Source organism: Arthrobacter sunyaminii, assembly GCF_018866305.1.
Lineage (GTDB): Bacteria > Actinomycetota > Actinomycetes > Actinomycetales > Micrococcaceae > Arthrobacter_B > Arthrobacter_B sunyaminii.
In genome coordinates, this window is the sequence record NZ_CP076456.1 from 859,537 (window position 1) to 916,272 (window position 56,736).

The 56,736-nt window shown below is 64.8% G+C and carries 54 protein-coding genes (2 of these 54 cut by a window edge); 39 read left to right on the forward strand and 15 right to left on the reverse strand.

Features of this window, described 5'->3' with window-relative positions; genetic code table 11:
* Positions 1-36 carry the 3' portion of a hypothetical protein gene (locus KG104_RS03725; RefSeq protein WP_207347318.1) on the forward strand. Its footprint begins 957 nt before the window's first position, so the window shows 36 of its 993 coding nt (coding positions 958-993); the start codon falls outside the window, past its left edge; it ends in the stop codon at positions 34-36.
* Positions 1-568 carry the 3' portion of a hypothetical protein gene (locus tag KG104_RS03730; RefSeq protein WP_207347319.1) on the forward strand. The gene continues 14 nt to the left of window position 1, outside the view, so only the last 568 of its 582 coding nucleotides appear in the window; its start codon lies beyond the left edge, outside the window; it ends in the stop codon at positions 566-568. The genes KG104_RS03725 and KG104_RS03730 overlap by 50 nt, the downstream gene beginning before the upstream one ends.
* A 5-nt stretch (positions 569-573) precedes the next feature.
* Positions 574-1,005, forward strand: coding sequence for a hypothetical protein (locus KG104_RS17965; protein ID WP_237686975.1), 432 nt, complete (start codon positions 574-576; stop codon positions 1,003-1,005).
* 361 nt (positions 1,006-1,366) lie between these two features.
* Entirely contained in the window at positions 1,367-3,478 is a 2,112-nt protein-coding gene (locus tag KG104_RS03740; protein ID WP_207347320.1) for an FAD-dependent oxidoreductase, read from the forward strand.
* A 334-nt stretch (positions 3,479-3,812) separates the two neighbouring features.
* Positions 3,813-4,706 (forward strand): DUF4352 domain-containing protein, encoded by an 894-nt coding sequence (locus KG104_RS03745; protein ID WP_207347321.1) that lies wholly within the window; start codon positions 3,813-3,815, stop codon positions 4,704-4,706.
* A gap of 52 nt (positions 4,707-4,758) precedes the next feature.
* On the opposite strand, the gene KG104_RS03750 is transcribed toward KG104_RS03745, so the two are convergent.
* On the reverse strand, positions 4,759-5,256 hold the full coding sequence (locus KG104_RS03750; RefSeq protein ID WP_104055013.1) for a hypothetical protein: 498 nt from the start codon (positions 5,254-5,256) through the stop codon (positions 4,759-4,761).
* A 229-nt stretch (positions 5,257-5,485) separates the two neighbouring features.
* The gene (locus KG104_RS03755; RefSeq protein ID WP_216202348.1) at positions 5,486-7,297 is read right to left on the reverse strand and encodes an FAD-dependent monooxygenase; all 1,812 of its coding nucleotides are present in this window, start codon (positions 7,295-7,297) and stop codon (positions 5,486-5,488) included.
* Between the two features lie 232 nt (positions 7,298-7,529).
* On the opposite strand from KG104_RS03755, the gene KG104_RS03760 reads away from it, so the two are divergent.
* From KG104_RS03760 to KG104_RS03810, 11 genes are all read left to right on the forward strand, one after another.
* Positions 7,530-8,888, forward strand: a complete 1,359-nt coding sequence (locus tag KG104_RS03760; protein ID WP_207347322.1) for an MFS transporter — start codon at positions 7,530-7,532, stop codon at positions 8,886-8,888.
* 80 nt (positions 8,889-8,968) lie between these two features.
* Positions 8,969-9,700 carry a GntR family transcriptional regulator gene (locus tag KG104_RS03765; protein WP_207347323.1) on the forward strand — a complete coding sequence of 244 codons (732 nt, stop codon included), beginning with the start codon at positions 8,969-8,971 and terminating at the stop codon, positions 9,698-9,700.
* Positions 9,701-10,433: 733 nt separating this feature from the next.
* Positions 10,434-12,356, forward strand: a complete 1,923-nt coding sequence (locus tag KG104_RS03770) for a zinc ribbon domain-containing protein (protein WP_337925791.1) — start codon at positions 10,434-10,436, stop codon at positions 12,354-12,356.
* Entirely contained in the window at positions 12,356-13,402 is a 1,047-nt protein-coding gene (locus tag KG104_RS03775) for an SGNH/GDSL hydrolase family protein (protein ID WP_216202350.1), read from the forward strand. The genes KG104_RS03770 and KG104_RS03775 overlap by 1 nt, the downstream gene beginning before the upstream one ends.
* A 226-nt stretch (positions 13,403-13,628) precedes the next feature.
* Positions 13,629-15,923 (forward strand): zinc ribbon domain-containing protein, encoded by a 2,295-nt coding sequence (locus KG104_RS03780; RefSeq protein WP_207347326.1) that lies wholly within the window; start codon positions 13,629-13,631, stop codon positions 15,921-15,923.
* 121 nt (positions 15,924-16,044) lie between these two features.
* A complete protein-coding gene (locus tag KG104_RS03785; RefSeq protein ID WP_207347327.1) occupies positions 16,045-17,010 on the forward strand; it encodes a D-2-hydroxyacid dehydrogenase in 966 nt (321 codons plus the stop codon).
* A 221-nt stretch (positions 17,011-17,231) separates the two neighbouring features.
* On the forward strand, positions 17,232-18,269 hold the full coding sequence (locus KG104_RS03790) for an NAD(P)-dependent alcohol dehydrogenase (protein ID WP_207347328.1): 1,038 nt from the start codon (positions 17,232-17,234) through the stop codon (positions 18,267-18,269).
* A complete protein-coding gene (locus tag KG104_RS03795; RefSeq protein WP_207347329.1) occupies positions 18,266-18,946 on the forward strand; it encodes a hypothetical protein in 681 nt (226 codons plus the stop codon). The genes KG104_RS03790 and KG104_RS03795 overlap by 4 nt, the downstream gene beginning before the upstream one ends.
* Entirely contained in the window at positions 18,943-20,568 is a 1,626-nt protein-coding gene (locus KG104_RS03800) for a GMC family oxidoreductase (protein ID WP_207347330.1), read from the forward strand. The genes KG104_RS03795 and KG104_RS03800 overlap by 4 nt, the downstream gene beginning before the upstream one ends.
* A gap of 9 nt (positions 20,569-20,577) precedes the next feature.
* Positions 20,578-21,765, forward strand: a complete 1,188-nt coding sequence (locus KG104_RS03805) for an NAD(P)/FAD-dependent oxidoreductase (protein ID WP_104161563.1) — start codon at positions 20,578-20,580, stop codon at positions 21,763-21,765.
* Positions 21,766-22,003: 238 nt separating this feature from the next.
* On the forward strand, positions 22,004-22,900 hold the full coding sequence (locus tag KG104_RS03810) for a lantibiotic dehydratase C-terminal domain-containing protein (RefSeq protein ID WP_207347331.1): 897 nt from the start codon (positions 22,004-22,006) through the stop codon (positions 22,898-22,900).
* Positions 22,901-22,923: 23 nt separating this feature from the next.
* Here the strand turns inward: KG104_RS03810 and KG104_RS03815 are convergent, their stop codons facing one another.
* Entirely contained in the window at positions 22,924-23,274 is a 351-nt protein-coding gene (locus KG104_RS03815; RefSeq protein ID WP_104055023.1) for an ArsR/SmtB family transcription factor, read from the reverse strand.
* Positions 23,275-23,385: 111 nt separating this feature from the next.
* Here KG104_RS03815 and arsB point away from each other — a divergent pair, with 111 nt between their 5' ends.
* From arsB to KG104_RS03840, 5 genes are all read left to right on the forward strand, one after another.
* Complete coding sequence (gene arsB, locus KG104_RS03820; protein ID WP_372434140.1) at positions 23,386-24,489, forward strand: ACR3 family arsenite efflux transporter; 1,104 nt, start codon at positions 23,386-23,388, stop codon at positions 24,487-24,489.
* The gene (locus KG104_RS03825) at positions 24,486-24,911 is read left to right on the forward strand and encodes an arsenate reductase ArsC (protein ID WP_207347333.1); all 426 of its coding nucleotides are present in this window, start codon (positions 24,486-24,488) and stop codon (positions 24,909-24,911) included. Before arsB ends, KG104_RS03825 begins: the two co-directional genes overlap by 4 nt.
* Before the next feature lie 11 nt (positions 24,912-24,922).
* Positions 24,923-26,413 (forward strand): FAD-dependent oxidoreductase, encoded by a 1,491-nt coding sequence (locus KG104_RS03830; RefSeq protein WP_207347334.1) that lies wholly within the window; start codon positions 24,923-24,925, stop codon positions 26,411-26,413.
* Positions 26,414-27,529, forward strand: coding sequence for an ArsO family NAD(P)H-dependent flavin-containing monooxygenase (locus tag KG104_RS03835; RefSeq protein ID WP_207347335.1), 1,116 nt, complete (start codon positions 26,414-26,416; stop codon positions 27,527-27,529).
* A 70-nt stretch (positions 27,530-27,599) separates the two neighbouring features.
* Positions 27,600-28,091, forward strand: a complete 492-nt coding sequence (locus KG104_RS03840) for a hypothetical protein (protein WP_207347336.1) — start codon at positions 27,600-27,602, stop codon at positions 28,089-28,091.
* A gap of 38 nt (positions 28,092-28,129) precedes the next feature.
* On the opposite strand, the gene KG104_RS03845 is transcribed toward KG104_RS03840, so the two are convergent.
* The gene (locus tag KG104_RS03845) at positions 28,130-28,972 is read right to left on the reverse strand and encodes a helix-turn-helix domain-containing protein (protein WP_207347337.1); all 843 of its coding nucleotides are present in this window, start codon (positions 28,970-28,972) and stop codon (positions 28,130-28,132) included.
* Positions 28,973-29,075: 103 nt separating this feature from the next.
* Between KG104_RS03845 and KG104_RS03850 the strand changes: the two genes are divergently transcribed.
* A complete protein-coding gene (locus KG104_RS03850; RefSeq protein ID WP_207347338.1) occupies positions 29,076-29,615 on the forward strand; it encodes a maleylpyruvate isomerase family mycothiol-dependent enzyme in 540 nt (179 codons plus the stop codon).
* Between the two features lie 44 nt (positions 29,616-29,659).
* On the opposite strand, the gene KG104_RS03855 is transcribed toward KG104_RS03850, so the two are convergent.
* Positions 29,660-30,838 (reverse strand): ROK family transcriptional regulator, encoded by a 1,179-nt coding sequence (locus tag KG104_RS03855; RefSeq protein WP_207347339.1) that lies wholly within the window; start codon positions 30,836-30,838, stop codon positions 29,660-29,662.
* Positions 30,839-31,070: 232 nt separating this feature from the next.
* On the opposite strand from KG104_RS03855, the gene xylA reads away from it, so the two are divergent.
* The 6 genes from xylA to KG104_RS03885 all read left to right on the forward strand — a co-directional run bounded on the left by xylA (position 31,071) and on the right by KG104_RS03885 (position 36,277).
* A complete protein-coding gene (xylA, locus tag KG104_RS03860; RefSeq protein WP_104161570.1) occupies positions 31,071-32,258 on the forward strand; it encodes a xylose isomerase in 1,188 nt (395 codons plus the stop codon).
* A 126-nt stretch (positions 32,259-32,384) separates the two neighbouring features.
* Complete coding sequence (locus tag KG104_RS03865; protein ID WP_207347340.1) at positions 32,385-33,791, forward strand: xylulokinase; 1,407 nt, start codon at positions 32,385-32,387, stop codon at positions 33,789-33,791.
* 63 nt (positions 33,792-33,854) lie between these two features.
* Entirely contained in the window at positions 33,855-34,118 is a 264-nt protein-coding gene (locus KG104_RS03870) for a DUF3021 family protein (RefSeq protein WP_207347619.1), read from the forward strand.
* A 59-nt stretch (positions 34,119-34,177) separates the two neighbouring features.
* Positions 34,178-34,711 carry an ArsR/SmtB family transcription factor gene (locus tag KG104_RS03875; RefSeq protein WP_207347341.1) on the forward strand — a complete coding sequence of 178 codons (534 nt, stop codon included), beginning with the start codon at positions 34,178-34,180 and terminating at the stop codon, positions 34,709-34,711.
* Between the two features lies 1 nt (position 34,712).
* Complete coding sequence (locus KG104_RS03880; RefSeq protein WP_207347342.1) at positions 34,713-35,798, forward strand: serine hydrolase domain-containing protein; 1,086 nt, start codon at positions 34,713-34,715, stop codon at positions 35,796-35,798.
* Entirely contained in the window at positions 35,798-36,277 is a 480-nt protein-coding gene (locus tag KG104_RS03885) for a hypothetical protein (protein ID WP_207347343.1), read from the forward strand. Before KG104_RS03880 ends, KG104_RS03885 begins: the two co-directional genes overlap by 1 nt.
* A 4-nt stretch (positions 36,278-36,281) precedes the next feature.
* Here the strand turns inward: KG104_RS03885 and KG104_RS03890 are convergent, their stop codons facing one another.
* From KG104_RS03890 to KG104_RS03905, 4 genes are all read right to left on the reverse strand, one after another.
* On the reverse strand, positions 36,282-37,253 hold the full coding sequence (locus tag KG104_RS03890; protein ID WP_207347344.1) for an acetylxylan esterase: 972 nt from the start codon (positions 37,251-37,253) through the stop codon (positions 36,282-36,284).
* A 53-nt stretch (positions 37,254-37,306) separates the two neighbouring features.
* Positions 37,307-37,528 (reverse strand): hypothetical protein, encoded by a 222-nt coding sequence (locus tag KG104_RS03895; protein ID WP_207347345.1) that lies wholly within the window; start codon positions 37,526-37,528, stop codon positions 37,307-37,309.
* 22 nt (positions 37,529-37,550) lie between these two features.
* Positions 37,551-38,876: a multidrug effflux MFS transporter gene (locus KG104_RS03900; RefSeq protein WP_307858987.1), complete on the reverse strand. Its 1,326-nt coding sequence runs from the start codon at positions 38,874-38,876 to the stop codon at positions 37,551-37,553.
* 154 nt (positions 38,877-39,030) lie between these two features.
* Entirely contained in the window at positions 39,031-40,023 is a 993-nt protein-coding gene (locus KG104_RS03905; RefSeq protein WP_207347346.1) for a nucleoside hydrolase, read from the reverse strand.
* 141 nt (positions 40,024-40,164) lie between these two features.
* Here KG104_RS03905 and KG104_RS03910 point away from each other — a divergent pair, with 141 nt between their 5' ends.
* Both KG104_RS03910 and KG104_RS03915 read left to right on the forward strand, forming a co-directional pair.
* Positions 40,165-41,073 carry a DUF5996 family protein gene (locus KG104_RS03910; RefSeq protein WP_207347347.1) on the forward strand — a complete coding sequence of 303 codons (909 nt, stop codon included), beginning with the start codon at positions 40,165-40,167 and terminating at the stop codon, positions 41,071-41,073.
* Positions 41,074-41,217: 144 nt separating this feature from the next.
* Positions 41,218-41,673: a DUF3817 domain-containing protein gene (locus KG104_RS03915; protein WP_104055041.1), complete on the forward strand. Its 456-nt coding sequence runs from the start codon at positions 41,218-41,220 to the stop codon at positions 41,671-41,673.
* 120 nt (positions 41,674-41,793) lie between these two features.
* Here the strand turns inward: KG104_RS03915 and KG104_RS03920 are convergent, their stop codons facing one another.
* Positions 41,794-42,474: a response regulator gene (locus tag KG104_RS03920; RefSeq protein WP_207347348.1), complete on the reverse strand. Its 681-nt coding sequence runs from the start codon at positions 42,472-42,474 to the stop codon at positions 41,794-41,796.
* On the reverse strand, positions 42,452-44,065 hold the full coding sequence (locus KG104_RS03925) for a sensor histidine kinase (protein WP_207347621.1): 1,614 nt from the start codon (positions 44,063-44,065) through the stop codon (positions 42,452-42,454). The genes KG104_RS03920 and KG104_RS03925 overlap by 23 nt, the downstream gene beginning before the upstream one ends.
* A 259-nt stretch (positions 44,066-44,324) precedes the next feature.
* On the opposite strand from KG104_RS03925, the gene KG104_RS03930 reads away from it, so the two are divergent.
* From KG104_RS03930 to KG104_RS03945, 4 genes are read left to right on the forward strand one after another with little or no spacing between them, the layout of a single operon-like run.
* A complete protein-coding gene (locus tag KG104_RS03930) occupies positions 44,325-45,338 on the forward strand; it encodes a Bug family tripartite tricarboxylate transporter substrate binding protein (RefSeq protein WP_104161583.1) in 1,014 nt (337 codons plus the stop codon).
* Positions 45,335-45,838 carry a tripartite tricarboxylate transporter TctB family protein gene (locus KG104_RS03935; RefSeq protein WP_104055043.1) on the forward strand — a complete coding sequence of 168 codons (504 nt, stop codon included), beginning with the start codon at positions 45,335-45,337 and terminating at the stop codon, positions 45,836-45,838. Before KG104_RS03930 ends, KG104_RS03935 begins: the two co-directional genes overlap by 4 nt.
* The gene (locus KG104_RS03940; RefSeq protein ID WP_207347349.1) at positions 45,838-47,496 is read left to right on the forward strand and encodes a tripartite tricarboxylate transporter permease; all 1,659 of its coding nucleotides are present in this window, start codon (positions 45,838-45,840) and stop codon (positions 47,494-47,496) included. The genes KG104_RS03935 and KG104_RS03940 overlap by 1 nt, the downstream gene beginning before the upstream one ends.
* A complete protein-coding gene (locus tag KG104_RS03945) occupies positions 47,493-47,888 on the forward strand; it encodes a universal stress protein (RefSeq protein ID WP_207347350.1) in 396 nt (131 codons plus the stop codon). Before KG104_RS03940 ends, KG104_RS03945 begins: the two co-directional genes overlap by 4 nt.
* 80 nt (positions 47,889-47,968) lie before the next feature.
* Here the strand turns inward: KG104_RS03945 and KG104_RS03950 are convergent, their stop codons facing one another.
* Genes KG104_RS03950 through KG104_RS03960 form a run of 3 tightly spaced genes read right to left on the reverse strand, consistent with a single transcriptional unit; the run spans position 47,969 to position 50,472 of the window.
* A complete protein-coding gene (locus tag KG104_RS03950) occupies positions 47,969-48,826 on the reverse strand; it encodes an NAD-dependent epimerase/dehydratase family protein (protein ID WP_207347351.1) in 858 nt (285 codons plus the stop codon).
* Between the two features lie 4 nt (positions 48,827-48,830).
* On the reverse strand, positions 48,831-49,532 hold the full coding sequence (locus KG104_RS03955; RefSeq protein ID WP_104055047.1) for a type 1 glutamine amidotransferase domain-containing protein: 702 nt from the start codon (positions 49,530-49,532) through the stop codon (positions 48,831-48,833).
* Positions 49,533-49,584: 52 nt separating this feature from the next.
* On the reverse strand, positions 49,585-50,472 hold the full coding sequence (locus tag KG104_RS03960) for an aldo/keto reductase (protein WP_207347352.1): 888 nt from the start codon (positions 50,470-50,472) through the stop codon (positions 49,585-49,587).
* A 237-nt stretch (positions 50,473-50,709) separates the two neighbouring features.
* On the opposite strand from KG104_RS03960, the gene KG104_RS03965 reads away from it, so the two are divergent.
* Together KG104_RS03965 and KG104_RS03970 are read left to right on the forward strand one after the other, a co-directional pair.
* Positions 50,710-51,957 (forward strand): CaiB/BaiF CoA transferase family protein, encoded by a 1,248-nt coding sequence (locus KG104_RS03965; RefSeq protein WP_372434142.1) that lies wholly within the window; start codon positions 50,710-50,712, stop codon positions 51,955-51,957.
* On the forward strand, positions 51,954-52,892 hold the full coding sequence (locus KG104_RS03970; protein WP_207347353.1) for a beta/alpha barrel domain-containing protein: 939 nt from the start codon (positions 51,954-51,956) through the stop codon (positions 52,890-52,892). The genes KG104_RS03965 and KG104_RS03970 overlap by 4 nt, the downstream gene beginning before the upstream one ends.
* On the opposite strand, the gene KG104_RS03975 is transcribed toward KG104_RS03970, so the two are convergent.
* Positions 52,889-53,695: an IclR family transcriptional regulator gene (locus KG104_RS03975; RefSeq protein ID WP_207347354.1), complete on the reverse strand. Its 807-nt coding sequence runs from the start codon at positions 53,693-53,695 to the stop codon at positions 52,889-52,891. The genes KG104_RS03970 and KG104_RS03975 overlap by 4 nt on opposite strands.
* Positions 53,696-53,870: 175 nt before the next feature.
* Between KG104_RS03975 and KG104_RS03980 the strand changes: the two genes are divergently transcribed.
* Genes KG104_RS03980 through KG104_RS03990 form a run of 3 tightly spaced genes read left to right on the forward strand, consistent with a single transcriptional unit; the run spans position 53,871 to position 56,678 of the window.
* On the forward strand, positions 53,871-54,713 hold the full coding sequence (locus KG104_RS03980; RefSeq protein ID WP_207347355.1) for an ABC transporter ATP-binding protein: 843 nt from the start codon (positions 53,871-53,873) through the stop codon (positions 54,711-54,713).
* Entirely contained in the window at positions 54,710-55,546 is an 837-nt protein-coding gene (locus tag KG104_RS03985) for an ABC transporter permease (protein WP_207347356.1), read from the forward strand. Before KG104_RS03980 ends, KG104_RS03985 begins: the two co-directional genes overlap by 4 nt.
* Before the next feature lie 55 nt (positions 55,547-55,601).
* Positions 55,602-56,678 carry an ABC transporter substrate-binding protein gene (locus tag KG104_RS03990; protein WP_207347357.1) on the forward strand — a complete coding sequence of 359 codons (1,077 nt, stop codon included), beginning with the start codon at positions 55,602-55,604 and terminating at the stop codon, positions 56,676-56,678.
* Positions 56,679-56,736: the final 58 nt, after the last annotated feature.

Here is a 56,736-nt window from a genome sequence, read left to right on the forward strand (position 1 = left end):
CCATCGGCGCAGCGTCCGGCTGTCCCTCGCCGCTAGCTGCTCCAAAATACTGCCGCCGGCTCTGGTGCTGACCATTCTGGTGCTCCTGGCAGGGATCAAGGCAGGGCTGGGGGCAGGCGGGGTGTTCCTGCTGGTGGCCGGCATCGTCGGCATTCCCGGTGCAATTTACAAAGGCACCAAGCCCGTGTTCCGGCGCCGCGGCCTGCCGGACAGCTGGCGGACCAACATCGTGGCGGTCCTGATGCTTCTCGGCACCGTTATCTGCTGGGCTATCCCTCTGAAGGCGCCGATTCCGCTGACCGTGGGGGCCTTGCTTCTCGGCAATGTAGGACTGGTGTTCTTCCGCCGCTGGCTTGACGTGTCAGCCCATGTGTCGGTCATGACCTTCGCCGTTCTGTGGATTCCGACATTGTTCGGGGGAGCCTGGGCATGGCTGTTGATACTATCGCCGTTGATGATGTTTAGCCGGGTTGTACTGCGCGAACACACCCGGAGTGAGGCGTTGTCAGGCGCAGCACTGGGAGTGGCAACTTTCTGCTGTTTTCTCGTAGCAATGACTTGGAGCTGAACTAAGTGGACGATTTTGGTCTTTCCCCGGAACGAGCCGCCGGCATCCGACGAGCCGAGACGCTCGCCAGAAAGATCAACCTCCTCTTGGACGTCATCATGTCCGACTCGGGAAAGCCGTATGACTACCCGGCCATCAGGGACGGCGCCCAGAAAGAGGGCTACTACCTTTCCCGTACCCGGTGGTCCCTGCTGAAGTCCGGAAAGGAGCAGGTTGTCCCGGACGAGGCGCTGCGCGCCATTGCCGCGGTCTTTGACGTGGACCCCGAATACCTGCTGCAGGAAGGCGGAAAGCTGCCCGAGAGGGTGGAGGCCGAGCTGGAATTGCTCCGCAGTATGCGCCGCGCCGAGGTCCGCAACTTCGCCGCCCGCGCCCTGGGCCCCGTTGACCCGGAGGCGCTGAGGGCCATCGCCAAAATCCTGGACGAGGACGAGTAGTCCGCAAAATTTCCCCAAAAAAACTTTGACCGCACGGGGGTCCACTGTTATCGTTCAATCATGTTTCACACATGTGTGAGACTTGTTTGAACCATATAGCTGCAGGCGGGGACGGCGGTCGACTGGGGGGTCACCTTCGTCCACGCCTGGGCTTATGGCGGCATCCGAGCTAAAGGCTTGGTGGACCACTAATAGTGGAACATCTGCTGCCTGTGGGGGGTCAGTGTGATGTTGCATGCGAAGCCAGCGGATTTCATCCGCTGGCTTCGCTGCGTTCTGGGCCTAATTCACGCCTGACCTCGCCCGCGGCGCGCCGCCGCCCGTCGTCGTCGTTCGGTGATGGGGTAGTAGAATTCATAAAGTGAAACTCAATTCCTTTTCCCATCTGATGGCACCGGGCACCATCGGTCCGATGGAAGCCCACAACCGCATCGTTCTGCCCGCAATGGATATGAACGTCTCCGAGCACGGCGAGATTGAACAGGCTGAGATTGACCACTATGTGGCACGGGCTGCCGGTGGCGCCGGCCTGATCATCACCGGCGCGTGTGCAATTGCCTTCCCCCATGGCGCGGCTTCCATGAAGGAACCGGGTCTGTCGGATGACAAGTACATTCCCGGGCTCAAAGCGCTGGCCGACGCCGTCCACGCTGCGGGCAGCAAGCTGTGCATCCAGTCCACCCACCACGGCAAGGTAGCCCGCGTGGACGTGGCCAATGACCGTCCGGTGCTCGCCCCGAACCAGCCGGGCTACAGCTATGACATGTCCGCACTGGCGGACAGCACCCCCACGGAACTCGGCAAGATGGGTGCCGCCACGGCCGGCAAGAAGATCATCTACCGTGACATGACCGCCGAGGACATTTCCTGGCTGGTCTCCACCTGGGTCGATGCCGCCGAGCGCATTGCCAAGGCCGGAGCCGACGCCATCGAGATCCACGCAGCCCACGGCTACATTCTCGGCGTGTTCCTGAACCAGCGCGACAACAAGCGCACGGACGAATACGGCGGATCGCTGGCCAACCGTGCCCGTCTGGCATGCGAAGTCATCAGCGCCGTGAAGGAACGCGTCGGCAATAAGCTGGCCATCCTGGTCCGCGTTGCCGGCGAGGAATACGGCCAGGAGGGTGGCCTGACCCTGCCCGAGGCCATTGAGGCCTCGAAGCTGTTTGAGCAGGCTGGCGCGGATGCCATCCACGTCACCGGCTGGGGACGGAACCCGTTCGACAACTTCACCGACGGCCCGCTGCCCAACAAGGTGGGGGCCTATCTGGAGAACGCCGCGGAGATCAAGAAGCACGTCAAGGTGCCGGTCATCGCCGTCGGCCGGATGCTGCCGAAGGTCGCCGAGAAGGCGCTGGCCGCCGGGCAGATCGACTTCGCCGCCATGGGACGCCAGCTGCTGGCCGACCCCGAGCTGCCGAACAAGATCCGTGACGGCAAGTTCGATCAGGTTCGTCCCTGCATCAACTGCTACCTCTGCGTCGCCGAGAACTTCTTTGACGACACTCCCTTCTGCGCGGTCAATCCCGCCCTGGGCAACGAGGCGCTGCTGCCGCTCAAGCCCGCTTCGCTGACCAAGCACGTCGTCGTCGTCGGCGCCGGGCCCGCGGGCCTGGAAACCGCACGGGTCCTGACCGAACGCGGCCACCGCGTCACCATCGTTGACAAGGCTGACCGGCTGGGCGGCACCATGTGGTTTTCCACCATGACCACGCCGGATAACGAACGCCTGCTGCGCTGGTTCAAGTCCGAAATCAAGCGGCTGAACATTGCGGTCAAACTGAACACTCCGGCCACCGTGGACACCATCCGCGCCCTGCACCCGGACCACGTCATTGTGGCCACCGGCGCCGTCCGCCCCAAGCCTGACTTCCCCGGCGGCGACCTGCCGAACGTGCAGACCGGTGACACGCTGCGCGCCATGATGCTCGGTACAGCCACGGCGGAGGAAGCCGGCGCGGTGCTCAGTACCCTGGGTAAGCTTGGCCGCCTTTCCGGCGTGACCAAGAGCCCCGAGTTTGTCCGCCAGTTCACCAAGTTCTGGCTGCCCATGGGCAAGGACGTCGTTGTTATCGGCGGGTCCCTGGTGGGCCTGGAGCTGGCAGAATTCCTGGCCGAGCGGGGCCGCAGAGTGACGCTGCTGCACGAAACGCAGCAGCTTGGCCTGCCGCTGGCCATGCCGCGCCGCTGGACCGCTGTGAAGGATGCCAAGGACCACGGCGTCAAGATCCACCGCAACGTGAAGATCACCCGCATCACGGAGAAGACCGTGGAGTGGACCGAGGGGGAGCAGAGCTTCAGCGCACCCGCCTCCATGGTGGTCTACGCGGACGGCACGACGTCGGCGGCCCCGCTCGCGGACGAGCTGCGTGCGGCGGACATCAGCTGCGACGTCGTTGGCGACGCCGGCGCAGTCAATTACATCCACGGCGCCATCCACTCCTCGTGGAAGGTCAGCACCGAGCTCTAGGGAGTTCCGGTGGAGGGGCGGGCAGCGAACGTTGCATTCGGACTGACCGCCCCTTGCACGCGCCTCCTCCTCGGCGCGCTCTGGGCGGGAGGCTCGGTTCATTCGAACCGGGCCTCCCGTCGTTGGGCGGGGGATCACCGCCCGGCTTCCCTGCGCGCGGGAGACTACCGTCACCGGTAAAGCGCTCGTTCGGGTGCGTGGGCAGAGGGAACGCCTTGCCCGCGCACCCAGGCGCTCCTACGGTTGAAACACCTGGACAAACCGACCCCGCAGCCCGGCAGGGACCGATGGATGTTCCCGCTTTCTGCAGCGTCCGAACCCGTGCGAGGCGATTATGGGAACACAGCCGAACGATCCGATGCCCGACTACGGCCAGGGATATCCGCCTCCGCCGGAGCCAGCCAATGATGGCAGGGGCCTCGGGCTGGCAGGCTTAATCCTTGGAGTCATTGCACTGGTGCTGTTCTGGCTTCCGCTGCTGAACTACGTGTCGCTGGTCCTGGCTTTGGTAGGTCTGGGGCTCTCGATTGCTTCGCTGGTGATTGTCCGGCGGAGAGGAACCCCGCAGGGCATGTCCGTTGCTGCTGTGATTGTCTCCTCGGTGGCCTTGTTGGCAGCCATCCTTGCCACCGTTTTCTGGAGCGCTTTGTTCAACTCGGTCGACGAAGAACTCGACAATCCATTGACCCCGGTCACTGTGACGCCAACAACCACCGCCACGGTCACCCAAACCGCCGCGCCAACGGCCACGGCTGATCCAACCATTCCGACGACAGGAAATCCGCCCGGCGCCGCCACGGCCGTTCCCAACAGGGAAATCCTTCCGCTGGGCACAGCCGCCGAAGTGGGAGATTACACCGTGACAGTTTCAGATGTAGAGCTCGACGCGACGGACTCAATTCTCGGCGTCAGCGAATTCAATGACCCGCCCGACGGCCAGTACGTGCTCATCACGCTCGACGTCGTCTACAACGGCACCGAGGAAGGTGACCCCTGGATCGATCTGGCCACCAGGTTTGTTGGGTCGGACAGCCGCCAGTACAGTCCATCGACCTGCCTCGCCATACTCGACCTCCCGGCGACGGACGTGCCAACTCTGGAAAACGGCGGTTCAGGCCAGTACGAAGTCTGCATGGATGTTCCCGCGGCAGCTATTCCCGGACAACGGGTATTCGTGGAGGACAACACCAGCTTTGACGGGTCGGAGGCCAGCTGGCAGACCCAGTAAACAACCTACGGCTGACTGACTAAACCTCCACCGGCGTCACCAGCGGGGATCACTAACGGCGGCGAACGGGACGGCGCGACGGGCGCTGGCCGGGTTTCGCCGTCGAACGCTCACCCGGCGGCAGGCCGCGCACCCGGCGCCGTCCGTCGCTGAGCAGGCGCACACCGTCGTCCAGGGTTTCGCGCAGTTCCATGAGTGCGAACTGATAGCGCTCCGGCTCACGGCTGGCTGAGCGGAGGTAGACAGTGCAGGCTGCCGCCATGCGCATGAGCACTCCGGTGTTGGCAGAGCCGCTGCGCAGGTGGGTGAGGGTTTCCAGGATCCTGTCGCGGGCGTCCAGCACCGTGGGACGCAGCCGGGCTTCGCCGTCGGACCCCTCGACCGTCTGCGGTTGAATCGCGGCTAGGGACCGCTTCAAATGCAGGTCCATGATCAGCGCGTTCAGAGCAACCGACTCGTCGCGGCGGTCGATGCCCGAACGGGTGCACCAGCCGGCGCCGATTCCCACGATGAGGCCGAGGACGGGCGCGGTAAATGCCAACCATTCCATGGGAGCCCTCCGGAAGAAGCGTCCTTCGACGGTACCTGCGGGCACCGATGGTGAGCCAGCGTTCGGGCAGGTTCCAAGACATGCGGGGACGAGATTCGCAGTGTCGTTCCCGGTCCGCCGCAGGATTGCTGCTCGCGGGTTAAGCGAAAGGATGTGCCACAGGCCCGAAGTAATCCCGGTCTGCGGCACATCCTTGGTTGCCGAGCCCTCCTGACTGCGTAGGGAGGGGTTAGGGGAGGGCGAGCACTGTCTTCAATGCCGCACGGAGCCGCTCTTGTGCAGTATCGGTTTCCCATTCCGCAGACTTTTGCCGCCACGCCACATAACCGTCGGGACGGACCAGAAGCGCCCCGGCCTCTTCGATTTCCGCAACCCGTCCCCAGTTCGCGTAGGGATCCTCAAAGCCCGGCTCCCCTATGACCACCGTGCGCAGATATGGCAGGTCAAGCCTTTCGGCGGCAGTCTTCCAAGCCTGGCCTGACAGCCCTGTGAAGAGGGTGAACTTTCCCCTACCCGAAACGTCCAGTGTCGAGACTCGGTGTCCGCCGGTGTTTACCAACCACGTGTGGGGGAGTTTGGCACCGGGCCGGGTCGTCGGCTGAACATACAGCTGGGGATCGCGGAGGAAAACCTCTTCACCCGCCTCCGGCTCCGGAATTACGGCAGCACTGGAATAACGCTGATTGAGTTCTACACCATGGGCATTGAATTCATAGTTTTTCAGCTCCAACGCCTTGCCTACTTCTGCCCGTAAAGCTGCGCCCTCGGGTGATGCCGCGCGAAGACGCTCGAGCCCGGCGTCCACAGTGTGCGTGCCGTCCTCCGCCAGCGTGTCGAAGCACTCGCGCAGAGGCGCATAGTCCAGCCGTGACTGGTTGGCCCGTGCGACAATCTGAGCACCCACGGGGACACGCTCCTCGTCATACGTCGCTAGCAGTCCTTCCCCTGCGTATCCCTTGACGGCATACGCCAGTTTCCACGCCAAGTTGAAGGCGTCCTGCATGCACGTGTTGGAACCGAGCCCGCTGCTCGGCGGGTGCCGGTGTGTAGCATCTCCGCCGCAGAAGACTCGCCCCGAGGACATGGTTAGGGCGTGCTGTTGATTGACGTACCACGTCGAAACGCCGTCTACCTCGACCTTCAGGTCGGGGTCACCGACCAGGGTTCTGATTTGCTGCGTGACGGCATCCAGGGACAGATCGGGTTCGCCCGCGTCCTTGTCGAATCCCCAGCCAGCAATCCACTCATTCCAGGGACGAACACAGCGAAGCAATCCCATCCCGATTTCGCCGAAGTTGGCCGCCGGGTTCATGATCCAGTGCAGAATGCTTGGCCGGTGGGCCACATACTGAGACAAATCGGCGCGGAACCTGACGTAAGCGGTGCCGGCGCGTGCAGTGTGCCCCACCAACTCAAGCCCAAGCTCCTGGGCAATCTGGCTCTTGGCTCCGTCGGCGCCGATCAAGTATCGTGCCCGCAGACTGTATTCGTGCCCGGTAGTGCGGTCCTGCAATTGGACGGTGACGCCGGAGTCATCTTGTTCATGCCCCAAATAACGAGTGGAAAATGCCACCTTCGCTCCCCGCTCGGCAGCATTTCGCACCAGCAGAGGCTCCATAAGGGTCTGGGGAATGTCAAGCATTGTGCATGGACTCGACAACAGATAGTCGCCGGAACGTTCGTCGCCGGTTCCCCAAGTCCGAAGGCGGGCAATTTCGGGCCCGGCCAGCGACGTAGTGAAAAGCGTGTCGCCCATCTGGTCCCAAGGTACGGCGTGTTGTTTTGCCTCATTCTCCAGCCCGAGGTCCCGCAGGACCTCCATGGTGCGCTGGTTGGTGATGTGGGCACGCGGTGTGTTGGCGAGCCATGACCATTGGGAGATCATCATGGTCCGCACTCCCAAGGTGGCCAGAGCCAACGCTGCCGTTGCTCCGGTCGGTCCGGTGCCCACAATGAACACGTCCGTGTCGTAAGCATCTGACGCGGTCGCCTGGTCCAAGCGGTCGGCGGCACCGGAGATGTCGGTGAAGTTCTGAGCCACAATTTCTCCTCAAATGGTCAAGCAACAGCCTGAGATACTAGCATGCTAGTTGGCGGATTTGTGATCCATGCCTCACGCCATGTCTGTTTTGCATCATGTGATCGGCGCCACTATGCTGGGCCACTGCACGCTAGCATGCCAGTGAATGGGTACGTGCTTTGCGCGGCACTTTGTATCCAGCCCTTATGCCCAAGCTGACATCTCAGCGCATCTCAGCACCTGAAGGAGAATCATGTCGAAGACGACGCCGGCTTCCGCCCTTGGCGCAAGCCCCAGAAAGGTGGCAACGGCCAGCCTGATCGGCACCACGGTTGAGTACTACGACTTCTTTATCTATGGAACGGCCGCCGCGCTCGTATTTCCCAAGCTGTTCTTTCCCGAGTCCAGTCCTCTCGTGGCCACGATGTTGGCCTTCGCCACCCTCGGCGTGGGATTCCTTGCCCGTCCGCTCGGCGGTGTTGTTTTTGGTCATTTCGGGGATCGGGTGGGCCGCAAAAAAATGCTTGTCATTTCCTTGGTGGGAATGGGAGCAGCCACCTGCCTAATGGGCGTCCTGCCCACATACGCCCAGATCGGCATAGCAGCACCGATTTTGCTTACCTTGCTGCGGTTGGTTCAGGGTTTCATGGTTGGCGGCGAATGGGGCGGCGCGGTGCTCATGGCCGTTGAGCATGCACCGCCGGGTAAAAGGGGCTTCTATGGTGCCTTCCCGCAGACCGGTGCGCCGGCTGGGGTCGGGCTGGCGACAGTCGCGTTCCTGATTGTGTCCCAACTGCCCGACGACGAGTTTCTTGCCTGGGGCTGGCGCATACCCTTTCTGATCAGCGCCGTCCTCGTTATCGTTGGCCTCTTTATTCGCCTTAGCATCTCCGAAAGTCCTGCCTTTGCCGCTGCACGCGAGGAGCAGGAACTCGTGAAGATGCCCTTTGTGGAGGCCTTCCGGCGCCATTCAAAAGAGATTTTCCTGGTTGCCGGCACATACCTGAGCCAGGGCGTGTTTGCCTACATCTGCATGTCCTATTTCGTTAACTACGGCACCACGGTTACTGATATCACTCGGACGCAAGCGCTCGGCGGTGTTTTTGTGGCAGCGGTGGTCGCATCCATCCTCTATCCGCTGTTCGGCGCGTTGTCGGACGCGATTGGCCGCAAAACGGTTTACCTGATCGGTGCCCTGGCCATGGGGTTGTGCATCTGGCCCGCATTCACGCTCATCAATACGGGAAACCCGTGGCTTTTCATGCTCGCGGTGGTACTGGTCTTTGGTGTTGCCATGTCTCCCGCCGGTGGAGCAACCGGCGCGTTGTTTTCCATGGTCTTCTCACCGGAGGTGCGCTATACGGGGTCCTCTGTCGGATACACCATTTCTCAGATCTGCGGAGCTGCCTTCGCGCCCATGATTGCCACTGCTCTGCTGGCTTCCACCGGGACCAGCAACTCGATCGTGATCTACATGGTTGTGGCTTCGCTTATTTCGGTGCTCTCCGTAGCAGCGCTCCCTGGCGGTTGGGGCCGCAGGGAAGCCCTTCGGCAGCTGCAGCAGGGTGAAGCGGAAACCTCCGGGGCCGCAGCTTCCCTCAGCAGAGTCTGAGCATTTCATTCGAGCGCGTCCCAGCGTGCGGCGGAAGCGGAGATGTCCGGCTTCCGCCGCACTTTGGAGATACTGGTTCCATGACTCATGAGCTCCAACCGGCATCGCCCAGGCCCTTGCGCACCAGAGGCCGGCTGTCCGGGCACATGTACGAGACCATCAAAACAAGGCTTTTGCAGGGAGCCGTGCCTGCGGGCGGACGGTTGTCCGTGGAAGCACTGCGCCACGAGTTCGGGGTCAGCAAGCAACCGGTAATGGAGGCGCTTCGCCTGCTGGCAGGCGACGGCCTGGTGGAGATTTTTCCCCAGATAGGATGCGTGGTCTCCACCTATTCGGCTCAGGAAGCCAGCGATTTCTTCCTGATGTTTGCAGGGCTGGAGGGGGCCGTTGCTGCCGTTGCAGCCAGTCGCTGCACGCCCGCAGCATTGACGGAGCTCGATTCTGTGTCCGTCCGGATCCGGGAACTGAGCCGGAATCCTGACCCGCGGGTTCAATCACAGGGCTATCTGACGCTCAACCGGGAGTTTCACGAGAGCATCCACCGGATGTCCGGTTCGCGGATTATTTCCGATACGAGCCGCCGGATGTGGGATCTCAGCGACTTCCTGATCAACACGGGCGCAGAAACCCCACTGGCCTTCGCTTCCGTTGAGACGCGTCAGGACGATCATGACGGAATCCGGCAGGCTCTGGCGGCGCGGGATCCTGAAGCTGCGAAGTCAGAAATGGAACGCCACATTCTGGAAACCGTGGATCTCCTTCATCCGCGCTCACTCCAGGCTGCCGGCAAAGAAGTCACAAACCTCGAGTGAGTTCTGGCGCCCGGCAAGACTTTGACACTGGGCGTGTAGCTGAGCCACACCGGCATGCGGGGACGAGATTCGCAGTGTCATTCCCGGAAGTTACGGCTCAGGACAGAACCTGTCCGCAACTCTCTCTGCTGCGCCTTCGGGCAGGCCTAGCGTGAATTATCCGGGCCGAGGAGGTGAGACAGATGGGCCTGATGGAAATAGAAGTGGCGAAGACGCTGCAACAGGAGCACCTGGCGGCAGCGGATCGCCGGCGGAGGCTAAGAGACCGCCAGCGCATGGCACATGAGCAGCAGGACCTTGTGGGCGGATCAAACACGAGCACGAGAAGGCCGAAGGTGGACTGGCCGGTGTTCTCCGTCCGGATTGGCGGGTTCGAACTGGTTGCGTTCCGAACCGTGCAGCTTGGACCTTGAGACCCTCCGGTACAGCAGCGGCCGGCGCATGCATCATTTGCCGACAATTTACTTATTCCGATGCTTCTCGAATTCCAGGACGGGTTCCTGCGGCGCCTGTTTTCCTGCTGAGGGGTGGAATCCTGTTAGGCTCCTCGCTGGAATAGTTTTGTGTTGTTGGGGGAACGCACTCGTCGTTTCCCCGTTTTGCTGGGGAAATGCAAAACGAGTTTCCCCAAGGTGCCTACGCTCAGACGCGGGCGGCTGCCCGGCTATTCCCCGAAGGTTTTTGTGCGCATGCCGGACCTTCGAATGACCAACCATCATCAAGGGGGATTGCCATGAAATTCTGCGGTCAATGCGGGCAACAACTGATTCCGGAAGCCCGTTTTTGTGTGAGCTGCGGAGCCGCGGTACTCAAGGTTCCGACGACGGCGTCATCCGCGGCCGGCGCCGCCGACGCAGCCGTTCCGGACTATCAGCGGCAGCCCGAATATGCCGCTGCCGGCGGTCCCGTCTCAGGACAGGGAGCTGCGATGGGGGAGCGGAGCATTCCGGGGGAAGGATCCACCGCATCGCAGGATTATTCCCCGGCACAGCCGTCCGCTGCGGGTGCGGCCGGGGTCCGGAAACCAGCCAGCGCCTTCACGGGTATTCCGCTCAGCGACTACGTCCGCGACGGCGCCGCCGCCCTGGCCCTGATTATGTCCCTGTTCATGGCGTGGAGCTACGGCAGCGACGGAACATCCAAGTCAGCCACGCGGGTGGACGTAGTTCTGATCACCCTCGTCAGCCTGCTGTCCCTGGGTCTGAGCTATGTCTGGCGGGCGGGCGTTTTTGGGCCCGCGACAGGCTACCGCAGGATCCAGGACCTCAAGCTGCTGGCCAATGCACCGTACGTGCTCATGGTTCTGGTCTACACCGCACTCAGTCTGACCACTGCCGACCGTTTCGACCCCGGCGCCGTTGCCGCTCTCGGTCCGGCTGTGGCCTTCGGGCTTGCCGGAGCACTGCTGGCGGCGCAGCCGCGACGCGCCGAAATTGCGCCGGGGGCCGTGGATGAGTCCCGGAACCGGCGCTGGATCCACGTCACCCTGGGTGTTGCCGCGCTGGCGGCCGTGGTGGCCCTGGTTCAGATCATCCGTTACTGGGCGGCCTACAGCGGCTCAGGGTCCTCCGGCTGGGGAATCGTGGCCACACTGATGGCGCTGGCCAGCCCTGCGGTCCTGTTGATCATCGCCGTCCGGGTTCATCAGCGGTCCGACGGCTGGCGGCGGGCGGGTGTTGCCCTGGCCCTGGGCTCCGGTTTCCTCTCGCTGCTGGCCCTGTTCGAAGATCTGACCCTTCTGCAGCTGTCCGTCACGGCCTTTGTCCCCGGCTTCTCCCTCCTTTTCTGGATGGCGTTTGGAGCCGCCGTATCGGCTCCGTCGGTGGCACGTCTTACCGAAGCGTCCCAGGTTGCCTCCACAGACACCCGTAACACTTTGCAGCCGCTGCTCTTTCTGGCGGCAGGCCTCAGCGCTGTCCTCGCCCTGGGATCGGCCGTCACAGTCATTACGGTCGCCGTGGGTGGCTACTCCGGTGGACTCGTTCCTCAGGTGATTGCACTGTTCTTTGGCCTGCTGCTCACGGCAGGAGCCATCCTCACCCTGCGCCTCACGGGCAAGGATCCCCGTTCCGCCTACATCATGCCCAGCGGTTACGCCGGACTGCTGGTTGTCCTGGGCCTGGTGCTTCTGATCGTGTGGGTGGTGCAGGACGAAGACTTCTATCTTGGCCCGGTCATCATGCTGCTCACCTTTGTGGTTCCGGCCGCACTCCTGGCCGCGCTGTGGCTGCCGGCCGCTTCCCGTGAACAGTTCCGCCGCCTGCCCGCAGCCGCCGGATCCGAAGCGTCCGGGTTCAGCTTTGCCGGCGCACCTGCCCAAGCGCCTGCCGAACCCCAGCGGCCGGTGACCGAAGCAGAAGCAGGATCCCCGGCGGACAAGGGCGACCGTGCATCTGAGGAGACGGCCCCCGTGGACAGAGGCACAAACCCGGCGCAGTCCGCGCCGGCGGCCGCCGCCGTCGTCGTCGATCCTGACGTTCTGACGGAGGCCGCCAACCCGGGAACTCCGCTGGCACGGCTGCAGGAACTCGCGGCGAACCATCCGCTGGCCCGGCCCGCGGTGGCGGCCAATCCTTCCACGTATCCGGCCCTTTTGGCCTGGCTTTCAGAGCTGGGCGATCCGGCAGTCGATCAAGCGCTCCGCCAGCGCGGTTGATGAAGAGGGCTGCGGCCGGTGCGATGCCGCCGCTGCCACGGCTGCCGCTGGGTCTGCTGCTGGCGGGAACGCTGCTGGCCGGTTGCTCGACCGGTCCGGCGGTCGACGGCGGCACACCGTCAGCGGCTTCCTCAGCGGCTAAAGATATATCTGCCCCCGATGCCGATGCCGATGCCGCTGCCGCGGACACCGGGGAACGCCTGGCGGCTCTGCTCGGGAATACCGGCGGTCCGGCGGATGTGGTCCTGCTCGGTGATTCCTTCGCCGCAGGTGAAGGCGCCGGCTCCTATCAGCCGGTGGACGGGGTGGCCGACAGTCTGTGCCACCGCAGTGCGGCCGGGCTGTTGTCCGCACCGGGCAACAGCACCGTTATCCACAACGCCGCCTGCTCGCGTGCCCGGATTTCCGCCCTGGGCTCGGCCCAGCAGATGCAGGGCCACGGAAACGCTGGCGTTCCCGCGCAGCTGGATCAGCTGCGCGGGGTCCGTCCGGATCTGGTGCTGCTGTATATCGGCGGCAATGACGCGGGTTTTGCTGAACTGCTGCAGGCCTGCATAGTCGAGGACACGTCGTGCGCCGGGGACGCCGTGCTCCGGCAGGCAACAAAACAGACACTAAGGGATTTGCGGGCTCCGCTCACCCAGCTGTACACCGAGCTTGGCGCGTGGGGGGCACCGGTTCTGGTCCTGCCGTATCCGCGGCTTTTCGACGCGGCGCAGAACCCGGGGCAGGACGCCTGCGGGCGGCTCACCCCGGAGGAATTGTCCTTCGGGCTGGACATCACCGATGCCCTGAACAGCACCATCGAACAATCGGTGGCGGCTGCCGGGCTGCCCAACGTGCGGTACGTGGACGCGCTGGAGGACTCCTTCGCCGGCCGCGGAGCCTGCAGCGCCGATCCGCTGGTGGTCACCGCCCGCCTGGGGCCGCTCCTGAACGCGGCAGCATCCGTGTCCGCTGCCCAGGAAGTCCTGCATCCCACCGAGGAAGGTTACCGGGTACTGACCGGTGATCTCCTGCAGTGGATGGAGGACCACCCGTCGTAGACAATGCGGTTGCTGCCGAAAATGGCCGCGCACAATTCCGGGGACAAATTCCCTTCCGCGGCGGAACGGTTTCTTCAATGCGGAAGAACGGATTCGGATATCCACAGGCAGCAGACGTGCTTTTCGGGCCCCCATTAGCTTCTGTTAGGCTCAAAATATTGCACTGTAATTTCCGGGGGGTTGTCACTCTGCATGCCCCGGAACTGATCATGGGGGAAACAAAATAATGAACTTCTGTATGTCCTGCGGCACTAAACTGCAGCCGGAGTGGCAGTTCTGTGCCAACTGCCGGCGGCCCGTCGATACCGCCGGTTCACCGCAGGCCGCGGGGACAGCCACCGGAGCCGTTTCGGTGACGCCGGTTCCGCCGGAGGCTCCGGAATCCGCCGCGCGCCAGCCGGAAGCAGCATCGCCGGCAGCGGCGCCCCAAACCCAAGCAACCCAACCCGGGCCGCCCCAAACCCAAGAGGCCCAGGGTGCAGCTGCCTCCACCGGGGCCACCCGGATCATTGAAACCGGCGGACCGGGCCACGCCGCGCCCGCGCAGCCCGGCGGCGGTTACGGGGCTCCGGCCGGCGGGGACGGTCACAGTGGACCGCCCAGCAGCGGCGGGGGAGACGGCGGCGGCTCAGGTCCGGAAGGGCCGGCAGACGGTGACACCCCGGAATCCGGCAAGAAGACCAACCGCAAGGCCATCATCCTCGGTGCCGTCGCCGTCGTCCTGGTGGCAGTTGGCGTTGGAACCTTCCTCTTCATCCAGAACATGATCCGCGGCGGAGCCGGCTCACCCGAGCAGGTTGCGGAGAAACTGATCGAATCCATCGAGACCAAGGACGGCATTCGCCTGGTCACTATGGTGGCACCGGCGGAGCGTGAAGCCCTGGACAAGTTCCAGGAAGGATTCATGGACAAGGTCGAGGAATTCGGCATCTTCGAGGCCGCCAACAAGGTGGGCGAAGATTCCGTTGAGGACGAGTTCGACGACGAGATCAACCTTGACGGCATCAGCGTCACCTTCGAGAACGTGGAACCCACGGTGACCGAAGTGGATGACCAGCTGGCCGTCCTGAACTTCTCCTCGGGAACCGTGCGGCTGCAAATTGATCCGGAACAGACCACCGGAGCCGTCCGCTCAGGTCTGGAAGCCTCCGGCGAGATGGAACCCGTTGACGAGACCGCTGACCTGGCGGATCTGGACATCGAGGGCGAGGGCCTGCGCGTGGCCGCGGTGAAGGACGGCGGACGCTGGTACGTCAGCCCCATGTACAGCGGCCTGGAACTGGTTCTCCAGCTCACCGGCAACGAGCGCGGTTCGCTGCCCGAACCCACGGACGGCGCCGACTCGCCGGCCGAAGCGGCCCAGGCCCTGGTGGGCGCGGTACCGGGAATCCTGGACAGCGGAAAGTTCACGGATCTGGGCAAGTACCTCATGAGCTACGAAGGCAACGCGGTCCACTACTACGGCGGCGCCCTGGACGAAGCCATGGACGGCGGCATCGACTCCGGCCTGGAGATCACGGCCAACACTTTCAAGGACGCCGAGAAAGACGGCGACCGCGGCCGCGCGCTGGTGGAAGAACTGAAAATGGAGGCCGACGGGGACGCCCTGTCCCTGACCGCGGACTGCATGGAATCCGGGCCGGAGAAATACTGCCGCGGCGAGTCCGGTTATGTGATGACCAACGGAAGCTTCGACGACGAAGCCATCATGCGCGCGTTCCCGCAGCTGGGCCTGTCCAGCGTCAAGGAAGACGGCAAATGGAAAGTCAGCATCATGGACACCACCACCGACCTGGCCCTGCAGTGGATGGATACCATCACCCGTGAGCAGGCCCTGGCCATGCTGGACCTGGCCCGGAGCGAGGATGCTGCCGGAACCATGACCCTGGACGAGGAGACGGATCTGGAGTTCAACTCGGCCGGCTACGCCGTGATGACGCTGAAGCTGGAGGAGGACACCGCGCTGCAGGGCGAGGGCGGCGGGGACAGCTACAGCAGCTACACCGTCTATTCCAAGGACGGCAAGGAAGAGATCACGTCATCGGATGAGCTTTTCGCTGATGAAACTCCCGCCGGAGAGTACAAGGTGGTCATCTTCGCCGGTGATGAGTGGGCCGACGAATTCGCCGCCAAGGGCAACGACGTCAAACACTCCGGATCCGTGACAATCCAGGAACAGGTGGCGCCCTCCGCGATCGACGGTTTCGAGACGCTGCAGTACAACTACCTCACCCTCGACGAATACCCCGGTCCCACCGAGACACACGTCCTGGACGTACCCAAGGGCGCCAACGTGGAACTGGTGGTCACCGCCGAGGGCTACATGGGGGCCTGGGACAAGCCCGGATCCCTCGTGCTGACCCTTGACGGGAAAACGCACAAGGTACCCGTCACCAATGACGACGAGGAACTGACCATTCCGCTGAGCGCCGGAATGGGACAGGAACTTTCCGTGGAGCTGGTGAAGGGTGACGGCAGCGGCGAAGAGGTCGACTACACGCTGGAACTTGTCACCAAGTAAGTTGCCGGCTGTCTAGCCGCAGTCCCTCAGGAACCGGCCGGTGCCCTTCGCACCGGCCGGTTCTTTCTGTCCGGCGGCATTCCTTTTATCCGGACGCCGTCCTGCCCTTAGGGTTGAACCCATGCAGCCTCAACCCGTCATCGCAGTCCTTGCCGGTAACGAACCCGTTCACGGGCTGGCCGCGCTTGAGCAGGTTGCCGAGGTCCGGATCACCGGCGCCGCGGGCCTGCCGGAAGCCCTGGCCGGGGCGGACATCCTTTACCTCTGGGACTTCTTCGCCGACGGCGTCCGGCAGGCGTGGCCGGCCGCGGACTCGCTGCAGTGGATCCATGTTCCGGCCGCAGGGGTGGATAAGCTGCTCTTCCCCGAGCTGGTGGCCTCCGACGTTGTGCTGACCAATGCGCGCGGAATCTTTGACCGGGCCATGGCCGAACACGTGCTGGGAGCGGTGCTGCACTTTGCGAAGGACTTTGGCCGGGCAGCGGCACAGCAGCAGCAACGGCAGTGGCAGCGGTACCCCACCACGGATCTGGCGGGGGCTTCCGTGCTGGTGGCCGGCACCGGCAGCATTGGCCGCTGCACCGCCGCGCTGCTCACCGCCGTCGGGATGCGGGTGCAGGGCCTTGGCCGCACCGCCCGCACCGGCGACCCCGACTTTGGCACGGTCCATGCCAGCGAAGATTTCGCCCCCGTCGCCGGAAACTTTGACTACGTGGTGCTGGCCGCGCCGCTGACGCCGGCAACCCGGAAGATGCTGGGCCGTGACGTACTGGCGGCGATGAAGCCGACGGCGGTGCTGGTCAACGTGGGCCGGGGAGCCCTGGCCGATGAGGCGGCGCTGGAGGACGCGCTGCGCGCCGGAAAATTGGCGGGAGCAGCCCTGGATGTCTTCGAGACCGAGCCGCTGCCAGGACACAGCGGGCTGTGGGAACTGCCGAACGTGCTCGTCACCCCGCACCTCTCCGGAGACGCCAACAAGCAGCTGCCGGCGCTGGCGCAGCAGTTCGCGGACAACCTCGACGCCTGGAAGGCGGGCCGGCCGCTGATGAACGTTGTGGACAAGAACCTGGGGTTTGTCGCGTCGTAGTCCGTAGTCCGGCCTGGAAGCGGCATTGTCTGCACACTCGGCGGGGTGTGGGGCATTTTCTCGACACTCGATTGAGCGCACCACCCGATCCGACAATTTCTCCTACCCGTTGACCCTGCACCGCGCCCGGACAAGACTGGGACGGACGCCGACGTCAATCGCCGGCCAAGTTGAGCCGGCCAACTTGAGCTGGCCGAATTCAACGGGGAAGGAAGTGCGGCGTGAAAGCTGTCCGGGTGCACCGCTACGGCGAAGATCCACACATAGACGAGGTACCCGAGCCAAAAATCACCGGCCCCTGGGATGTGATCGTGGACGTGGGCGCCGCAGGCCTGTGCCGCACGGACCTGCACGTCATCGAAGGCCAGTGGGACGCGATCCAGCATCCGCAGCTGCCCTACATTCTGGGCCATGAAAACGCCGGCTGGGTCCGCGAGGTGGGGTCCGCCGTTTCCAACGTGGCCCCCGGAGACACCGTCATCATGCATCCGCTGGTGACCTGCGGACTGTGCTCCGCCTGCCGGGAGGGGCAGGACTCGCACTGTGAGAACGCCCTGTTTCCGGGACTGAACACCGACGGCGGCATGGCTGAACAGCTCAAAACCAACGCCCGCGCCGTGGTGAAGCTGGACCCGTCCCTGCGGCCCGCGGACATTGCAGCACTGGCCGACGCCGGCCTGACCGCCTACAACGCGGTCCGCAAGGCAGCGCCGCTGCTGTATCCGGGAACTCAGGCTGTAGCGATCGGCGCCGGCGGCCTGGGGCACATTGGCGTGCAGTCGCTCAAAGCGCTCACCGCCGCCGCCATCACCGTCATCGACACCTCCGAAGCGGCCCTGGAACTCGCTTCCGGCCTGGGCGCGGACACCGTGCTGCGCAGCCCGGACACCGCCGCCGTCCGAGAAGCCACCGACGGGGGAGCGCACGTGGTCTTCGACTTCGTGGGAGAGCACGGCACGGAGGCACAGGGCCTGGAAATGCTCCGCAACCGGGGCAGCTACTACTCCATCGGGTACGGCGGCGAGGTCCGCATTCCCACCATCGAGCTGATCTCGCGGGAAATCTCCGTGGTGGGCAACCTGGTGGGCACCTATCAGGACCTGGTGGAACTGATGACCCTCACCGCCCAGGGGGACATCACCCTGCACACCACCGCCTACGACCTGGACGACGCCGTCCAGGCCATGCATGACCTCGACGCCGGAAAACTCACCGGCCGCGGCATCCTCATCCCGCCAGCAGGAGGAAGAAGCACATGACATACCCGGCCAAATACCCCACCCTGAACGAAACCACCCTCACCCCGGAAGCCCGCGCGATCCTCAAACGCATCATCAAAACAGCCTTTCCGCATCCGGACTTCCCCGATGAAGCCTATGAGCGGATGACCAGCCGGATTGTCACGGAAGCCGACGCCTCCACCTGGTTCCGGGTAGTCCTGACCCAGGGGCTTATTGCGCTGGGAGCCCAGTCGGAGGAACCGTTCCTGGACCTGACCGACGAGCGGGCGCTGGCCGTGCTGCGCCGGGTGGCCGACCTGGAGTTCTTCGGCTTCATCCGCCGCACCACGGTACTGAACCTCTACGACGATCCGCAGGTCTGGGAAGTGCTCGGCTACGAGGGACCGTCCTTTGACAAGGGCGGGTACCTGCACCGCGGCTTCGCCGACCTGGACTGGCTGCCCACCCCCCGGATCGAAGCGCCGGACGGCTCCGTTCCCGACACCGGGCCGCTGCCGTATCCGGTGCTGCGGCCCGGCCAGTCAGGAACAGCCGGCACAGGCGCAGGCGGCAGCGAAACCACCGCCGGAAACGCCGACAGCGCCCCGGACCGCGATGCCGCGGCAGGTTCGGCGGCCGCCAGAGCGGCAGGACCGGCTCCGGAATCGGGTACCGGAGCCCAGGCATCCCGGCAGCGCGGAGGAGGAAGCAAATGAGCGAGGGCATCAGCAGTTTCCGGCCGACGGGGTCCGCGGATCCGCTGGCGGAGTCGGCGCACTTTGAGCTCGACGACGACTCCGTCGTCGTCGTCATTGGTTCCGGAGCCGGCGGCGGCACGCTTGCCCACGAACTGGTGGAAAAGGGCGTGAAGGTGGTGCTGCTCGAAGCCGGACCGTTCCTGACCAACGCGGATTACGTGAACAACGAGTGGGAAGCATTCAACCAGATGGCCTGGCTGGATCCGCGCACCACCTCCGGGACCTGGCGCATCGCCCGCGACTTCCCGAACCTGCCCGCCTGGATCGTCAAGGCCGTGGGCGGCTCCACCACGCACTGGTCCGGAGCCACGCCGCGGTTCAAGGCGCACGAGTTCACCTCGCGCACCACGTATGGGCGGATCGACGGCGCGAACCTGCTGGACTGGCCGCTCACCCTGGAGGACCTGGAACCCTACTACGACCGCGCCGAGCGGAAGATGGGTTCCACCCATGTGCACGGCAGGCCGCCGCTGCCGGCGAACAACAACTACAAGGTGTTCGCCAACGGTGCCGAAAAGCTGGGCTACCGTCACTTTGCCACCGGCCCCTACGCCACCAACGCCGAACCCTATGACGGACGGCCGGCCTCGGTGCAGGACGGCTTCAACTTCCAGGGCGACAAGTCCGGCGCCAAATGGTCCACGCTGGTGTCCGAGATTCCCAAGTCCTTGAAGACCGGCCGGCTGGACCTGCGCCCGGACAGCCAGGCCGTGCAGATCACCTCCACCCCCGAGGGTCGGGTGGACGGGGTGGTGTACGCCGACGGCGACGGGCAGCTGCATCATCAAAAGGCGCGGGTGGTGGCGGTGGCGGGCAACGCGATCGAAACGCCGCGGCTGCTGCTGCTCTCGGGCTCGCCGCTGTTTCCCGACGGGCTGGCGAATTCCTCGGGCCAGGTGGGGCGGAACTACATGCGCCACACCACCGGTTCGGTGTATGCCCAGTTCGAGGCGCCGGTGCACATGTACCGCGGCGAGACCATGGCAGGTCTGATCGCGGACGAGTCCCGGCATGACCCGGACCGCGGGTTCGCCGGCGGCTATTACATGGAGACCATTTCGCTCGGTCCGGCGTTTCTGGCGTCCTTCGTGGATCCCGGGGCGTGGGGCCCGGGCTTTGCCTCCATCCTGGACGGCTACCGGCGCACCGCCGGCATGTGGATTGTGGGGGAGGACATGCCGCAGGAAACCAACCGGGTCACGCTGAACACCACGGTCACCGACCCGCTGGGACTCCCGGTGCCCAACGTGCACTTCGACGACCATCCCAACGACGTCGCCATGCGCGAACACGGCTACGGGCAGGGACAGGCGCTGTATGAAGCGGTGGGGTCGACCTCGGTGGTGCGGACCCCGCCGTATCCCTCCACCCACAACATGGGCACCGCGCGGATGAGCCTGCGGCCGGAGGACGGGGTGTGCAACGGGTTCGGGCAGACCCATGACGTGCCGAACCTGTTCATTTCCGACGGCTCGCAGTTCACCACGGGGGCCGCGGCAAACCCCACGCTGACCATTGTGGCTCTGGCGATCCGGCAGGCGGAGTACCTGTCGGCGCAGATGGCCCTGGGCGAGATCTGAGGTGCGGCTGTGAGTTCTTCCGCTGCCGGGGGCACCGCGGCCGGGAGTGCCGGGAGCGGGCCGCAGATCGCCGTGCTCGGCGCCGGGATCCTGGGGGTGTCCGCGGCGGTGCAGCTGCTGCGCGGCGGCGCATCCGTCACCCTGGTGACGGACGCGCATCCTGCCAGCGGCGCATCGGGTCGCTCCCTTTCGTGGTTGAACTCCGGCGGCGGCTATCCGCCGGAGTATCACCAGCTGCGGCTGGCCGGCATGGACCGTTACCGGACCCTGCTCGCGGAAAACCCTGACCTCGACTGGCTCCGCTTCGACGGCGGCGTGTACTGGGACGGCGGTGCGCTCGCGGACAGGTGCGAGGCGCAGCGGGACCGCGGATATGACGCACGGCTGGTTCCGGCGAGCGGCGTGGCCGGCGTGGCCCCCGGCCTGGACCCGGCGGCTCTGCCGGCGGAAGTGCTGTTCAATCCCGGCGAGGGCTGGGTGAGCCTGCCACACCTCATCCGGCACCTGCTGGCAGAATTCGCGCTGCTCGGCGGAACCTTGGTCACCGCAGCGGGACCTGCCTCCGTGATCGTGGAAGGAGGCGCCGCCGTCGGGCTCCGCACTGAATCCGGGGAAGTGTGTCCGGCTGACGTGGTGCTGGTGGCCGCCGGTGCCGGCACTCCCGCCCTGCTTGATGGGCTGGGCGTGCAGCTGCAGGACGGATCGGATCTGGCCATGCTGGTGGTGACCGAGCCCAAGGCGCACGGCCTCAGGGCAGTGCTGAACACTCCGCGGGTATCCGTGCGGCCGCATCCGGGCTCCCGGCTCGCGATGGATTCCACCTGGTATCTGGATCAGATCACACCCAACGACGACGGCGGCTGGTCGGTGGATCCGCAGGTGGTGCTGGACCTGGTGGACGAGGCCTCGGCTCTGCTTGCCGGCCACCCGCGGCTGGTGGCACAGAGCTGGCGGATCGGGTTGAAGCCGGTGCCCGGCGACGGCCGGCCCGTGCTGGGGGAGCTGACCGGGCTGCCCGGATGCTACGTGGCGTTTACGCATTCCGGAGCGACTCTCGGGTTGATTGCCGGTGAGCTGCTGGCGCGGGAAATCCTCAGCGGACGGCGGCATCCGATGCTGGCTCCGTTCCGGCCGGAGCGGATGGCAGGCGACGTTCCGGTGCGGGCCGGGCACGCCGGGATCTTCGGCCAACTTTGAAACACTACGCAGCCGGTGAGCGGCTTTCAAGAGAGAACTTCGTGCAGGTCACGCTTTGTTTTCGCTTGGACATGGCTTACGCGGTTTCTGTGTCACGCTTTCGAGTTCAGACAGTGCCGCCTGGGCAGCCATGAATCCGGAGGATGGAATGAGTCACACCACGATACCGAGGACAGTTGAAGGGTCAGCGGACAGATCCGGCAGGCAGCGGGCCGGAAAGACCAGCCTTTGGTGGGCCATGACTATTGAACCGGAGGAGAAGGGGTCGTGTGACGGGTGGGTCAAGCATGTTGTTGCGCCGCTGAGCGCGCAGGCGCGGAACTGGGGTGCCGGCCGGGTGGGCTTCTCACGCAGCGAAGATGAGAACAGCCCCTCCCTAAACATGAATGTGGTGGCCCCCGCCGACGTGGTGGACCGTGTGTGGGACTTTGCCAACGCGCTGGCTCTCCGGTCCGGCCCGACGCTTGGCTCCGTAAAGCTTGCTCAAACCCAAACCAAGGCATTCACCCCGCCATGGGCGGGGCCGGTGCCACGGCAACTGGAACCACTAGTGGCAAAGTACGGTGGCATACAAGGTATGGAGCTGGCGGGCGAGATCGCGGAGGTTTCCTCTGACCTGGCTATTTGGGCGGTCGGCCGTTTCCCCGGCAGCAACATGCGCTCGCCGCTGGCCGCACTGCTGCTCTTCGACACGTGCCACAGCATGATGCGGGGGCCGCGGTCAGCTGTGTGGGCTGACCGTCGGACAGTGAGCTGGACGTACTACTGGGACACGCACCTGCGCAGCTGCACTGCTTCCTACGGCCTCCGCTCGGAGCACGCGCGCCAGATGCTGAAGGACCAGCTTGCTCCGCGGATTGTTCCTGCCCACCGGATCATGGCCGCCCTTGCCTCTGAGCCTTCCGTTGACGTTTGGCGCAAGCGCTGGGTGCGTGCTGTCGACCAGTACCTCTACGGCGCGTACAAGGCGCGGGTCAGCCGCAGTGCGCAGCAGATGAGCATGACCCAGGGCAGGCATCTGCTCAACCGCCTGGGCATCTCCGTGCGTGATGAGGCTGCACTCGGCTTGTACGCCCGTGCCTGGAGCAAGGAACTTGAGGATGACCTTGCGCGAAAGGACGCTCCGAGACAGTAAGCCGGACGGCCTCCGGACCCTGTCTACCGCGGTGAGAGGACGGCGGCAACCCGTTCCAGTGCCCCCGGGATGATGGAGTAGTAGGCCCAGACTCCCCGCTTTTCGCGGTGCAGGATGCCGGCGTCCACGAGGATCTTCAGGTGATGCGACACGGTGGGCTGGCCCAGGCCGACCGGCTCGGTGAGATCGCAGACGCACGCTTCCTTGTTCTCCTGTGCGGCGATCAGGGAGACCAGGCGCAGCCGCGTCGGTTCCGCCACGGCTTTGAGCAGCTGGGCGAAACGCTGGGCATCCTCGGCACTGAGCGCTTCGGATGTTACCGGCGTGCAGCAGGCTTCGGCGACGGGATCGGTGGCTGTCTGAACGGTGGTCACTCGTCCATTATGCACCTAGATTGACATCCGTCGATGTCTGGGAGAATACTCGGGATTGAAGGATATCGATCTTTCTCGATGCCTGCTGTCTCAATTGCCTCAAGGAGTTACGTGAGCATCCCCGCCACACCACCCCAAACCGGTCAGGTCACTGCCCGGCTGTCGACCCTGGACCGCTTCCTGCCCGTGTGGATCCTGACCGCCATGGTGACCGGCCTGCTGCTGGGCCGTCTGGTCCCCGGCATCGGCCCAGCCCTGGACTCGGTCAAGGTCGCCAACGTGTCCCTGCCCATCGCCGTCGGCCTGCTGGTGATGATGTATCCGGTGCTGGCCAAGGTCCGCTACAACGAAACCTCCAAGGTGGTGGCAGACCGGAAGCTGATGGTCACCTCGCTGGTGCTGAACTGGGTGGCCGCGCCGGCCTTCATGTTTGCGCTGGCCTGGATTTTCCTGCCGGACCTGCCCGAGTACCGCACCGGACTGATTATTGTGGGCCTGGCCCGCTGCATCGCCATGGTGATGATCTGGAATGACCTGGCCTGCGGGGACCGCGAAGCCGCCGCCGTGCTGGTGGCGATCAACTCCGTCTTCCAGGTCCTGGCCTTTGGTGCCCTGGGCTGGTTCTACCTGCAGGTGCTGCCCGGCTGGCTGGGACTGGAAACCACCAGTGTTGAGTTCTCCTTCTGGGCCATCACGTTCAGCGTCCTGATCTTCCTGGGCATCCCGCTGCTCGCTGGATTCCTGACCCGCACCTTCGGCGAAAAAGCGAAGGGCCGCGACTGGTACGAGGGTACGTTCCTGCCGAAGCTGGGACCGTGGGCTCTCTACGGACTGCTGTTCACCATCGTGCTGCTGTTCGCCCTGCAGGGGGACGAAATCACCTCGAACCCGCTCGACGTCGCCCGGATCGCACTGCCGCTGCTGGTGTACTTCGTGGTTGTCTTCAGCGTCGGCATGCTGCTCGGCAAGATCCTGAACCTGGGCTACCCGCGCACCACTACACTGGCGTTCACCGCCGCCGGCAACAACTTCGAACTGGCTATCGCCGTGGCCATCGGCACCTACGGGGTGACCTCCGGGCAGGCCCTGGCCGGCGTCGTTGGGCCCCTGATCGAAGTCCCGGTGCTGGTGGCCCTGGTTTACGTTGCCCTGTGGGCGCAGAAAAAGTACTGGCCCTCCGCCGCACCCGCCTCTCCAGAAATGACGAACCGATGAGCACCACCGAAACCACAGCCAAGCCCTCCGTTCTGTTTGTCTGCGTACACAACGCCGGCCGGTCGCAAATGGCCGCCGCATACCTGCGCACCCTGGGCCAGGGGCGGATCGAGGTCCGCTCCGCCGGCTCCGCACCCGCAGACTCCGTTAACCCCGCCGCCGTGGCGGCCATGGCAGAGGACGGGATCGATATGTCCGCGGAACTGCCGAAGGTCCTGACCACCGAGGCCGTGCAGGAGTCCGACGTCGTGATCACCATGGGCTGCGGCGATGCCTGCCCGATCTTCCCCGGCAAACGCTACGAGGACTGGAAACTCGAGGATCCCGCCGGACAGGGCGTGGAAGCGGTCCGGCCCATCCGGGACGACATCAAGGCCCGGATTCAGGATCTGATTGCAGACCTGCTGCCCGAGCACGCATAAAGGAGAACACCATGCCTGAGAACACCGACATTTCCGAACTTCCCGTCGCCGTGATCGGCGCCGGACCCGTGGGCCTAGCCGCCGCCGCAGAGCTGCTCGAACGCGGCCTGACCCCGATCATCTTCGAAGCCGGCGCCACACCCGCTTCCGCCGTCGCATCCTGGGGCCACATCCGCCTGTTCTCGCCGTGGCAGTACGACGTGGACGCCGCTGCCCGCCGCCTGCTCGTCCCCACGGGGTGGCAGGAACCGGACGCCGAAACCCTTCCCACCGGCGCCGAGCTCCATGAGCAGTATCTGTCACCGCTGGCCGCCGTCCCCGCGATCGCCGACGCACTGCACACCTCCACCCGGGTTCTCGCCGTCAGCCGCGAGGGACTGGACAAGACCCGCACCGGCGGCCGGGAGAACACGCCGTTCCTTCTCCGGGTGCAAGACGCAGAGGGTGCGGTCACCGATTACCGGGCACGCGCCGTCATCGACGCCTCCGGCACCTGGCACACTCCGAACCCGCTGGGCCAGGCAGGGCTGCGGGCCGTCGGGGAAACCGACGCGTTTGAGGCAGGGCTGATCACCGGCCCGCTGCCCGACGTCGTTGGCCGCGACCGCGCCCGGTTTGCCGGCAAACACGTCCTGGTGGTCGGCGCCGGCCATTCAGCCGCGAACACCCTGCTGGCGCTGGGCGAACTGGCGGAGCAGGAACCCGGCACCCGGATCAGCTGGGCCATCCGCAGCGCCTCCGCTAACGGGGTTTACGGCGGCGGCGACCTGGACGGCCTGCCCGCCCGCGGCGCGCTGGGAAGCCGGCTGCGCACCCTGGTGTCGGACGGCCGGATCGAGCTCCACACCTCCTTCACCATCACCGGCTTCAAAACCTCCGATACCCTCGCCGTGATCGGTAATACGCCCGACGGCGAGAAGCAGCTGGACGTGGACCTGCTGGTGCCCGCCACCGGTTTCCGTCCGGATCTGGACCTGCTGCGCGAAATCCGGCTGGACCTTGACCCTGCCGTTGAGGCACCCAGGGAACTCGGTCCGCTGATCGACCCCGAGTTCCACAGCTGCGGAACCGTGGCACCGCACGGCGCCAAGATGCTCTCCCATCCGGAGAAGGACTTCTACATTGTCGGCATGAAGTCCTACGGACGTGCCCCCACGTTCCTGATGGCCACCGGCTACGAGCAGGTCCGTTCCATCGCCGCCGCCCTGGCCGGAGACCAGCAGGCCGCCGACGACGTTCAGCTGGTCCTGCCCGAAACCGGCGTCTGCTCCACGGACCTTGGCGGCAGCTGTGATGCGCCTGCTGACGGGGCAGCGGAAGCAGTGGCCTGCTGCGGTGTACCCGAAGCGGAACCGGAAGCGTCGTCGTCGTGCTGCGGCGCTCCCGAAGCGGCACCGGAACCTGCCCCGGCGGCGTCGTCCTGCTGCAGCGCACCCGAACCGCAGTTCCTGGGTATTCCCACCGGACTGGAACACGGCCGCTCCGCGGCTCGGGAGAGCTGATTGCCCGTCAACTCGGGGCGGGATGTTGATGTCCTGGTGATCGGGGGCGGCCAGGCCGGTCTCGCCGCGGGGTTCTACCTGAACCGGCTGCGGCGGGACGAGGCCTCGGGCCGCTCCGGTCCGGCTCCAACCTTTGCCATCCTGGACGCCAACGCGGAGCCCGGAGGTGCGTGGCAGCACTACTGGAACAGTCTGGAACTGTTCTCCCCGGCCGCCTACAGCTCCCTGCCCGGCTACCAGATGCCTGCCTGGCAGGGCGAAGGCAACCCCTCCGCCGACCATGTCGCGAACTATCTTCGCACCTATGAATCGCGCTATGACCTGCCGGTGCACCGCCCGGTCCGGGTGGAAGCTGTTCGCATGGGTGAGGGCGGCGGATACATCGTTGATACCGACCACGGGCGGTGGACCAGCCGGGTGGTCATCAACGCCACCGGAAGCTGGAACACCCCGGACATTCCGCGGTTGCCTGGAAGTGACGGGTTCACCGGACAGCAGCTGCACACCGCCGGCTACCGGGGTCCGGAGTCTTACGCGGGACGAAACGTCGTGGTGGTGGGCGGCGGCAATTCCGGAGCTCAGATCGCCGCGGACCTTGTCCCGACCGCCCATGTCACTTGGGTGACCCGGACGCCGCCGCGGTACCTGCCCGACGACGTCGACGGCCGGGCACTGTTCGACATCGCCACCCGCCGGGTGAAAGCTCTCGCTGCCGGGGAACCCGGAACCGGCGGGGTCGCTTCCTTGGGAGACATTGTTGCCGTTCCGGCGGTGCGGAAGGCCCGTGACGCCGGGCTGTTGGACGCCCGGCCGATGTTTGCCCGCCTTCTTCCCGGGGGAGTGCAGGAGGAGGACGGAGGCAAGCTGGATGCAGACGTCATCATCTGGTGCACCGGCTTCCGGCCGGACCTGCAGCACTTGCAGCCTTTGGGCCTGACCCTGCGGAACGGTGTTCCGGCGACTGATGCCCAGCTGCCCGCCCAATCCGTCGACAGCCCCGGGTTGTTCTTCCTTGGCTACGGAGACTGGTGCGGACCGGCATCAGCCACGCTGATCGGCGTGGGAGCAACAGCCCGTGACTCCGTGGCCGCGGCCGCAGGTATGCCGGTTCGGTAACGGATACCGTCCCTCCAGGATGCTCGCGTGTTGGAGCTGGCCCCGGAGCGCTTTGGGCTAGGCTCCCCGCATGGGAAACCAACAGCGCACACCGGAAGAGGAATACCGACGCTACGCCCGGCCTGAACCGGGACGCGCCGGAGACTGGGTGGAAGTGATCGATGATGGCGGCGGACGGCAGGTCGAAGCCGGCCACACCGCGGGTCCGCCGTACGGGGCCGTCGATAATCCGGACTCCACCGGCATGGCGAACGTCACCGCTTCGGCGTCTGCGGATCCTTCGCCGCAGCAGCGCCGCAATTGGAGCCTTTGGGCAGCCTGGGCCCTGGTCGCACTGATGCTGGTCCTGGGGTTGGGGTGGCTCTTCGGGTTCGTCGCTTCCCCGTGGGACGATTACCAGGCTCAGGCCTCGGGTTCCGGACTGCCCGAGACACAATCCCAGGAGCTGCGGCTGAACCTGTATACGCTGGGGCCTTCCATGACCGCTGCTGGAGTGCTGGGAGCCGTCATCCTGCTGGCCGTGCAGGCGACAATGTTCCATCGGACCCCGCGGGCGCACTAAGTCCAGAACTCGCTCGAGGCACTATCCGGCTAAACGGCCTATGGGCGCCTGGCGCTCCTCAGCGGATCAGCCAGAGCTGCGAACTCACCGGGAGTCCATCCGGTGGCACGGCGGAAGTCGCGGGAGAAGTGGGCCTGGTCCGAATAGCCCAGGCCTGCTGCAATTCCGCTGAGTGAACCGCAGCCTGACCTCAGCTCCTGCCCGGCGTCCTGCAGCCGCCGCTGGCGGATCAGCCACTGAGGAGTGACACCCAAAAACCGGCCGCACAGCCGCTGCAGGGTCCGCTCGTTCAAACCGACGGCGTCAGCGAGGGATGCAACACTGACGATGCCCGGGTCTTCTTCCACCCGGGCCGCCACGCGGTTGGCCAGGTCGGCCTCACGGGTGTCCGGGCCAAGCAACATGAACCGTTCCTCCACCAGCTGCTGCACGGCAACATGCACCTCGGGAACGGCGGGATGCTCCCGCATCAGCTCACGCACGCCGGGCACCAGATCAGCCAGGAGGGGGACGTCCGCCAGATCCAGGTGGCGGTTTGCCAGCGTGGAAACATCCCGGCCGAGCAGCGTCCGGCCAGCACCGGGCCGGACCATCACTCCGAAGGTCCATCCGCTGCCCTTCAGCGTCACCCGGGCCGCCGTCGTCCGGGGTCCAATCAGCCGCGCATATTCTGCGGAGATGCTCAGCAGGCACAGGGGATAGGTAAGGATCCGCTGTTCGCGGGACTCTCCTTCGGGCACCTCCCACACCGGAATCCAGAAGACGCGCAACCAATGCTGCACCGCCGGGTCCGGCTCGTAGCGGTAGATGGTGAATGACCGGTCGTTCGCGTCGCGCAGGTGACCTCTGCTGATTTCGCTTCCGCCGCCGTCGTCGAACATGTTTCACACCCCGGTCGCTGTCGGATTTGTTCAAGACACCCTGCAGGGCGCCGAGTAGGTTGAGGAAAACCTAGCCCAGGACAGGCGATACGTGGAGGGAATCATGGAAACAGCTTTGCAGGTGTGGCGCAGCCGCGCGGATTTGTTCAGCTCGGTGGCCGCCCGGACCAGTGATTGGAACGCGGCTACACCGTGCACGGAATGGACCGCCCGAGACGTCGTGGACCACGTGGTGTCCACCCAGCGGGAATTCCTGGACCAGCACGGACTCGCCGGCCGAATGCCCGACGGCGGCGATCCGGGGGAGATCTGGCGCAGCCATGAACGGCTCGTGTCCGGGCTGCTGGCCGATCCTGCCATCGCCGGGCGGGCATTTGACGGCTATTTCGGGCCCGATACCGTTGGCGGGACACTCGCCGGGTTTTACGGCGTCGACCTTATTGTGCACCGCTGGGATCTCGCCGTGTCCCAAGGGCTGGACGCCGAGCTGACCGGCCCGGATCTGGAGGCCGTGGACGCGGCGATGGATGTGTTTGGCCGGCAGGCCTATGCGCCCGGGCTCTTCGGCCCGCCGGTTTTGGTTCCGGACGGCGTCGTCGACCGCTGCAGCCGGGTTCTCGCCCGGACGGGGCGGCGGGCTTAGGCCCGGACCAGTGGGGCTTGTGCTGTCTCCTCAGGTCCGGACCCCTAAAGCGAACCCGCCGACGCCGGATCGGCCAGCAGCCCGGAGAACACGAGCTCGGCAGCACCCACGAGCAGGAGATCCGTGCCCAGGGCGGCGCGGCGGATGGACACTTTGCTGCCCAATCCGCCGATGGCACCGGCCGACACCCCGGACTCCAGACGGCCGGGGACGAAAGAGTGCAGCACGCCCAGGAAGCCGCCGAGCACTATGGTGCCCGGGTTGAAGATGTTCACGAAGTTGGCCAGGGCCTCCGCGAGCAGGTCCAGCTGCCGGTTGGCTTCGGCGATCAGCGCGGGGGAGCTGTTCTGCGTCATGGCGTCTTCGAGCTGGTCCTGATCAGCATGGTCCAGCCCCAAAAGCGCCAGCAGCCTGCCCAGGCTGACCTCCGTTTCCAGACACCCGCGGCGCCCGCAATGGCAGGGTGTGCCTCCGGGGGTCACCACGGTGTGGCCGAGTTCCCCGGCGAAGCCCGCCGCCCCGCGGAGCGGAACGCCGCCCACCATTGCGCCGCCGCCGATGCCGCTGGCGCTGCCGTTGAGATACACGACGTCGGACGCTCCCACCGCTGCACCGAACAGGCTTTCGGCCAGGGAGCCGAGATTGGCATCATTTGCGGCGCGCGCCGGTAATCCCAGGCCGGTGCTCAGGGCTGCCGCGAGCGGCTCGTTGGCCCATTGCAGGTGCGGGGCGAGCAGGACGGAACCGTCGGTGCTGTTGACCAGTCCCGGCACGGCTGCGCCCACTCCGATTACGCGGGTCATGCCCGCCAGCTCGGTCTGCATGCCTTCGACCACTGCCTTGGAAATGTTGACGGTCTCCGTCACCGACGGCAGGGACCCGGCGTCGTACCGGACCCTGCGGTGGACCTTGCCGCCCAGCCCCACCACGCCCACCGTGACCGCATCGACGTCGGGATGCACGGAAATGGCCGCAATGCGATTGTTCGCGTGAACCAGCGGACTGGGCCGGCCCACCCGTTTGAGGGCCGGCGGCTCCGTCTCATACGCGAGTCCCAGTTCGCCGAGTTCGGCCACGAGCGCGCCCACGGTGGAGCGGTTAAAACCGCACAGGCGGGTCAGATCGGCACGGGAGAGCGGTCCGCGGCGGTGCAGGAGGGTCAGGACACGGGAGAGGTTCTGCGCGCGGATACTCTCCGTGCCGGAGGGGGTGCCGTTGTGCATGCTCTGCCGTTTCTGCCGGGAAGTTGTTTGCCTGCGTTGTTCCGGACCGCAAACCGGACCGTTTCTCAGCGTAACCCCATGTGGACGCGGATGTCCGGTTTTGTTGTGGGGAGACAGAAATATGGTCCAGGGAGGGTTGACGGGCGCATCTAAGGAAGCAGAAGGCATTGACAGCGGAGCCCGGGAGCCATAAGTTGTTGTTCCCAACTAATATCGGCTTTTGGAGTGAATTGTGACAACGACGCCCTCACCTTCCGACCGTTTTACCTTTGGCCTCTGGACAGTGGGCTGGACCGGCAATGACCCGTTCGGTGTTCCCACCCGTGCGGAGCTGGATCCGGTGGAGGCCGTCCACCGGCTCGCCGATCTGGGTGCGTACGGCATCACGTTCCACGACAATGACCTGATTCCGTTCAACGCCACGGCCTCCGAACGCGAGCAGATCCTCAAGAACTTCCGGGCAGCCCTGGCCGAAACCGGCCTCAAGGTTCCCATGGTCACCACCAACCTCTTCAGCCATCCGGTGTTCAAGGACGGCGGTTTCACCTCCAATGACCGCTCCATCCGCCGTTTCGCGCTGCGCAAGGTCATGGCCAACATGGACCTGGCCGCCGAAATGGGTGCTGAAACCTTCGTCATGTGGGGCGGGCGTGAAGGCTCCGAGTATGACGGCTCCAAGGACTTCGCCGCCGCCTACGACCGGATGAAGGAAGGCGTCGACACCGTCGCCGGCTACGTCAAGGAGAAGGGCTACAACCTCCGCCTTGCGCTGGAGCCCAAGCCCAACGAACCCCGCGGCGACATCTTCCTGCCCACCGTCGGCCACGCGCTGGCCTTCATCAACGAGCTGGAGCACGGCGACATCGTCGGCCTGAACCCGGAAACAGGCCACGAACAGATGGCCGGGCTGAACTTCAACCACGGCATCGCCCAGGCACTGTGGGCCGGCAAGCTCTTCCACATTGACCTCAACGGGCAGAAGTCCATCAAGTTCGACCAGGATCTGGTGTTCGGCCACGGCGACCTGACCAGCGCCTTCTTCACGGTGGACCTGCTCGAAAACGGCTTCCCCAACGGCGGCCCGCACTACGAGGGTCCCCGCCACTTCGACTACAAGCCTTCCCGCACCGAAGGCTATGACGGCGTCTGGGAATCCGCGAAGGCCAACATGTCCATGTACCTCCTGCTCAAGGAACGTGCCCTCTCCTTCCGCGAAGACCCCGAGGTCCAGGAAGCGCTGACCACCTCCGGTGTATTCGAGCTGGGCCAGCCCACGCTGGCCGCAGGGGAAAGCACCGCGGACCTCCTGGCCGACACCTCGTCCTTCGAAGACTTCGACGCCGACAAGGCCGCCGAACGCTCCTTCGGATTTGTTCGGTTGAACCAGCTCGCGCTGGAACACCTCATGGGCGCCCGCTAAAGAGCCGCCGTACTGCAACGCCGGGTCCGTTGCCACGGGCCCGGCGTTGCAGTGTCAAAAGATAAGCAGCGTTTAAAGAGAAGCAGTGTTTGCAGAGTTGCACCGAAAACTATGAAAGGTACCGCCATGGCACTGGTCGCCGGAGTGGACAGCTCCACTCAGTCCTGCAAAGTGGTCATTCGGGATTCCGCCACCGGCGCCCTGGTCCGCTCCGGAACCGCTCGGCATGCCGAGGGCACCGAAATCGATCCCGAAATCTGGTGGCGGGCCCTGCAGGAAGCGATCCAGGCAGCGGGCGGGCTCGACGACGTCGAGGCCGTGGCGGTTTCCGGCCAGCAGCACGGCATGGTGTGCCTCGACGAGGACGGTGCGGTCGTCCGCCCGGCCCTGCTGTGGAACGACGTGCGTTCCGCGGCGGCGGCAGACAAGATGGTCTCCGAGGCCGGACCCGACGGCGCGGCCTACTGGGCGGAAGAGACCGGCACCGTGCCGGTGGCCTCGATTACTGCGGCCAAGCTGCGCTGGCTGGCGGAGAACGAACCGGAAAATGCTGCCCGAACGGCCGCGGTCTGCCTGCCGCACGACTGGCTGAGCTGGCGGCTGGCCGGCTACGGCCCGGGCAGCGGCCGCGCCGGGCTCGAGGCGCTGCGCACCGACCGCTCGGATGCGTCAGGAACCGGTTACTGGTCACCGGCCACCGGCGAATATCTTCCCGCCGTGCTGGAACAGACTCTGGGGCATGTACCGCTGCTGCCTCGGGTGCTCGGGCCGCTGGAAGCGGACCAGCGGACGCCGTCGGGCGCTCTCATTGCACCGGGCACCGGGGACAACGCCGGGGCCGCCCTGGGCGTGGGAGCCGGGGTGGGCGACGTCGTCGTGTCCGTAGGCACCTCCGGCACCGTGTTTGCGGTGACCGACGATCCTTCCGCCGACGCCACCGGTCTGGTGGCCGGATTTGCCGATGCCACCGGCCACTTCCTGCCGCTAACAGCCACGCTCAATGCCTCACGGGTCCTGGATGCCACCGCAGCGCTGCTGTCCGTAAGCCTTCCGGAACTGACCCGGCTGGCATTGACGGCCCCGGCCGGCGCCGGCGGGCTGAGCCTGGTGCCCTACTTTGAAGGGGAACGGACCCCGAACCTTCCCGACGCCACGGGATCGCTGCACGGAATGACCCTGGCCAACTTCACGCGGGAGAATCTGGCGCGCGCCGCCGTTGAAGGAATCGCCTGTTCCCTGGCAGATGGCTTGCAGGCGCTGCGCAATCTGGGCATTGAAGCCCGCCGCGTCATCCTGGTGGGCGGAGGGGCCCGCTCCGAAGCGCTCCAGCACGCTGTTTCCGCAGTGTTCGGTCTTCCCGTGACCGTGCCCTCTCCGGGGGAGTATGTGGCCGACGGGGCCGCCCGGCAGGCGGCGGCCGTGCTCACCGGTGCATGGCCGAAGTGGACGGCGGCAAGCGAATCCGTGGTGAAGGCAGACGCCGCACCGGAGGTCCTGGCGCGCTACCGGCGGGCCGCGGCCACGGCAGGGTGAACTGAAGCCTGCGCAACCGCGGTGTGACCGGTAGGTAGAGCCCATGAAACGGCAGCGTCCGTTATTTACGACGTCGAGAGGTGGACGCTCGCCCGGCAAACGATGGTTCACTTTGCCGTGATGATCGGAACCGTCCTGCCGCTGCTTTTTCTCAGCGGCTGGTACCCCACACGGACGGCCGCGGACTATTCCGCCATTGTGGGGATGTTTCTGCTGGTGGGGCTCGGGCTCTGGACTGCCGCATTTGTGGTGTTTGGCGTGCTGGTTCCCCGGTTCCAGGCACGGTCCACGCGTGACGTGGGCACCCGTCAAGAGCCGACTTTCTGAAATTTCGCGAATAATTCCGGAATCCTTGTAAAAGTTCTGGAATTACGTAATTATTGGGCATGGCCAAAGAACAAGATGCCGGGCGGGAAGCACTCGAGGCGCGGGTGGAAGCTCTGGAGACGAGGCTTGGCGCCCTCGAGCAGCAAATTGAGTCGCGGCAGCAATCGCCGGACGCAGACCCAGCGGACGTGTTCTGGGCGCTCAACGGACTGCGGGACCGCTACCCAGACCCCGGCGCCGTCCTTTTCGCCGGCACCGCCAGCACTGCGGGCGGTGCGCGCTATGAGTATCAGTACGGACTGGAAACGGGGCATCTGCTCGACGTCGACTGGGCCCAATTCGCCGACTCGCTGGCCTCGCTGGGACATCCTGTCCGGCTGGCTGTTTTGCAGGCGGTCCTCGGCGGAACGGAAACCGTGGCCGGTCTGGTGGAGGACCTGAGGCTGGGAACCTCCGGACAGATGTACCACCACATCCACCAACTGACGGCTGCGGGCTGGCTGACACCGCACGCCCGGTCCCGCTATTCGATTCCCCCGGCACGGGTCATTCCGCTGCTGGCCATTCTCACCGCTGCCTCCGGAGGTAACTGAAATGGGAAATCAACGACGAAAGATCCTGGGGATCCTGACGGCGGCCGCGGTTTTGGCCTGCGGGCTCCTGGCCGCACCCTGGACGCCTCGGTTGTCCTCCGACGTTTCCGGGGACAGAGCCTTGGCCGAAGCCATCAGGCCCCTTCTGCAGAAACCTGCCGACAAAGTCAGCGTGGTCTACCTGGAGGACGGCGCTGCCGGGTTCGCCGGGTTCGGCGCCGACGAACACACCGAATTCGAAATTGGCTCGATATCCAAGACCTTCACGGCTGCGCTGCTGGCGGACGCCGTCGAGCGCGGTGAGTTGACCCTGGAAACGACCGTCGCGGACATCCTGGGACCGGAGCTGGCCGACTCTGACGCCGAAATCGGCACAGTCACCCTTGCAGAGCTGGCGAGCCACCGCTCCGGACTTCCCCGCCTGGCTACGGATCCGATGTCGGTGGCATCGCTCTTGCTGGGAAACGCTTTGCACCGCGACCCGTATCCGGCCTCACCGGCCGCGGTGCTGGAGCACGCCCAGTCGGCCCCGGTGGGCGGGCGGGGCAGCGTAAGCTACTCCAATCTCGGCTACGCCTTCCTGGGTCAGCTTCTCGCCAAAGCAGCAGGCATGACTTACGCCGATCTACTGCAGCAGCGCATCCTGGATCCGCTGGATATGAAGGACACGTACGTGCCGGTGACAGCTGACAACCTGCGTGCAGGTGCCCCGACAGGCCGAAGCGCCAGCGGGCTGGGCCAGGGAGCCTGGACAGGCAACGGCACCGCTCCGGCCGGCGGAATCCGGTCAACCGCCGCAGACATGGCGCGGTATACCCGGGCTCTCTTGGCGGGCACCGCACCAGGTTCGAAGGCGCTTGATCCGCAGTGGGGTGCCGGCGACGGCGAACAGGTGGGACTGGCCTGGTTCACCCAGGTCTCATCCGAGGCACCGGACCGGGCCGTGACGTGGCACAACGGCATGACCGGCGGGTTCGCTGCCATGGCGGCACTGGAGCGCGACGCCGGCCGGGCAGTGCTCATCTTCTCCAACGTGGCAACAGGCCAGGAAGAAGCCGCCCTGACACTGCTGAAGGAGGGCATCTGATGGCCTTCTCCCTTCTCGCCTGGCTGCTGGCCGGAGTTCTGGCGGTGACCTGTCTGGCCGTGGCCCGGTCCGCGTGGAACTTCGGCGGCCGGGGTCCCGGCATCAGCCGCATGGCCCTGCTGTCCAGCATGCTGGAGACAGCAGCGACCGCGGCATTCTTCCGGCTGGTGGTGCCGTGGAGTCCTGGAACAACACTGCTGTGGGTGGTGGCCATGGCTGCTCTGGCAGTGGCGGTCGCCGGGGCAGTCATCCGCTGGCCGGAGCTGCCGTCGCATGCCGGGCTGCTGGACTTCGAGGAACCCGAACCGGGCACCACGGAATCCGACAGTCCCGAGCCCGGCAGCGGAGTCACGCTCCGGACCAAGCCGTCGCGAAAGGTGAAGAAGAAGTCCACAAAGAAGGAACCAGGACGGAGAGCAGTGGCAGTGCGCGCGGGCGTGCTGGCCGCCGTCGTCGTTCTCTCCTTTGCCGTGGGGTAGGCAGTTAGCCGGCGGCGGTCATCTCGCGCAGGAAGCGGACGGCGGCGAGGTCGTCCTCGGGACCGCCGCCCTCGTGCCCGTTGAACGGCCACGCCGTGATCTGCTTGGGCCCGGCGTAGGCGTTGTACGCGGCATACACGGTGGACGGGGGAGTGATGGTATCCATGAGGCCGGCCCTGAACAGAGCCGGAACCGTGGCCTGGGCGGCGAAGTTCACGCCGTCGAAATAGCGCAGCGTCTGTTGCGCACGGTCGGCTTCGGTACGGTGGACGGCGAGGAAATCACACACTTCGCGGTAGGGATACGCATCGGTGATCTGCAGGGCGCGCGGAAAATCGGACAGGAACGGCACCCGCAGCACGGCACCCCGCAGGTCCGGGCAAAGTCCGGCAACAGCCAGGGCGACGCCGCCGCCCTGGCTGATCCCGGTCACCGCCACCCGGTCCGGGTCCACCACGGTCAGCTCGCGGGCGGCCTGAACAGCCCGGACGGCATCGGTAAACAACCGGCGGTAATAATAGGTCTGCGGATCCAGGATGCCGCGGGTCATGACCCCGGGGACCTGGGGTCCGCCGCTGCCGGCACCGTCCGGCGTGGCACCCCGGCTCCAGGAAGCACCCTGGCCGCGCGTGTCCATGTACAGGTGGGCAAATCCGGCGCCCGCCCACAGCAGGTTCTCGTGCGCTTCGCCGCGCCCGCCGCCGTAACCGACATACTCCACCACGCACGGCAGCGGCCCGGCGGCACCGTGCGGCACCCGCAGCCAGGCCCGCACCGGTTCACCATTCCAGCCGGCGAACTGCACGTCGTAGACATCGATCGCGTCCAGCACCGTGGGTTCTGCAGTGACCTGCAGGTCCAGGGGGTGCGAGCGTGCCTGTGCCAGGGTTTCGGACCAGAAATCGGTGAAGTCCTCCGGCCGGGTCTGGGTGGAAGTGTAGGCCGCGAGCTCGTCAGCGGGCAGATCGGTATACATGCGGCAAGCCTAGCGGGTGACCCGGACGGCGCAGTGCAGCCGCGGGGTGTGGTTCACCGGCCGCCATGGCCGGGATGCCGAACCGGGTTGGCAGCAACGATCCGCTGCTGTGTGCGTATCAGGGACAGGGCGCCGACGGCGGCATCCACGGGTTTGGTGCCGAAGGGCCGGGTCAGCTGGCCCAGACCGTGCGGCAGGATTTCGGCCAGATCCGGTGCCGGGGTCATGTCGTGCTGGTGCGGGGCCACTTCACCGCCCTCGCTGGAAACCCCCACCCAGGGAGCGGACTGACGGACGTTAGCGCTCCGGCAGTTCGGCCTCGGTAGCGGGCCGGGCTGCGGCATCGGGCTGGTCTGCAGTGTCCGGTTCCGGTGAAGCGGCTGCGCCTTCCAGGGCCGCCGGGCCGCCCCGCCGGTAGGCCGGCGTGGCGATCGCAAGAACCAGGAACATGACGGCGCAGCAGGCAATGATCACGCCGGACATGGCAAGCGCCCCGCCGCCGAACACGCCCACGAGGGGGCTGACGACGCCGGCCACGCCCACCTGCAGCGCACCGATCATGGCTGCGGCCGAGCCGGCCATGTGGCCGTAATTACCCAGCGCAATGACGGTGGCGTTGGCCGCGATCAGCCCGTGCATGCCCAGCACCAGCCAGAGTCCGGCGGCCAGTCCGAAGACGCCGCCGATCCCGGTGATGACCACGACAGGCAACAACAGGGACAGCCCCAGAATTACCGGCACGGTCACCCGGAGGATGCGGGTGGGCGAGGAGCGGTGGACCAGGGCGGCGTTGACCTGGGCGGAGATGACCATGCCGGCGCCATTGATGGCGAACACCAGGGCATACTGGCCGGGCGTCAGGCCGTATTCATCCTGGAACACGAACGGCGAACCCACCACATAGCTCATGATGACGGCCATGCCCAGGCCGGGGATGAAGGCCAGGGCCAGGAAATGCCGGTCCCGCAGCAGGACCTTGTAGCCGCGGAAGACGCTCGGACCCCCGCGGGTGCGCCGGCGCTCCGCAGGCAGTGTTTCGGGCATGAACCGCCAGACAATAAGGACCAGCACCAGGCCAATGAGGGCGAGGGCAACAAAGACCGCCCGCCACTGCCAGATGCCGGCCACCGCCTGGCCGATGGTTGGTGCCAGCAGCGGTGCCAGCCCGATGACCAGCATCAGCCGCGACAGCAGCCGGGCGGCATCCGAACCGACGAAGCGGTCCCGGATGACGGCGATCGCCACCACGCCGGCCGCCGCATTGAAGAATCCCTGCAGCACCCGCAGGCCGATCAGCGTTCCGATTCCGGGCGCCACGGCACACAGCAGCGAAACAATGATGTGAAGGCTGATGCCGATCAGCAACGGCAGGCGGCGTCCGAACCGGTCCGAGAAGGGGCCGATCACCAGCTGCCCGACGGCGGCGCCAATCAGAGTGCCCGACATGGTGAACTGGGCTGCGGCCTGGCTGGTGTTCAGCTCCGAGGCAACGGTTGGCAGCGATGGCAGGTACATGTCCGTGGTGACCGCCGGAAGCGCCGCGAGGGCACCCAGCATCAGGATGTACTTGATCCCTGGACGGTAGCTGGGGCGGACGCCCGGGGTCCTGGGGGAAGTGCTCAACGGGTTCCTTCGAAGTGTGTGGGGGAGAGTGTGGGGAGAGTGGCGGAAAAATGTGCGCGCAGGCAACAAACTCCCCGTTCAGCCTAGGCGCCTAGGGTGCAGCGGAACAAGGGTGCCGGGCAGTGGCGTGCACCACTGACGGCCGGCACTCCAGTTAGTGCAACCGTTCGGCCCGCAGCTGCACGGTGTCCAGAAAGGCTTGCACCATGAGCGGGTGATCCAGGCCGAGCGCCACCTCGATGACCGGTACGGGACCGGCGTCGCCGTGGTGCTCGCTTTCTCCCGGCTGCAGCCGCCGGTCCACCAGTGTCTGGCCGCGGCTGTGCCCGGAGAGTTCAACCCGTACCGGGTACCGCAGCAGCTCCACCGTCTGCGGAACGGCAACGAGGCAGGCAGCTCCGGCGTCGCCGATGGTTACCGGCTTCGGATCGGTTCCGCCGCCGCGGAGCCCGCCCACGGTGAGGATATCTCCGACCAGACGGACGTCGTCGTCGTTGGACCGGGCGAGCGGAAGGTACTGGGCGGGTTCCAGCGTCGCCTGGACAAACACGTCCAAGCCGTACATGACGGTGGGAATGCCGCTGTGGATCACCATGGCCAGGGCTTCGGGGTCATGCCAGGCGTTGAACTCGGCATGTGAGGTTGCGTTGCCGATGCCGGCCGAGCCGCCCATGAACACGATGCGGCCCAGTTTGCGGGCAGTGGCGGGGTAGGCCCGCAGGAACAGCGCCACGTTGGTTAACGGCCCCAGTGCCAGCAGTGTGACGGGAACCGGAGAGTCCTCAACGGTGCGGTGCAGCAGTTCGACGGCGGCCATGGCGGCGGGGGAGTGGGGGCTGCGCGGAAGCTCGAGTCCGCCCAATCCGTTGGCGCCGTGGAAGGCGTGGGCGTTCCGTGGCTCGTTGAGCAGCGGCCGCTCCGCACCCCGGGCCACGGGAACGCTACCGGCTCCGGCGGCGTGCAGCACGTCCAAGGTGTTCCGGACCACCTGGTCCACATCGGTGTTGCCGGCCACGCAGGTTACGGCCAGCAGGTCGATGCGCGGGTCGCGGGCCAGGAACACCAGTGCCAGGGCATCGTCCATTCCGGTGTCGACGTCGGCGATTACGGCTGCGGGAACGGCAGCGTTTTCGGGGGCGGGATTCATCAGTGCTCCGTCGGGTTTGGGATTTCAGTCTAGCCAGCGTCCCGCTGGTCATTGACCGTGAAACAGGCACGTTTCACACTGGGAGGAACCCGGCGCGGCAGGTCCGGCCGCTGGCTCCGCCACCGTGAGAAGGCTTCTCCCATGGATCAGAGATTTCGAAATTACACCGAATGGCAGGACACCGCCGACACCCTGCATCTGTTCCTGCAGATGGCCGGAAAGGTGAAGCTGGGGCGCAGCTACAAACGGCCGGAGTGGGCGCACGTCCGGATGGACTGCACCATTCAGGGCATCGGCACCGGCATCATTCCGGCGGATGCCTGCAACTTTGAGATTTACTTCAACCTTGCGCAGCATCACGTGGATGTGCAGAACAGTCTGGGCGCGCGGGTACGAATACCGCTGGTGGACGGACTCAGCGTCGCGGATTTTTACGGGCAGCTCATGGAGGCGCTGGAGGTCTTAGGCACTCCCACGCCGATAAACACGGTTCCGCAGGAGTTCCACGATCCCGTTCCTTTTGACCAGGACGCCAAGCATCATTCCTATGACCGGGAAGCTGTGGAACTTTTTCTGGCGAACCTGCAGTTCGCCTACCGGTGCCTGGCCGGCTTCCTCGCCCCGATGCGCGGGAAGGTGGACATGCCGGCGTACTGGTTCGGCACCATGGACCTCTCCGGCAACGTCTTCAGTGGGCAGCCGGCACCGTATTCGGGTACGGATGTGATTGGAAGGAACGGTTTCGACGAGAAGTTCTTCGAGGTGGGTTTCTGGCCCGGCGACACCAAGAACACAGCGCCGTCGTTCTACGCATTGCCCTATCCGTTCCTGGCGGACATCGGCACGTACGGATCCCTGCTGGAACCGTCTATGGCACAGTTTTTACCTGAGGAGAGCGAGTTTGTCCTGCGGCTGGAGGATGCCTTTGCCGCGCGTGACCCGCAAAAGGCGGTGGAGGACTTCTTCCGCTCCAGCTTCGGAATCCTGCAGCGGGTGGATCGCTGGAAGGATTTGGACTGGATCACGGAACCGCTGACCTACGGGGGATAGCGGCTGGCCGCAAAAGACCCGGTGTCTGCGGCAGGAACTGCTGGCCCAAACCCAGGGGTGAAAGACGCCGGCGGCGATTGGCCACCGCCCGCGCGATGCTGACATACTGTTGGCAAGACCCCTGCGGAAGGTAAGCGCACCATCATGACCCCCCGAAAACTCTTCACCTCCCTGGCCTTTGCGGAGGCCGTGACGTGGACCCTGCTCATCGCCGCCCTGGTGGCCAAATACGGCTTCGACAATGAAAGCTTCACCCCCATAGCAGGCGGCCTGCACGGATTCGTGTTCCTGTCCTATGCAGCGGTGACCCTCTTTGTCTGGGCCAACCAGAAGTGGCCGGCGCGCACCGGCATCCTGGGCGTGGTGCTCGCCGTCGTTCCCTGGGCGACCATTCCGTTTGAACGCTCCGTGGACCGCCGCGGCCTCTTGGACGGCGGCTGGCGCATGGCGCCGGGCGGCGAGGAACCCGCCAACCCGGTGGACAAGGTTGCCGCCCTGGTGCTGCGCCGTCCGGTGGCAGCTGCCCTGGTGACGTTGGTGCTGGTGGCCGTGGTCTTCATTGTGCTCCTGATCCTCGGCCCGCCCATTCCGAAGGGCTGAGCCAAGACAACGCCAATCTTCGGTCAGCTCAGCGAGTGGAGAGCGTCCGGAGAAGATACCTGCGCTCCGGCCCGCCCATTCCGAAGGGCTGAGCCAAGACAACGCCAATCTTCGGTCAGCTCAGCGAGTGGAGAGCGTCCGGAGAAGATACCTGCGCTCCGGCCGCCCCGGCCCGTACCGCAGGTTCACCTCCACGCTTCCAATCTCGGCCAGGTACTCCAGATACCGGCGGGTACTTACCCTGGACATGCCCAGCATGTCAGCAGTTTCGGTGGAGGACAGATCCCCGTTCGCGTCCGTCAATGCGGCTTCGACCAAACGCAGGGTCTCCGCACTGCAGCCCTTGGGCAGCGGCACCTTGAGCGGCCGGCCGCTGCCGAACACCTGATCCATATCCGTCTGTGTCACATTCCGCATGCCTGAGACCAACGGCTGATAAGTGAGCCGGTAATGCTCCAGCCGTTCGCGCAGATCTGCGCCCGTAAACGGCTTCATCAGATAGTGGACAATTCCGCCGCGCAGTGCCCGCCGCACCATGTCCGTTTCCCTGGCGGCACTGATGACGAGAACATCGAGCTCCGGGGCAACGTCCCGGAGCCGCTGCAGCAGGTCCAGGCCGTTGATGTCCGGCAGATGGATGTCCAGCAGCACCAGGTCCGGACGAAGCCTGACCACTTCATTCAGCGCAGCAGCCCCGGTGTGCGCGACGCCGACGGCTTGAAATCCCTCTGCCTGCTGGACAAATCCGGCGTGCACTTTGGCGACCATGAAGTCATCGTCAATGATGAGCACTCTGATCATGGGTTATTCCCTTCTCCAGTGACGGTGCTTCCATGGGCAAGCGGGCGAAGAAGACGGCACCGTCCTCATTCCAGACCCGAACGTCACCTCCACGGCGCAGGCAGGCAAGTCTGGTGAGTGCCAGCCCGAAGCCCCGTCCGCCCAGTGTGGTGTCGCTTTTAGTCGTGAATCCCTGCCGGAAAATCTCGTCTGCAACGCCGGCGTCGATCCCGGGCCCCGAGTCTTTGACTGTGATCTCCAATGACCCTTCAGTCTCCAGAATCCGCACCCGGACCCGGGAATCCTGCTGCCCGGCGGCTGCGTCAATGGCGTTGTCCACGAGATTTCCGACGATGGTGGTGAGGTCCCGGGTGAGGCTTTCACCGGTGCGTCCAAGCCGGGAGTCCTGGTCCAGCTGCAACGCCACTCCGCGTTCAGCCGCCTGGCTGGTTTTCGCGATGAGGAGCGCGGCCAGGGTGGGGTCCTCGATGCAGGAGGTGATGCCCTGGTGAAGGCTGCTTCTGCTGTGACTAACCCCGTTCACGAACTTCACGACGTCGTCATATTCGTGCAACTGGATCAGTCCGGAAATGGTGTGCAGCTGGTTCGCGAACTCGTGCGTCTGTGCGCGGAGGGTTTCAGTGATCCTCTTAGTAGTGCCCAGCTCCGCCTTCAGCGAGGACAGCTCTGTACGATCGCGCAGCGTGGTGACCGACCCCAGGGCACGCCCGCGGGAGGTCAGGGGTTTTCGGTTGAAAACCACTACACGGTCATTTACCAGGACCAGCCGGTCAGCTTCATCCTGTTTTTGGGTGAGAACATCATGCAGCACCGGTTCGATGTCCAGCTCTTTCAGGGTGCGTCCCACCGAATCCCGCGGCAAACCCAACAGGGTCCGGGCGCCGTCGTTGGCCAAGGTAATCCGGTGCTGGGTGTCCAAGGCCAGCACGCCTTCCTTCACCCCGTGAAGCATCGCTTCCCGGTGCTCCACCAGGGACGTGATTTCCTGCGGTTCAAGGCCCAGCGTCTGGCGTTTGACCCGTGCGGCCAGCAGCAGGGACCCCACCGTCCCCAGAACCCCGGCCAAGAAGAAATAAATCAGTGCGTTTGGGGCGGCGGTGCGCAGCCGTTCCCACGCTGAGGGGTACTCCATTCCCACGGCGGCGAGCCCCACGATGGCACCGTGGTCATCCATGACCGGCACGTGAGCGGAGGCGTAGGACTGACCGTCGATGATTGACAGCCCAGTCCAGGCCTGCCCGGCCAGAACAGTGCTGGCGCCGAGATCCAGCGGGTTTCCCACCTGCGCCGGGTCCGGGGACGTAAGAATTCGCAGGTCCCGGGTGGCCAGGATGACTGACTGCGCGCCGGAGACGGTGCGGACGGATTCAGCAACAGCGGGCAGGGCGGCACCGATCTTTGGCTCAGCGCCGGGAACAAGGGCCCGTACCGCAGGCATGGATGCCAGGCTCTCGGCGGCGGACAGGGCTTTGCGGGACTCCACCCGCAGTGTAGAGGCAGCGGACTGGGCAATCGACAGGCCTACAACAGCAACCAGGACGGCGATGACGATGAGGAACTGGAGCCCCAGATACTGGGACGCCAGGGACATCCTCCAGTGCGGCTTCTTTGCCGCGTCTTCGTGCTTTTTCAGCACAGATTGTCCTCCGGTCCATAGACCACCGTTGGCGGCGGGCCTCCCTCTGTGTCCGGATGCCCGGTGCGAAGAAACTATACCGCTCACGCACTGCCGGGTCCGGATCTGCGTGAACACAATGAACACAACGTACTCAGAGAACACAAGAGTGACGGCACTCACATTAAATCCGTACCGTGATGAGGCTTGCACATCACTATGAGAAGAGGACCAAATGCGCCCAATGAAGGGTTTGCGGCTGGCTGCAGTCGCCACCGGACTTGTACTCGCGGCATCAGCCTGCGGAGTCACCGGCGGTGCCGAGACTGGAGAAGGCTCCGACACGTCGTCGTCCGCGGAAGCGTTAACCGGCCTGCGTATTCTCGTTCCCAATTCCCCGGGCGGCGGTTATGACACCACGGCGCGGGTGGCAGCCAAGGTCATGGATGAGACCGACGTCGCTACGGGCACCGAGGTGTTCAATCTTGCCGGTGCCGGCGGTACCGTGGGCCTGGCCCGCATGGTCAATGAAAAGGGCAACGCGGATCTCACCATGCTCATGGGTTTGGGGGTTGTGGGAGCCAGCTACACCAATGACTCCGAAGCCAAACTCACCGAAACCACCCCGTTGGCGCGCCTGATCGAAGAGCCCGGCGCCATCATGGTTTCCAAGGATTCCCCCTATAACACCATTGATGATCTGGTCCAGGCCTGGAAGAAGGACCCGTCCTCCATCGCGGTGGGCGGAGGGTCCTCGCCCGGCGGACCCGACCACCTGCTTCCCATGCAGCTGGCTGACACCGTTGGCATCAATCCGGCAGAGGTGAACTTCGTTTCCTACGACGGCGGCGGCGATCTCCTCCCGGCGATCCTGGGCAACAAGCTGGGCTTCGCGGCCTCCGGCGCCGGTGAGTACCTCGACCAGATCAAGACCGGCGAGATCCGGGTCCTGGCCACGAGCGGCGAAGAGCGGCTCGAGGGCGTGGACGCTCCCACACTGACGGAGTCCGACATTGATCTGGTCTTCAGCAACTGGCGCGGCATCGTGGCGCCTCCCGGAATCGACGACGCTGAACGTGAGCAACTGGTTGCCGCACTGGAGCAGATGCATGGCACCGAGGAATGGCAGGAAGCGCTGACCACCAACGGGTGGAGCGACGCGTTCATCACCGGTGATGAATTCACCTCCTTCCTCACGGAGCAGGACCAGCGGGTCTCCGACGTGCTGTCCAAGCTTGGGTTGGCATGAGCCAACAGATCAGCCGGCTCAAGGGCCGCTCCGAGCTGGGCATGGCCCTCCTGCTGGGAGTGGTCGGAGCTGTTGTCATCTGGGACGCCTCAACACTGAATGTCTCCTATTCAAACTCGGATCCTGTGGGCCCAAAAACCCTGCCGTACATTGTGGGCGGTCTACTGCTGGTCTGCGCCGCCCTGCTCACCGTGCAGGTTCTGAGGGGCGGCCACGGCGAGGTAGAGGGTGGAGAGGATATCGATCTGACGCACGGCACGGATTGGCGAACGGTTGTTCCCCTGATTGCCGCGTTCATTGTGAATATTCTCCTCATCGACACCCTCGGCTGGGTTATATCCGGCACGCTGCTCTTCTGGGGCAGCGTCTGGGCACTGGGCAGCCGGCACTATGTGCGTGACGGCATAGTGTCACTGGTCCTCGCCCTGCTCACCTTTTACGGTTTCTACCTCGGCCTGGGCATCAAACTCCCCGCCGGCGTCCTGGAAGGGGTGCTCTGATGGATAGTTTCAATCTCCTGATGTCCGGGTTCGCGACCGCAGCCACCCCCATGAACCTGCTGTATGCGTTCATCGGGGTACTCCTCGGAACGGCTGTTGGCGTGCTGCCCGGCATCGGACCGGCCATGGCCGTGGCCCTGCTGCTGCCCGTGACCTACGGCATGGAACCCACGAGCGCCTTCATCATGTTCGCCGGCATCTACTACGGCGGCATGTACGGCGGTTCCACCACGTCCATCCTGCTCAACACTCCGGGTGAATCCTCGACCGTCATCACGGCGATCGAAGGACACAAAATGGCCAAGAGCGGCCGGGCGGCACAGGCGCTGGCCACCGCCGCCATCGGCTCCTTTGTTGCGGGCACCATTGGCACGGCGCTTCTGGTGGCGTTTGCACCTCTGGTGGTCAAATTCGCCGTTAGCCTCGGGGCGCCCAGCTATCTGGCAATCATGGTGCTGGCGCTGCTGGCGGTCACTGCCGTCCTGGGAAGCTCCAAGCTGCGGGGCTTTGCCTCACTTGGCCTCGGCCTGGCCATTGGACTGGTGGGCATGGATCCGGTCACAGGCCAGCAGCGGCTGATCTTTGGTTTGCCGCTGCTGGTGGACGGACTCGACATCGTGGTGGTGGCAGTGGCGATCTTCGCTGTCGGTGAAGCCCTGTGGATCGCTGCGCACCTGCGCCGGACCGCCATGCACGTGATACCCGTCGGCCGGCCGTGGATGGGGAAGCAGGACTGGAAACGGTCGTGGAAGCCCTGGCTCCGCGGCACCGCCTTTGGCTTCCCGTTCGGAGCACTGCCGGCAGGCGGAGCCGAGATCCCCACCTTCCTTTCCTACGTCACCGAAAAGAAGCTCTCTAAGCACCCTGAGGAATTTGGCCATGGGGCTATTGAGGGTGTTGCCGGACCGGAAGCGGCCAACAACGCAGCCGCAGCCGGAACCCTGACACCCATGCTGGCCCTCGGCCTGCCGACCAACGCCACGGCCGCTGTCATGCTGGCCGCGTTTGTGCAGTACGGCATCCAGCCCGGACCGCTCTTGTTTGAGAGTGAACCTCAGCTCGTCTGGGCCCTGATCGCGAGCCTCTTCATCGGCAATACCCTGCTGCTGCTGATCAACTTGCCGCTGGCACCCATGTGGGCAAAGCTGCTGCGGCTGCCGCGCCCCTACCTGTACGCCGGCATTCTCTTCTTTGCCACCCTGGGCGCGTATGCGGTGAACCTGCAGGCGTTTGACCTGATGATCCTGCTGGTGCTGGGCCTGCTGGGCTTTGCCATGCGCCGGTTCGGGTATCCGATCCTGCCGCTGGTGATCGGGCTGATTCTTGGGCCGCGGGCCGAGGGACAGCTGCGCAAATCGCTGCAGCTGTCCGGCGGCGACATCTCCGGACTGTGGAACGAACCGATCGCCGTCGTGGTCTATGCGATTGCAGCGGTGATCCTGGTGTGGCCGCTCGTTTTGAAGCTGTGGCACCGCAGCCACCCGAAACCCCTGCTGCCTGTCTTGTCCGAGGACAGCACGGGGTCCGTCGCAGTGGGACCCCGTGACCCTGCCGGACAGTCAGACGAATCCGGGGCAGTGGCAACAGCGCCGGTTTCCCGCGGGCGGCGCACCGCCCGGCCTTTTACTGACGACGAGCGCGGAGAGGACAAGGCATGAGCGTACTGGTGGGATACATAGAAACCCCGGAAGGGCTCGCTGCCCTGAACCGGGCAGTGGAGGAAGCCAAGCTCCGAAACACGCCGCTGCTGATCCTAAACACCTCCCGCGGCGACGCCCTGGTGGATGAGCGGTACCTGCAACCTGAGAGTGTCCGGGCCCTCCGGCAGCGCCTGGACCAAAGCGGCGTCAAGTATGAGCTGGAGCAGGAACTGCGGGGCAACGATGCAGCGGCGGAGATTCTCACCGCTGCGGAGGACCGGAGCGTCGAGCTCATAGTCATCGGCATGCGCCAGCGCACTCCCGTGGGCAAGCTGATCATGGGCAGCACCGCCCAGCGCATCCTCCTGCAGGCTGAGTGCCCGGTGCTGGCGGTGAAAGCGGGCAACTAACGACTTCGCCGCTGATATGCCCAGTCCGGCACCTCCCGCGCTTCCAAAGGTGGCAGGTGCCGGACTGACGCGTTAAAGCGTTAGCCGTGGCGGACGCCGTACCCGGAGAGCACCGCACGGTAGCCTTCGCGGAACGTGGGATAGGCGAACTCGAAGCCGGTGCCCCGCAGCCGGGCGTTGGAAAGCAACCGGTCTCCGCCGCGGCTCGACCCGCCGGGACCCGAAGGAGCCGGCAGGTCCCGTCCGAGTTCCGTGGCCAGAAACCGCAGCACGTCGGCCAGGTCCGCCGGCTCATCGTCAACGCCCACATACAGCGGCTCAGGTGCCGGGTCCCGGGTCATCAGATGCACAATCGCCGCCGCAGCGTCGTCGCGGTGGATGCGGTTGGTCAGATGCGGGGCGGCCGGAACCGCGGCGGTGCCGGCCGTGACGGAATCGATCAGCCGGGTGCGGCCCGGTCCGTAGATTCCGGACAGCCGGAGCACGACGGCGTCCGGCCGGCGCGAGTGCAGCAGCTCCTCGGCCTCGAGGATCACGGCGGCGGTGGCGGACGGCGGTGCCGCCGGAGTGTTCTCGTCCACCCAGGCACCTCCGGCATCGCCATACACGGCTGTGGAGGACACGAACAGGATCCGCTGCGGGTGCACGCCGTCGCGTTCCAGTGCGTCCAGGACGTTGGCGGTGCCGTCCACATAGGCGGCGCGGTACGCGTCCTCGCTGCGCCGGCCGGCGGCCACGGCAATGACGACGACGTCGGTGTCCGCAGGAATGCGCGGCAGCTCACCGCTGGAACCGGTCAGGTCGGCGGCCCGGCCCGTGATCGGGGCGGGAATCTTCTCGGGGGAGCGGCGCCATCCGAGCACGGAAAAGCCGGCCGCGGCGAACCGCAGGCCGGCTTCCGTGCCCAGATCACCGCAGCCGGCGATCAGGACCGTCATGGTTCTACTCAGCCAGGGCGGAGAGCACGGCCTTGGCCACGTCTTCGCTGGACTGGGGGTTCTGGCCGGAAATCAGGTTCCGGTCGCGGACCACATGGCTGGTCCAGGCCGGGCCGGACTCCACGACGGCGCCCTTGTTGCGCAGCACGTCCTCGCAGAACCACGGAGTATTTTCTCCGGTTCCGCCGCCCAGTTCCTCTTCATCCGTGAAGACGGTGAGCTTGCGGCCGGCAAAGACGAAGTCGCCGTTCTCGGTCTCGGCGCTCAGCAAACCTGCCGGGCCGTGACAGAACGGAGCGATGATCTTTCCGTCGTTGTCGGCTGCAATGAGGATCCGTCCCAGGTCCTTGTCGAAGGCCAGATCCGCCATGGGGCCGTGCCCGCCCGGCATGACGACGGCGTCGTACTCGGAGATGTCAGCGTCGGCGAGCACCAGCGGAGAGGATAGCTCGGCGTCGATGAAGGAGATGTACTGGGTGAAGGCGGCGGCCTTCTCCGGGCTGCCGGCGGACTCGGGTGCCAGGGACACCTGGTCGACCGTCGGCTTGGTGCCGCCCGGGGTGGCGATGCGGACGGTGTGCCCGGCTTCGCGCAGCACGCGGTGGGATTCCACGAGCTCTTCGGCCCAGTAGCCGGTGGGGTGTTCGCTGCCGTCTTTCATGGTGAGGGAATCGGCGGCTGATACGACCATCAGAATGTTAGCCATGCGTTGCGGCTCCTTTGCTTGGCGGAAATGCGGAACAGTGGGGAAAGTCTGTTTACTTGGCGGCTGCGGCGGCGCCGGCGGCGTCGAGCTCCGCGAAGGTGGCGTCGTCGAGTGCGATGTTGGCGGCACCCAGGTTGTCTTCGAGGTGGGCGATGGAACCGGTGCCCGGGATGGGCATTATGACCGGGGACCGGCGCAGGAGCCATGCCAGGGCCACCTGCGAGGTGCTGGCACCGAGGCACTTGGCTGCCTCATCAACGGGGCCGCCCTGCTTTGCCAGCTCGCCGGCGGAAATCGGTGCCCACGGGATGAAGCCGATGCCGTTGTCCTCGGAATACTTCAGGACATCCTCGGAGGAACGGTCGGTGAGGTTGTAGCGGTTCTGCACAGTGGAGACGGTGAAGAACCTGGCGGCGGCTTCCAGATCCTCGACGGAGACCTGGGACAGGCCCAGGGCCTTGACCTTGCCCTCCTGCTGCAGGTCGCGCAGCACGGCGAACTGCTCGTCGCGGTCCACCTTCGGATCAATGCGGTGCAGCTGCAGCAGGTCAAGGGAGTCGACCTTGAGCTTGCGCAGCGACAGCTCGGTCTGCTGGCGCAGGTACTCCGGGCGGCCCACCGGAACCCAGACGTCCGGTCCGGTGCGGACAAAGCCGACCTTGGTGGCAATCCGCACGCCGTCCGGGTAGGGGTAGAGCGCCTCGGCGATGATCTCTTCGCTGATGTTCGGGCCGTAGGAGTCGGCGGTGTCGATGAAGTCAACGCCCAGCTCGACGGCGCGGCGCACCACGTCGACGGCGGTGCCCCGGCTTTCCGGTTCGCCCCAGACGCCGGGTCCCACAATCCGCATGGCGCCGAAGCCCAGGCGGTGTACGGTGCCGAGGTCCTTGAGGTCGATGGTGGGGGACAGGGCGGGTGAGGTTTCCGTCGTATCAGTCATGTAGGCGTCAACAAGGCCCGCAACGGGGTTTATTCCTCAGCACCCTGATGTTTCATGTGGCGGGGAGGCGACCGGCGGCTGTAGGGACGAGCGTGGGGCATCCCGAAATAAGTACGATTCCTGAGACAGGATGGTTGACTCACAATGTGGGTTCGTGTTCATACTGTGGGAGCGCATCGAATGTACTCTCATCCGGCGTCATCATGATCCTTCGTCTCTTCCTTAAGAAAGGGCATTGTGGCTTCCACCCATCAGGCCGCGCCGCTGAGAGGTATCCGTGTCCTCGAGCTCGGTAACTATATCGCCGCCCCTACAGCAGGTCGGCTCCTTGCCGACTTCGGAGCCGAGGTGATCAAGATCGAGCGGCCCCGAACCGGTGATGAAATCAGGAACTGGCGTCTAGGGTCGGGCACCACATCAATGCTGTATCGAACGATAAACCGCAACAAGAAGTCCATGGTGGTGGACCTCCGGACTGAAGAAGGTCGGCGCTGCGTCCTCGAACTGGTGGAGCAGTGCGACATAGTGCTGGAGAATTTCCGTCCCGGAACCCTTGAGAAATGGGGTCTTGGCCCGGCGGACCTGGAAGCGGCAAAACCAGGCATCATCGTCACCAGAATCTCGGCATTTGGCCAGACCGGTCCCATGTCCTCACGTCCAGGCTTCGCTGCCGTAGCCGAAGCCTACGGGGGATTCAGGAATCTTGTTGGCGATGCGGATCGTCCCCCGGTCCGCGTGGGTGTATCCATCGGCGACTCGATCGCCGGACTCTATGCGGCCTTCGGATCAGTCATGGCGCTCTTCGCCCGCCAGCGGGAACAAGGCGTGGCGCGACCACCAATCGACGACCGAATCATAGATGTCGCACTAAATGAGGCCATGCTCTCCGTCATGGAATCACTGATACCCGACTACAGTGCCTACGGGCTACACCGTGAACGCACCGGCGGCCGGATGGAGGGAATCGCCCCGTCCAATGCCTATATCTGCGCTGATGGGGCCAGCATTGTGGTTGCGGGAAACGGGGACGGAATCTTCAAGCGGTACATGCACACCATCGGGCGCCCGGATCTCGCTAGCGATCCGGGCCTCGAATCCAATGCCCAACGCTGGTTGCAGCGCGAGGAACTGGATGAGGCGATAGGTACTTGGACGGCGCAGCACACGGCCGAGGATGCGCTGGCGCAGTTGGAACAGGCAGGAGTCCCTTCCGGGCCCATCTACACTGCGGAAGACATCGTCAATGACGAGCAGTACAGGGCCCGAAATATGATTCAGCATTTGGACGTCTCGGACGGCGAAAAAACCTTCCACGATGTCGCATTCCCCGGAATTACCCCCGTCATCGGCGGAGCATCACTGCCGATCCGGAACCTGGGCCCGGACCTCGGTGCCGATACGTATGACATCCTCGTCGGGCTGCTCGGCAAGACACCGGTGGAGGCCAGCGCTTTCATCGAGCAAACGGAACTGGAGAAAACATGAATCCCGCCGGTAACAGAATAGTTCTCCGCGATGTCACCCTGCGCGACGGACTTCAGCTTACGGGCGGAATCCTGCCGGTGGAAAGGAAAGCACAAATTGTGCGGGACCTTCTGGCTGCCGGGGTTACCGCCATCGAGGTGGGCTCCATGGCGCGCCCCGACTTGGTCCCGTCCATGGCCAACACGGTCGAGCTTCTGACTGAACTTACTCCGGAGGAACGTGAGCACTGCTACGTCTGGGTCGCGACGCCGGGTAACGTCCGCAGGGCGGTGGCTGCAGGAGCAAGGCACCTGCAGTACTGCCTGAGCGTCACCGACGCGCACAACCTGGAAAACATTGGACGGACAACGGAGGCGAGCATGGATGCCCTGCCGGAAGCCGTTGAGCTCGCTCATGCAGCCGGAGCGACCATCCAGCTGTGCCTGGCCACGTCCTTTACCTGTCCCTTCGACGGAAATGTCGACCCGGAGCGCGTACTTGAACTGGTGCTGGACCCCAGGGCCGAGGGCACGGACGGGGTCGTCATCTGCGATACGCTGGGGCAGGCATTCCCCGGCGACGTGGAGGCACTGATTAAAAAGGTTCGCGGCACTGGTGTCTTCGCGGAAATCGTCTTCCACGGACATGACACGTGGGGGATGGGAGTGGCCAACGCGATGGCCGCAATCAGCTCAGGTGCCACCATGGTTGATGGTGCCCTCGGAGGACTTGGCGGATGCCCGTTCGCTCCGGGCGCTTCGGGAAACACTGCCACGGAAGACCTGCTCTTCGCGCTCCGCCCTGCATGGCTGACAACGGAAGCGTTTGCCGCGGTGGTACGCCTGGGCGAGAAGGTCACGGCAGAGGTCGATGAACCGAGCCGCTCAAAAGCCGCACAGGGAGCACGGTCGGAAGCCAAGGCGTTTAGCTGGGTTCTCGAGGGCGAGGGCCGTTAGGAGGTCGCATCGCGAGGGGACGCGGCATCCTGGGGATGCCTGCCGCCAAGCATCCTGGTGATCTGTTCGGCCGCTGCCAACAGGTCCTCAACCCACTGTTCGCACACATCCAGCGGCATGCGCAGCGTCGGCCCCATGACGGTGACGGCTCCAACGATGTCACCCTGGGAATCGAATACCGGTGCAGACAGGCCACTGGCACCGGACTGCCTTTCGCCCGTGGTGATCGCATAGCCGTCCCGCCGGGTCTGAATGACGGCTTCCTCCAGTAGTTTCCGGTCCGTGATGGTGGTTTCAGTGAGTTGGTCCAGGGACTCCGTGACCATTTCATCCATGAGTCCTGCGGTCCAGGCGAGCAGCACGCGGCCGGCTGATCCGGCATGGAGGGGCAGGATCCTGCCAACCTTCATTTCGCGGCGCAGCATGTGCCGGGTTTCCGCCATGGCAACGCAGACACGGTAGTGCATAGAGGATTCAAAAAAACAGACGGTTTCACCCAGTCGGTCCCGCAGATCCGCCAGCACCGGCTTCAGGATCTGTAGTCGATCGAGGTCGTGGGTGGCCGGCGCGGCCCAGAAAGCCATCTTCAGCCCCACCCGGTAATGATCTCCCGTCCGGTCTAGGAATCCATTTGCCACCAGATTCCCCACCAGGCGCTGAACGGTCGACGTCGGGAGCCCGGTCGCCTCCCGGATGTCCGTGAGCGTCAGCTCGGGGCGGCGCAGCGAGAAGGCATCGAGAATGTCGCTGATCTTCCTCAGTACAAGCAAAGGGGCAGGGGCGGACGATCCGGTAGCAACCATAGACCCATCCTAGGCACGCCGGCGGCCGCCCAGTCCAACAGTTCAGTTGCGCATAAGGCGGGGAGCGGGCAGGGCCGAAACCTCGATTTATAACGCTGTGCAGATTGCCCACTTACTGTTAGCCTGTCTTTCACCATGTGAGACATAGCCCACAATGTGGTTCAGGAGATGAGCAATGACGCATCCTGCACGAGCACAACCGTCACCGTATGCGGTTGACCTGAGCGCCTGCACGAAGGAGTTCGCAACTCCCGGCGGCGGGTCGTATTTCGCAGTTCGGGACATAGACCTGAAGGTCGAGCCCGGCAGGTTCGTATCGATCGTCGGTCCAACCGGCTCGGGAAAATCGACCATTCTGAACATGGCAGCGGGACTTCTTTCACCGACGTCGGGCACTGTGCGGAGCTTTGGTGAACCCGTGAATGGTGTCAACCGCCGTGCGTCCTACATGTTCCAGCAAGATGCCCTGCTTCCGTGGAAATCGGTGATCGACAACGTCAGCCTTGGCCTGACAATGGCGGGCGTTCCGAAAGTGGAGGCGCGCTCGGAATCTCTGCGCTGGCTCGAAAAGGTCGGCATGAGGAAGTTCGCCGATCACTATCCGCACCAGCTCAGCGGCGGGATGAAGAAACGTACGGCAATAGCGCAGGCGTGGATTGTCGACCCCGACATCCTCCTCATGGACGAACCCTTTTCGGCTCTCGACGTCCAAACCCGCCAGATTATGGAGAATGAACTTCTTCAGCTGTGGTCAGAGTCAGGAAAAGCGGTTGTGTTTATCACCCACGACCTTGATGAGGCCATCGCGCTGTCGGACGAGGTGATCATCCTTGGTGCCGGACCGGGAAGCACTGTGGTCGGAAGCTATGACATCACCATTCCCCGGCCCCGCGATCTGCTGGATATTAGGGACGATCCGAAATTCGTGGAAATCCACCGTGAGATCTGGGGTCGCCTGAAAGTTGAGGTCTCAAAGACTTACGCATCAGCCCAGAACGACGAAAGTGATGTTGCATGACTCTGGCCCCAGCCCGTCGTAACGCCGGCACCGCTCCGCAACGCCGCCCCGCCAGGAAGAATCTCGACGCGTCAGGGTTATCCATTCGCCTGGGACAACTGGCCATCACCATCACTGTGCTCGGTTCGTGGGAGCTGCTGGCCCGGGCCGGCATCATTGATGAATTCTTCTTCCCGCTTCCTTCCGACATCCTCGTGACGGTCTGGGAATGGATATCAACGGGTTACGTTTTTCCGCACCTGTGGGTGACTATGCAGGAAGCGATTCTGGCCTTCATAACCGGAGCCGCAGCCGGCCTGTTCCTGGGCTTCCTGCTCGCACGCGTCACCGTCCTGGAACGGCTCCTGGACCCCTTTCTTAAGGCCTTCAATGCCCTGCCCCGCGTGGTGCTGGCGCCCATCTTCCTGCTGTGGTTCGGGCTGGGCATTTGGTCAAAAGTCGCATTCGGATTCACGCTTGTTTTCTTCATCGTTTTCTTCAACACCCTCGAAGGCGTCAAGAGCGTTGACCGCGTCCTTGTTAATAACGCCAGGATGCTCGGAGCCAGCGAGAAGCAGCTGCTCCGCCACGTTTTTATTCCCAGCGCGCTCACCTGGATCTTTTCGAGCCTGCACATCAGTGTTGGATTCGCTATCACCGGTGCTGTGGTCGGCGAGTATCTTGGTGCCTCTGCTGGCGTCGGCTATGCCATTGCTCAGGCCCAGGGTGTCTTCGATACCCAAGGTGTATTTGCCGGAATGTTCATTCTCATGATCGTTGTACTCATCATCGACATCCTCGTGAACCGGTTGGAGCGTCACCTCCTCCGCTGGCGTCCTAACCAGTCTCAGTAACTTCATCGCGTCAAACCCGGTCTAATCACTATCCGCACCTCGAAGGGGAAACTCCATGAATACCGTTGAAAACAGGCGCCGAAGCCTCAGCCGGGGAATCCGGGGTTCTGCGTTTTTGGCCGGATTGGCCCTGGCGGTTTCCGCCTGCGGCACGCCGTCTTCGGCTCCGCCAGGGCAGGCAGGCGGCGATGAGGGCGGGGAAGGCCAGAAAGTGGTCATCGGCATTGGCGGCCAAACGCTGCTGACTTACCTTCCAACGACCCTGGCCGACGAGTTGGGCTACTTCGAAGAGGAGGGTCTCGACGTTGACTTGCAGGACCTTCAGGGCGGATCCAAGGCACTGACCGCCATGATCGGAGGAAGCACCGAGGTCACGAGCGGTTACTACGAGCACACGATCCAGATGCAGGCAAAAAACCAGCCGGTTAAGGCGTTCGTCAACATGAACCTCTCCTCCGGACTCGCTCTGGTGGTGTCGGAGAAGAATAAGGACACTATCAAGTCTGTTGCCGATCTGAAGGGCAAAAACGTCGGAGTCACGGCGCCGGGGTCTTCAACGGACATGTTCGTGAAGTACCTGCTGTCCCAAAACGGCATGGAGATTGACGCCGCAGCCGTCTCCGCCATAGGTGCCGGTTCCTCCGCGGTTGCCGCAGTGGAGCAGGGCCAAGTGGACGCAGCAATCATGCTGGAACCGGACATAACCGTGCTGGAAAAGCGGATCGGGGTGAAGCCGACAATCCTGGAGGACGTCCGGACCCCGGAGGGGCTGCAGGAAGTGTTCGGCACCGATGCATGGCCGTCCTCAAGCCTGTATGCCACCGAGGCCTGGTTGGAGAAGAATCCCGAGACGGCGGAAAAACTGGCGACAGCGATCAGGCGCACCCTTGAGTATGTCGCCGAGCACTCCGGGGAGCAGATTGCCGCCGAAATGCCCGAGACATTCGCCGGAGGAGACCCGTCTCAGTACGCAGCCGTCATTGAGGAACTAAAACTGACCCTCAGCAAAGACGGCGTTTTCACCGAGTCGGGTGCTGAAGCAGTTCTCGAGACCCAACGGATAGCCAACCCCGAGGTGGGGGAAGCGGAGATAGATCTCTCCCAGACGTATACGAATGATTTTCTCAACTAATCCGTGACGTTTTCGGGATGAAAGGGTAGTGGGTGAAGCGGGGGAGGTCTGCGGACAA

What these genes read in the sequence shown, in the direction of transcription:
- KG104_RS03745 (WP_207347321.1), top strand. Translation starts at nt 3,813, where the DNA reads ATGGGAACACAGCCGAACGATCCGATGCCCGACTACGGCCAGGGATAT.
- KG104_RS03750 (WP_104055013.1), bottom strand. Translation starts at nt 5,256, where the DNA reads ATGGAATGGTTGGCATTTACCGCGCCCGTCCTCGGCCTCATCGTGGGA.
- KG104_RS03760 (WP_207347322.1), top strand. Translation starts at nt 7,530, where the DNA reads ATGTCGAAGACGACGCCGGCTTCCGCCCTTGGCGCAAGCCCCAGAAAG.
- KG104_RS03765 (WP_207347323.1), top strand. Translation starts at nt 8,969, where the DNA reads ATGACTCATGAGCTCCAACCGGCATCGCCCAGGCCCTTGCGCACCAGA.
- KG104_RS03770 (WP_337925791.1), top strand. Translation starts at nt 10,434, where the DNA reads ATGAAATTCTGCGGTCAATGCGGGCAACAACTGATTCCGGAAGCCCGT.
- KG104_RS03775 (WP_216202350.1), top strand. Translation starts at nt 12,356, where the DNA reads ATGAAGAGGGCTGCGGCCGGTGCGATGCCGCCGCTGCCACGGCTGCCG.
- KG104_RS03780 (WP_207347326.1), top strand. Translation starts at nt 13,629, where the DNA reads ATGAACTTCTGTATGTCCTGCGGCACTAAACTGCAGCCGGAGTGGCAG.
- KG104_RS03785 (WP_207347327.1), top strand. Translation starts at nt 16,045, where the DNA reads ATGCAGCCTCAACCCGTCATCGCAGTCCTTGCCGGTAACGAACCCGTT.
- KG104_RS03795 (WP_207347329.1), top strand. Translation starts at nt 18,266, where the DNA reads ATGACATACCCGGCCAAATACCCCACCCTGAACGAAACCACCCTCACC.
- KG104_RS03800 (WP_207347330.1), top strand. Translation starts at nt 18,943, where the DNA reads ATGAGCGAGGGCATCAGCAGTTTCCGGCCGACGGGGTCCGCGGATCCG.
- KG104_RS03810 (WP_207347331.1), top strand. Translation starts at nt 22,004, where the DNA reads ATGACTATTGAACCGGAGGAGAAGGGGTCGTGTGACGGGTGGGTCAAG.
- KG104_RS03825 (WP_207347333.1), top strand. Translation starts at nt 24,486, where the DNA reads ATGAGCACCACCGAAACCACAGCCAAGCCCTCCGTTCTGTTTGTCTGC.
- KG104_RS03830 (WP_207347334.1), top strand. Translation starts at nt 24,923, where the DNA reads ATGCCTGAGAACACCGACATTTCCGAACTTCCCGTCGCCGTGATCGGC.
- KG104_RS03840 (WP_207347336.1), top strand. Translation starts at nt 27,600, where the DNA reads ATGGGAAACCAACAGCGCACACCGGAAGAGGAATACCGACGCTACGCC.
- KG104_RS03845 (WP_207347337.1), bottom strand. Translation starts at nt 28,972, where the DNA reads ATGTTCGACGACGGCGGCGGAAGCGAAATCAGCAGAGGTCACCTGCGC.
- KG104_RS03850 (WP_207347338.1), top strand. Translation starts at nt 29,076, where the DNA reads ATGGAAACAGCTTTGCAGGTGTGGCGCAGCCGCGCGGATTTGTTCAGC.
- KG104_RS03855 (WP_207347339.1), bottom strand. Translation starts at nt 30,838, where the DNA reads ATGCACAACGGCACCCCCTCCGGCACGGAGAGTATCCGCGCGCAGAAC.
- KG104_RS03865 (WP_207347340.1), top strand. Translation starts at nt 32,385, where the DNA reads ATGGCACTGGTCGCCGGAGTGGACAGCTCCACTCAGTCCTGCAAAGTG.
- KG104_RS03875 (WP_207347341.1), top strand. Translation starts at nt 34,178, where the DNA reads ATGGCCAAAGAACAAGATGCCGGGCGGGAAGCACTCGAGGCGCGGGTG.
- KG104_RS03880 (WP_207347342.1), top strand. Translation starts at nt 34,713, where the DNA reads ATGGGAAATCAACGACGAAAGATCCTGGGGATCCTGACGGCGGCCGCG.
- KG104_RS03885 (WP_207347343.1), top strand. Translation starts at nt 35,798, where the DNA reads ATGGCCTTCTCCCTTCTCGCCTGGCTGCTGGCCGGAGTTCTGGCGGTG.
- KG104_RS03890 (WP_207347344.1), bottom strand. Translation starts at nt 37,253, where the DNA reads ATGTATACCGATCTGCCCGCTGACGAGCTCGCGGCCTACACTTCCACC.
- KG104_RS03905 (WP_207347346.1), bottom strand. Translation starts at nt 40,023, where the DNA reads ATGAATCCCGCCCCCGAAAACGCTGCCGTTCCCGCAGCCGTAATCGCC.
- KG104_RS03910 (WP_207347347.1), top strand. Translation starts at nt 40,165, where the DNA reads ATGGATCAGAGATTTCGAAATTACACCGAATGGCAGGACACCGCCGAC.
- KG104_RS03915 (WP_104055041.1), top strand. Translation starts at nt 41,218, where the DNA reads ATGACCCCCCGAAAACTCTTCACCTCCCTGGCCTTTGCGGAGGCCGTG.
- KG104_RS03920 (WP_207347348.1), bottom strand. Translation starts at nt 42,474, where the DNA reads ATGATCAGAGTGCTCATCATTGACGATGACTTCATGGTCGCCAAAGTG.
- KG104_RS03925 (WP_207347621.1), bottom strand. Translation starts at nt 44,065, where the DNA reads ATGTCCCTGGCGTCCCAGTATCTGGGGCTCCAGTTCCTCATCGTCATC.
- KG104_RS03930 (WP_104161583.1), top strand. Translation starts at nt 44,325, where the DNA reads ATGCGCCCAATGAAGGGTTTGCGGCTGGCTGCAGTCGCCACCGGACTT.
- KG104_RS03935 (WP_104055043.1), top strand. Translation starts at nt 45,335, where the DNA reads ATGAGCCAACAGATCAGCCGGCTCAAGGGCCGCTCCGAGCTGGGCATG.
- KG104_RS03940 (WP_207347349.1), top strand. Translation starts at nt 45,838, where the DNA reads ATGGATAGTTTCAATCTCCTGATGTCCGGGTTCGCGACCGCAGCCACC.
- KG104_RS03945 (WP_207347350.1), top strand. Translation starts at nt 47,493, where the DNA reads ATGAGCGTACTGGTGGGATACATAGAAACCCCGGAAGGGCTCGCTGCC.
- KG104_RS03950 (WP_207347351.1), bottom strand. Translation starts at nt 48,826, where the DNA reads ATGACGGTCCTGATCGCCGGCTGCGGTGATCTGGGCACGGAAGCCGGC.
- KG104_RS03955 (WP_104055047.1), bottom strand. Translation starts at nt 49,532, where the DNA reads ATGGCTAACATTCTGATGGTCGTATCAGCCGCCGATTCCCTCACCATG.
- KG104_RS03960 (WP_207347352.1), bottom strand. Translation starts at nt 50,472, where the DNA reads ATGACTGATACGACGGAAACCTCACCCGCCCTGTCCCCCACCATCGAC.
- KG104_RS03970 (WP_207347353.1), top strand. Translation starts at nt 51,954, where the DNA reads ATGAATCCCGCCGGTAACAGAATAGTTCTCCGCGATGTCACCCTGCGC.
- KG104_RS03975 (WP_207347354.1), bottom strand. Translation starts at nt 53,695, where the DNA reads ATGGTTGCTACCGGATCGTCCGCCCCTGCCCCTTTGCTTGTACTGAGG.
- KG104_RS03980 (WP_207347355.1), top strand. Translation starts at nt 53,871, where the DNA reads ATGACGCATCCTGCACGAGCACAACCGTCACCGTATGCGGTTGACCTG.
- KG104_RS03985 (WP_207347356.1), top strand. Translation starts at nt 54,710, where the DNA reads ATGACTCTGGCCCCAGCCCGTCGTAACGCCGGCACCGCTCCGCAACGC.
- KG104_RS03990 (WP_207347357.1), top strand. Translation starts at nt 55,602, where the DNA reads ATGAATACCGTTGAAAACAGGCGCCGAAGCCTCAGCCGGGGAATCCGG.